Below are 56663 nucleotides of genomic sequence, written 5' to 3'. Positions count from 1 at the left end.
CGCTGGCATACCAACGGCAAACCCGCTTCGATCGAGAGCTTGGCAAACGGCACTTCCAGCGCGTCGCGCCCGAATTCGATCCGGTAACGCGCGCTGCCTTCGGCATCGTTCAACAGGCTGCTCAGACGCGGCAATTCGGCCAGCGGCAGCTCACCTTCGAGCACCCGCCGGGCCGACACCATGCGCCATGCATCGACAGCAGGGGACGAATCAGCGGACATAGCCGGAAAATGTTAAGGATTTGGCCGCTTCCTGTCAAACGACCACGCTAGCCTCATTCTTTGATCCGGATCGGCTGCTCGGACCAGTCCGCGACCACCCCATCCCGCCCGACCAGGCGCAGGCCCAGCCAATGCAGCCCGGGCGCCAGGCCGCTGGCATCGATATCGGCCTCGAATCCGACCTTGGTTTGCTGCGGATCATTACTGATCTTCCAGTAAGCCGCGACTTCCGGCTGGGCGATGCCATAGCGAGCCTGGGCAACGGGCTTGCCGTCGATCAGGATCTCCACCGATGCCAAACCTACGCCATCGCGGAAGGCCCACCCGCGCACGCTGAAGCGCTTGGGCAGGGTCTGCCCTACGACAGGGTGGTCGATGTAGGCCATGGAGGGCGTGCTGCACGCCTTGCCATTAGTTGGCTCGATCCCCTGCGGGAAACGGGCGACGACGAAGCGTTGCGCGCCATGATCCACATTGACGATGCGCGAAGGCTGGATAGGCCCGACCTTGTCGCAGAGCGCATGATAGTGAGCGAGGAGGTCGCGATATCGCACTTCATCGGTGCCGATTACCAGCAATGCCGGCTGACCGGACCTGGGCAATACCCCCTCGCCTTCCAGGCCCCACAGGCGCAACTGGGGTGCGCGACCATGCTTGTGGTTGAGCGGATGATCCAGCACGCGGATGTCAGGATCCTGCAGCTCGAATCCCAACTCGGCGCCCAGCTTGAAATTGTCTGCCAGCAGCACTGTGCCCTCGGGCATCGCGGCCAGTTCTTCGCGCACCGCATCCGCCACTTTGTCCCAACCGGCGAAATTGGCTGGGTACCACTTCTCGGCAGCCAACCGCTCACGCAAGGACGGAACCGAGACCATGGCATACCAGCCGACCACCGCGATCAAGCCCACCGCCAACATCGCCCACATCGCCTTGCGCCAACCCGCACCCCATTTGCCCAACACCACCGGCACCGCTGCCAACAGCGCGAGATAGCCTGGAATGGTCCAGTGGAAGCTGACCCTCTCGTTGTCGGCGAAGAAGCCCAACACGAAGAATCCGAGCGTCGACAGGCCGCCCAGCAAACCGAAGTAGCGCCACTGCGAAGCGCCTTCACTGCGATCGCGCGCGGACAAGATGAAGGTTTGCACCAAGGCGATGAACAGCAGCGGCGTGACCAACAAAGCCTGCACCAGCACGAACGAAATACCATCTGCATGGAACGCCCATGGGTGGCGATCAACCATCTGGAAGCGCAGGCCGGCATCGCCGTTGTCCAGATTCCAAGCCAAGAGTGGCAGCCAGGCCACCGCACCGATGGCGAGCGCGATCAGGACACGCGGATCCCGCAATACACGGCGGCCTTCCTTGATCAGCAGGAGCGCGATGAACCCGATGACAATCACGCCGATGAAGCGATAGTGGCTAAGCGCACCAATCGAAAGCCCGAGCGCGAGTTCCAGCGCGCGCCCCGCGTTGACCTTGTCCAGCAAACGTGCGCCGGCATCCAGGCACAGTGCGGTGGCAAGCGCCATCGGCACGTCCGGCAGTGCAAGCAGGCCCAAGGTGCCCGACAGGGGCATCAATACGGTGAGCAACCCTGCCTGCCAACCTGCCGCTTCACCAAACCACCGCGCCGATATTTTCGCGACCAGCCACGGCAACAAGGCGGCCATGGCGATGAACGGAAAACGCAGCGCAAGCACATGCGGACCACCGATTTCCACGCCCAGGCGCGTCAACCATGCGGTCAACCCCGGCAGATCCGAATAAGCCAGCGCCAGATGCTGCCCTTCCTGCCAGTAGAACGCCTCGTCGACGAACAAGGGTAAGCGCCATGCCACCAGCAGCTTGGCCAGCAGCAACCCACTCCAGGCGATCAGGAAGTAGCGGCGCCAGACGGACACGTGCTCATTGGGTAACGGTAGACTCATGACCATCAACAATCTTTTCAATGTGGAAGGTTACCCGAGTTGGACATGACAACCGATGACAGGCCGACTGAAAGGCTGAAAGATCATCTGCGCGCGGCACAGGCACAGGTCAATTCGCTCGTGCTCGGCAAGCAGCACGAAGTGCGCCTGGCCTTCGTGGCACTGCTCGCAGGTGGCCATGTTCTGATCGAAGACCTGCCGGGCCTGGGCAAGACCACGCTCGCGCATGCGCTCGCCGCGACCTTGGGGCTTGGCTTCCAGCGCGTGCAGTTCACCTCGGACCTGTTGCCGGCGGATGTCGTGGGTGTCTCGGTCTATGACGCGGGCAATCGCGGCTTCGAATTCCATCCCGGGCCGGTTTTCAGCAACATCTTGTTGGCTGACGAAATCAATCGTGCACCACCTCGCACCCAAAGCGCATTGCTTGAAGCGATGGCCGAGCACCAGGTCACAGTCGATGGCACGACGCGTGCGTTGCCTGCCCCGTTCTTTGTGATCGCCACGCAAAATCCGGTGGATCTCTCGGGTACATATCCGCTGCCGGATTCGCAACTGGATCGCTTCCTCCTGCGCTTATCGATGGGCTACCCCTCGGCCGAAGCCGAACGCATGCTGTTGGTCGGCGAAGATCGGCGGGCCCTGATCGCACAGGCAAGCCCGATGCTGACCGAAGCCGAAGTGCTGGCCTTGCAACAGTCGGTCGGCGCGGTTCATGTCAGCGAAGCACTCGTCGCTTACGTGCAAGCGCTGCTTGCGCGCAGCCGGCAACATCCCGGTGTGCGCACTGGCCTGTCGCCCCGCGCTGGCCTTGCGCTGTTGCGTGCAGCACGTGCGCATGCGCTATTGCTTGGGCGGAGCCATGTCTTGCCCGAGGACGTGCAAACCCTGTTCGTGCCGCTGGCAGCGCACCGCTTGGTGGGAGATGGCGATGCTGGCGATGGCTCGCAACTGGCCAAATCCGTATTGCTGGCGGTCCCGGTCGATTGAAAACCGTACGGCGCCTCAGCGATGCGTTGTCGCGCTGGACCCGCCCGCGCGCCACCGAAACGCTGCCTATCCACATCGACCGTCGTCGGGTGTACGTATTACCCACCCGTTTCGGCCTGTTCTATTTGTTGCTGGTCATGACGATGGGCGTGGGCGCGCTCAACTACAACAACAACCCGGCACTGCTGCTGTGCTTGTTGTTGGCCGGCGCGGGCCTGGCGAGTCTGGTCGCTGCGCATTTGCAGCTGTCCGGGCTACAGGCCGACACACTGGCCGCGGAAACCGTCTCCGCTGGCATGTCGATGCCGCTTCGGGTCGCCTTCAGCGCGGCAGACACGCGCCCACGCAGCGGAATTCGCGTACATGCGCATGAGGTGGAAGGCGGACTTGCATTGGACGCGCAGCAACGCGGCATCGCCGAACTCGAGATTCCCACCCACAAGCGCGGCTGGATGGAGCCGGGGCGGATTGAGATCGCCACCACTCGGCCACTGGGCCTCGCTCGCGCCTGGTCAATATTGCGCCCGGCCGATCCCTGGCTGGTGTATCCCGCGCTCGAGACCCAGGGCCCGGCCCTGCCCGATGTGCAACATGACGGCGACCAGCGGCGTCCTCACTTTGCTGGCGACGACCTGCACCTATTACGGAATTACCAGCCGGGCGATCCGATCCGCAGCATCGCCTGGAAAGCCAGCGCGCGTCGCGACCAGCTGATGGCGCGGACTTGGGAGCAGCCGCATGGTGACGATGTCGCACTGGATTGGTTCAGTGTCGACCTGCCACACGAAGATCGCATCCGCCGCCTTGCACACTGGGTGGACCTGGCCGAACGCGAGGGCCGACGCTGGCAGCTGCGGCTTCCGCTACAACCGCCAATAGGCCCGGCCAGTGGCACGGCGCATCGGCACGAATGTTTGCGCGCGCTGGCCCTGATGCCTGAAGCACACGGATTCTGAGCATGGAATTCGACCTCGCCACCCGTCGCGCGCTATTGCTCACTCTCGCCATCGCGCTCGCGCCGCTGCTACTGCAACTGCCCGGCCAACTGGCGCTGGCCATCGCCGCCACGGCTGCACTGATGTCGTTTGCCAGCTGGCGCCGCAGGCTGCCAGGCTGGCTGAAACTGCTCATCGCCATCACCACGGTGTTTGCGGTACTCGCCGCCTTTGACTTCCAACTGGGGCGAGACACGGGCTGCGCCTTGCTGGCGGCGATGTTGGCAATCAAACCCTCAGAGACCCGTAGCCTTCGCGATGCACGCAGCCTGGTCGGGTTCGCGCTGTTCGCGCCCTTCGCCACTTTCCTCCTCGACCAAGGGCCGTTGTCGTTGGTGCTTGGCCTGATCGCCCTGGTCGTCGGCCTACTGACTTTGCAAAGGTTGGCCGATGTCGAATCCCAGATCCAGCCGGTGCCCGCCTCCAGCAGCCTGCGCAGCATCGGCGCCTTGATCGGCTTGGGACTGCCTCTGACGCTGGCAGCCTTCTGGCTGTTCCCACGTATCCCAAGCCCTCTGTGGGGCGTACCCGATCGCGCAAACGCCAAGGTTGGACTGTCCGATTCGATGTCGCCGGGCGACTGGCTTGACCTGATGAACGATGACAGCCCGGCCTTGCGCGTACGCTTCGAAGGTCCAGCGCCCGCGCCATCACAGATGTATTGGCGCGGCCCGGTCTTGTGGGATTTCGATGGTCGCGAATGGTCCTCGCCTGGCGCGCCAGCCCTGGTGAACCGGCCTGCCATCACAGCCGGCAACGCACGCTGGAATTACCAGCTGGAAATCGAACCCAGCGAACGTCGCTACATCACCGCACTCGACCTGCCCATGGCTGCACCTGCGGGAAGTGTGCTGACCCGCGATGGCCATGTTTTGTCGATGCAACGATTACAGGCGGTCAGTCGCTGGCAGATCGTTTCCGCACCGCCTCGGCAGTTCGATGCCGTGCTCGATGAGCACACACGTCGTCGTGCACTGGCCTTTCCTCGCAGCGTCAACCCGCGTGCTCAGCACCTGGCGCAGCGCTGGCGCACGGAAACCGGCGGCGATACGACCACTATCGTGCAACGCGCGATGCAGATGGTAAATGCCGACCTCGCCTACTCACTCGCTGCACCTGCGTTGGGCCGCGACACCGTCGATGAATTCCTGTTCGAAACCAAGACCGGCTATTGCGAACATTTCAGTTCCGCCTTCGTGTTTCTGATGCGCGCCGCGGGCGTACCTGCCCGTGTAGTCACGGGTTACGCGGGCGGCTATCGCAACCCCGTCGGCGATTACTGGATCGTTCGCAACTCCGATGCGCACGCATGGGCCGAGGTATGGCTGGCTGGCCGCGGCTGGGTGCGCGTCGACCCGACCGCAGCTGTCGCACCCGAACGCATCTACGACACTATCGCGGATCGCATGCCGGGACGGATCGGCAGCTTCGATGGGCTGTCAAACTTGTGGAACACCGCCGACTGGTTGCGCCGCGGCTGGAACGATTTCGTACTCGGCTTCAATGCCGACCGGCAGTCACGGATGTTGCAATGGATGGGCGTGAAACGAATCGAGGCGACCACGTTGGCACTCATTTTCGCGGTGGTTTCGCTCGTCGCACTCGGCTGGATGCTGTGGTGGTTGCGTCGTGGCGAACGCGAACGCGACCCACTGTTGCGTGCGTGGCATCGCCTCTCGCAGCGTTATCGTCGCTTCGATCTGACACGCGAGCCCAGTGAGGCTTCATCGGACTGGGTCGCGCGTGTGGCGCAGGCGCGCCCACAGGATGCCGAAGGTTTGCGCGGCATCGGCCAGCGCTTCAGCGACCATCGCTACGCTGATGCCGAAGCAACATCCACCCTCATCCGCGACATCAATCGATTCCGCCCCCGACGCTGACCAAAGCACGAAGACTCAGGCGGGCGTACCAAACCGACCGAGCGGCGCACCGGCCAGCAAATGCAGGTGGATCTGGAATACGGTCTGCCCGCCATCGCCATTGCAGTTCATGACGATGCGATAGCCATCGTTGTCGAAACCTTGGGCTTTCGCGTACTTCGCTGCAGCCAGCGCGAGACGTCCAATGATCTCCGGCTGGTCTTGCGGCACATCGTTCAAGGTCGCGAAGTCCTGCTTGGGCACGAACAAGACATGTACCGGCGCTTGTGGCGCAATGTCCCTGAAACCGAAGAGGTGATCGTCCTCATAGACGATCTCTGCCGGGATTTCTCGATCACGAATCTTGTGGAAAATGGTGCTCATTGGCGGCTCCTGCATCACGATGGGAAGGATGTCTTGGATGTTACCGCCGGCTCAAGCCATCTCGCTGCGGCTGCCAAATGCGTGCGACAAGGTGCCGCGATCCACGTACTCCAACTCGCCGCCCAGCGGAACGCCATGCGCGAGGCGGCTCGGTCGTACATTCGCCTGGCGGGCGAGCTGTGCAAGGTAATGCGCAGTCGCTTCACCCTCGACCGTGGGATTGGTCGCGATGATCAATTCACGTACTTCGCCTTCACCCAGGCGCGTGACCAGTTGGTCGAGCCCCAACTCTGCAGGACCGATGCCATCGAGCGGACTCAAACGTCCTTGCAGCACGAAATACAGGCCTCGATAACCAGTCGCTTGTTCGATGGCGAGGCGATCAGCCGGGTTTTCCACCACACAAAGCTCGGCGTGATCGCGTGACGAATTGGCGCAGGTGGGGCAAACATCTGTTTCACTGAAGTCGCGACAACGTGCGCAATGGCCAATCATTGCCATCGCCTCCTTCATGATTTCAGCGAGCCTTTCACCGCCACCACGCTCACGCTCCAAGAGGTGGTACGCCATGCGCTGCGCGGACTTCTGCCCGACCCCGGGCAACACGCGCAGCGCTTCGATCAATTGTTCCAGCAGCGAGCTCACGGACGATGCCTACTCAGAAAATCCCCGGCAGTTTCATCCCCGGCGGCATCGGCATGCCAGCGGTCGCGGCCCCCATCTTTTCCTGGGTGGCGGCATTCGCCTTGTTCACGGCATCGTTGAACGCGGCGGCGATCAGGTCTTCGGCCATTTCAGCGTCTTCGAAAACGCTGGGGTCGATACGCACCTTGCGGCATTCCATCTTGCCGCTGAGCGTCACCGTCACCATCCCGCCACCGGCGTTGCCGATGACTTCCAGGTTGGCCAATTCTTCCTGCGCGCGCTGCATGTTTTCCTGCATTTTCTGCGCTTGCTGCATGAGCTGGGCGATGTTGCCTCGCATGGGGTAACTCCTATGTCGTGTGGGTCAGTCGTCCAGCGGACGGATGGAATCAGGCACCAATTTGGCACCCTGCTGCATCAATCGCTGCACGTCGGGATCATTCAGGAAGGCGTCTTCGGCTGCGCCGTGGCGGGCGTCGCGTTCACGCTCGTTGCGCTGACGCAGGGTATCGCCCACGTTCGCCTTGGTGGTCTCGAAGCGAATTTGCGGCGCGGCACCGAAGGCCGCCGTCAGCGACTCCGACAATTGCTTGACCGCCATCGGCGTCTTGAGGAAGTCATCGTCCGCCGAGAGCGAGAGACTGAGCACGCCGTTGTCGTAAGCGACGAAGCCAACATGCGAGGCCAACTCCTTGGTCGGGCCTTTCAACGGCGTGCCGGCGATGAGGTCCAGCCAGCCATCGGCGTCCAGCGACATCACCTTGGCGACCGGTGCCGCAGGCGGCTCTTCGCGCATCGCAGGCTCAGGCTTGGTGATGCGTTCGCGCTGCGGTACCGGCGCAGGCTCGGGTTTCGCCACGGCTTCAGCAATCGCGGCCTGTGCGGCAGCGCGTCCATCGACCTGCGGTTTGGCGGCACGCGGCATTGGCGTGGCATTCGATGTCACTTGCCCGGCACCCGCGCCCTCGCCCATCGGACGGAACGCCAGCATCCGCAGCAAACTCATCTCGAAACCCACGCGCGGCGATGGCGCAATTGACAGGTCACGCCCGCCATTCACCGCCATCTGGTACCAGAGCTGCACGACTTCGGGGCGCACGCGTTCGGCGAGCGATCCAACATCGATACCGCCATCATCGTCTTGCAACTGCATCGCCGGCACCAGTTGGCGCAGTTGGACGCGGTGCAGCGCATCGGCGATGGCCTCGAGTACATGGCCCCAGTCGGGCGACAATTCGGCGAGCGAAGCAACCTCGCCCATCAACTTGTCGCCATTGGCCTCGGCCAAGGCGGCCAGCAACGCGGCTACGCGTGCGCGATCGACGGTGCCGAGCATGGCGGCGACCGCGGCATCGCCCAACCCACCTCCGCCATAAGCGATGGCTTGATCCAAGAGGGAAAGCCCATCGCGCAGGCTGCCATCGGCGGCGCGAGTGAGCTGGCGAATCGCGCCGTCTTCAAACGGTATGCCTTCGGCACCCAGGATCTTGCGCATCTGTCCGTCGATCTGCGCAATATCCAATCGCTTGAGATTGAACTGCAGGCAGCGCGAAAGTACCGTCACGGGCAATTTTTGCGGATCGGTCGTCGCCAGCAGAAACTTCACGTGTCCCGGCGGCTCTTCCAGCGTCTTCAAAAGCGCGTTGAACGCGTTCTTGGACAGCATGTGGACTTCGTCGATCAGGTAAACCTTAACCCGGCCGCGGCTGGGCATGTACTGCGCGTTGTCGATGACTTCGCGCACATCGTCCACGCCGGTGTTGGAGGCGGCGTCGATTTCGAGCAGGTCGATGAAACGCCCCGCATCAATATCCAGGCATGTGCGGCATTCGCCGCAGGGCTCGGCCGATGTGCCCTGCTCGCAATTGAGCGATTTGGCGAAGATGCGTGCGATGGTGGTCTTGCCGACGCCGCGGGTGCCGGTAAACAGGAAGGCATGGTGGACGCGGCCGGTATCCAACGCATTGGTCAGCGCCCGGACCACGTGCTCCTGGCCCACCAGTTCGGCGAATTTCTTGGGGCGCCACTTGCGGGCAAGAACGAGGTAGCTCATGCCGTCATTCTGCCATGCCCGGCCACCCGCCCCGGGCCCGGGAACGGACCTTTTGCCTTGTGGCCTGCGCCGCCTTAGAATGCTCGGCTCGCGTCGTGCCGGAAACGGCCGCCGTGACACGGAGAGGTGTCCGAGTGGTTGAAGGAGCACGCCTGGAAAGTGTGTAAGCGTCTAAACCGCGCTTCGGGGGTTCGAATCCCCCTCTCTCCGCCAGTTTTCTGCATCATGCGCCGCGTGGTGCACGTCTATGGTGGCCCTGTCGGCCCCCCGCGACGCTAGCGCGAAAACTCCGCCAGGGCCGGAAGGCAGCAACGGTATTGTGCGATGCGGGTGCCGGGGATCGTTGGCAGGGCCGCCACCTTTTCGGGCCTGCGGGTTTGCTGTGCGCAGCTCAGGCCGGCTTGAACACTTCAGGCAAAGGCGCCACCAAATCGATCACCTCGCCCGGCATCAGCACCTGCATCCCACGTGCGCGCAGGGCCTCGATTTCATGCTCCGAGCCATAGTGGTAGAGGTGGCAGCGCGCCAACAGGTCAGCCGGATATTCACGCTCCAGGTCCTCGATACCGCTGTGCGAGGGGTTACCTACCAGCGCACAATCGTGAGCGATGAGTTCATTTGCATCGGCGAATTTGGCCAGCATCTCGGGGATTGGGCGTGTATCGCCGGTCCACACCATGCTGCCACGCAGGCGCAGGCCATGCGCCGTGTCCGGCCAGTGATGACGCACCGGGAAGGCCTCTATGCGCACATCGTCATGCCAGAAGTGATCGCCGACGATGATCAGCTGGAACGCATCCCAGAAATTGGTGCCGCCCTCAGCCAGGGCATTGGGATACTCGGCAACGCGCTGTTGCACCCAAGGCAGGACGCCGGTCGGACAGTAGATGCGCACCTTGCCGCGTCGCGCCGGGTCAAAGATGGTGTCAACGAATAATCGCTCGAACCCGCTGACGTGATCCAGATGCGCATGGGTGATGTACACGGCCCACGGATATTCGCCGTAGTACTCGACGTAGCGCGTCAGCCCTTCCGAGCCACAATCAATCGCCAGCCACGGCTTGCCATCGCGCTCTATACAGGCCATGGCGCTGCCGAATTCGGCGACGGCCATCGCCCCGCCCGTGCCCAGGAGCCGCAGCGCCCAACTCATCGTTCCATGTCCTCGGTCATGCCTTCATCATAAGCAGTGCGTACTTGAGCAAACCCTGACTCGATGGCCGAGGCCAAAGCAGGCCCGCCCAATTTGTGCAGGGAGCGATGCAGCCGTGCCAAGTTGGCGCGTCGCCACCCTCTCTCCGACGGATCGCGCAGGCGCGCCTTGTCGAAGTCGATCATCCAGCCATTCGCGGCATCATCAAACAACAGGTTATGGGCGTTGAGATCGGGATGGTCCAGCCCCGCGCGATGGAACCGGGCAACCAACGCTCCACTCGCCTGCCAAGGTGCGGATGTTGCATCGGCCAAAACGCGATGACCGAAGGAGTGTACGTTGGTGATGCGCGTCAGCAGGATCGCGGCGCGGTAACGTCGACCATCACGCCAATACGCTGCGGCCAATGGCCTTGGAACCGGCAAACCGTCCGCATGCAAAGCCTGTAGCAGGCGGAATTCCGCGAAGCTGCGCACGCTGTTTTCGCCGCGCCAGACATAACGATCACGGCTAAGCTTGGCGATCAGTCCGCCGCGCAAATAACGGCGCAACACCATGCCGATGTCCGGCGCATTGATGAACCACGCCCCACCTCGGCCACCACTGCCTACAAGCTCTGCAGCATCGCCCCAATGCGCGGCCTCGAACCATTCGGACGTCGGCGTTTGCCGCCGCGTGGTCGGGTCGAACACAATGGCCCCTTCGCTCCGCGCATCGCGGAACGGCACGACCTTTTCATTGGGTGTGCGCATCGACATGACCCGAGTCTAACAATCCACGTGAATACGAGCCCTGCCCCCCCGCAATCGGTCTGCCTGCTGCGCCTGTCAGCGCTTGGTGATGTGACCCATGTGCTACCGCTGATCCGCAGCTTGCGCGCGGCCTGGCCCGAGGTGGAGATCACTTGGGTGATCGGCAAGGGCGAGCATCGCCTGCTGGATGGCCTGCCCGGCGTGCATTTCGTCGAATACGACAAGAAAAGCGGCCTTGGAGGCATGTGGGCGCTGCGCAAGGCACTCAAAGCACGACTGGGCAAGCGCAAGCGTTTCGACGTCTTGTTGCAGATGCAGGTCGCGGCGCGCGCAAATCTACTGTCAGCCTTCATCCCAGCCAAATTGCGCGTGGGCTACGACAAATCGCGCAGCAAGGACTTGCACGGTCTCTTCATCAACACGCGCATTCCGGATCAGCCTGGCATCCATGTGTTGGATGCCATCGGCAGCTTCTGCGAGCCACTCGGGCTCAGGCAGGCGGAAGTCGTGTGGGACATGCCTGTGCCTGCCGAGGCCTTCGACTGGGCTCGCGCGCAATGGCCGGACGATGGTCGGCCGGTGCTGATGATTTCACCGGCCTCCAGCCACGTGCGCCGCAACTGGCGGCCCGAGCGCTATGCGGAGCTCGCCAACCACGCCGCCGCGGAAGGCTGGCGGGTGGTGCTGTGCGGCGGCCGCAGCGATCTGGAGCGTGAGCTGGGCGATGCGATCATGGCGAAGATGGAGCTGGCGCCGCAAGACCTCATCGGCAAGGACACGCTCAAGCAACTGCCCGCGCTGCTGTCACGTGCTGACCTGCTGGTGACTCCGGACTCCGGCCCCATGCATATCGCCAATGCAATGGGTACCAAGGTGTTGGGCCTGCACGCCGCCAGCAATCCGCTGCGCAGCGGACCGTATTCGGATGTGCGCTATTGCGTGGACCGTTATGACGATGCGGCGCGCAAATTCCTCGGCAAGCCGGCCGGCGAGCTCAAGTGGGGCACGAAGATCGAGTTCGACGACGTCATGGACCTGGTGACGGTCGATGACGCCATTGCGGCCTTCGAGCGCTATCGGGCCGATCAGACCTTGGGTGCGCGGTAATCCTCGTACGATTTTTCCTCGACGTAGGATGAGCCCAGCGCCAGGTTGATGTCCTTTTTGATCCGCGCGCGCTCGTCATTCTCGAAGTAGACGCTGCGGGCAAGCTTGATGAACTCTTCATCGAAGGCCTGTGCCTTTTCCTTGATGCGGATGTCGTCTTCAATCACCCACAGGCGCTCGTTAACGGCCTTGAGCGCAGCGCGCAGTTCGGCGATGTTGTGGCCGGCGGCCGGATGCGCCATCCAGGTGCGCTCCAGCGCGGACAGCTCGTTGCGAACGTTGGCAAGCTTGGCTTCATCGCTCATGCGCTCGGACTTGATCTGCAGGATGGCGATCTTGTCCAGCAGCTCGCCGAAGGACACCGGCACCAGAATCTCGGACATCGACAGGCTCCACGGGAAAACGCCAGTTTAGCGGCTCTTGTGGCGCCCGCGACCGCCCCGTATCATGTGCGGCTCGCTGCACGCCGGAGAGGTGGCAGAGTGGTTGAATGTACCTGACTCGAAATCAGGCATACGTTAATAGCGTATCGGGGGTTCGAATCCCCCCCTCTCCGCCAGACAAGCAAAAAGGCACCCCTCGCGGGTGCCTTTTTGTTTATTCGGTGATGGGATGGATGAGAACAACCGACAGGGGTTCGGCAAATTCGTCTGAACGAATTAAGACGGCCCTAGGCCGCCTTCGCGCAGCGAAGGTGCGGCACATGGATGCGCCCCCCCCTTCTCCCCAATTGCGGTTGCGCTGCCAGCTCTATCCGGCCGACGTGCTCGCGCATGCTTTCTCATCATCCGAACCAACATCCCAACCCCCAACTTGCCGAATCTCAACGTCACCCCGATGATGCGTGGACCCTCCCACACAACATCCGCATGATCGAATTCGGCCACATCACCCATCCCGGACTGCGCAGGCAGCTCAATGAGGACACCTACCACGGCGATGGCGGGCTTGGCCTCTGGCTGGTCGCCGACGGTATGGGCGGGCATGAATATGGCGAGGTGGCGAGTGCGATCGCCCGTGAGTCCGTGGTGCGCGAAGTCCGCGACGGCACCCCGCTGACCCAGGCCATCCGCATCGCCGGCGAGGACATCCTGCGCAGCCCACGTGGCCGCCGCGACGCCCTGCCGATGGGCACGACGATGGTTGCCGCGCGCGTGCAAGGCCCGCGTTTCGAAGTAGCTTGGGTCGGCGATAGTCGCGCCTATCTCTGGCACGCCGGGCGCTTGGTGCAGCTCTCGCACGATCACAGCTATGTGCAAGAGCTGATCGCGCAAGGCACGCTGGGGGTGGAGGAAGCGCGCAAGCACCCGCAACGCAAAGTGGTGACGCAGGCGCTCGGGGTGACCGATCCCGCGCATATGGATATCGAGCAGCTGACCGGCGCATTTACCTCGGGCATGCAGCTTTTGTTGTGCAGTGATGGCCTGACCGAGGAAGTGGACGATGCGGCCATCGCTGAGATCCTCGCCCGCCCTGGCCTCACCGCGCAGGAGAGCGCGGACACACTGGTCGCCGCCGCGCTCGACAACGGCGGCAGCGACAACATCACGGTATTGGTACTGCGCTGCCACTAAGGCAGCAACCATTCGTCAGCTTGCCAGCACCCGCCACAGCACGGGTTTGTCGTCCAGCTTCTTGCCGATCGCATCCAGCCGCGCCTCATGCGCGGTGCGCTCGTCACCGCTGACTATCACGCGCGGCCGTGGGCCCGACGCCGCGACTTGCGCAGCCAATGCTTCTGCCGCGGCATCGGCTTGGTTGGCGTCGGCTTCCGCAGTCAGCGCGTCGAAACCGATCTCGCTCTGGCCGCTGGTCATCGCCAGGTAAACATCGGCGAGCAGCTGCGCATCGAGTAGCGCGCCGTGGAGTTGTCGATGTGCGTTATCCACGCCCAATCGCCTGCACAACGCATCCAGCGAATTGCGCTGACCAGGATAACGATGTCGCGCCATCTCCAAGGTATCGGTGACCGTGGCGCGATCGCTGATGCGCCCACGTGATGCCCCAACCAGCGACAGCTCATTGTCTAGGAACCCGATATCGAAGCTGGCGTTATGAATGATTAATTCGGCGCCATCGATATAGTCGAGAAACTCATCGACCACGTTTTCGAAACGCGGCTTGTCGGCAAGAAACTCGGTAGTGAGCCCAGTCACTTCCTGCGCGCCCTGCTCGAACTCGCGATCCGGGTTGAGGTAGTGATGGAAGTGATTTCCAGTCGGCCTTCGCTCGATCAACTCCACGCAGCCGATTTCCACCACGCGATTGCCTTTGCGCCATTCAAGACCCGTGGTTTCGGTATCCAGCACGATTTGTCGCATCAAACTTTCCCTTGTTCCTTGATCGCGATGGCAGCGTCGCGCGCCAAGCCATCGACTCGCTCATTGTCCGGATCGCCCGCATGGCCCTTCACCCAGCGCCAATCAATGTGATGTCGCTTCGCCGCGGCGTTGAGGCGCTCCCACAGGTCCTGGTTTTTCACCGGCGCGCCGCCCGCAGTCTTCCAGCCGCGCCGGATCCAGTTCGGCAGCCACTGAGATATACCCTGCTGCACGTATTTCGAATCGGTATAGAGGGTGACGTCGCAGGCTTCGGTCAACGTTTCCAGCGCCTGGATCGCCGCCATCAACTCCATCCGGTTGTTGGTGGTGTCAGGCTCGCCGCCGGAGAGCTCGCGCTCGCGCGCGCCGTAGCGCAGCAACACGCCCCAGCCACCAGGACCGGGATTGCCCAGACACGCGCCATCGGTATGCGCCTCGACGGCCTTCTTCGCCGCCGTCATAGAGCGTCGCCCACCGCCGGGCCCAGCGCGGGCACACGCTTCATCGTCATCGGCATACGGCGCTTTTCCGCGGCCAACAGATAGACCGCGCGCGCACCAGCCCCCAACTGCAACTCGCTATCGATGCGGTTTCGCCAACGCGGACCCAGGCCCTGCGCGACCGGCTCAGGTGCCAGCCCTGCGCGTTTGAGGCGACGACGCCAGGTGACCGGCTCACGCCCGGACACCCCTTCGCCTTGCCAATGCCCACGGTACGGCGATAGTGGGTTCAATTCGAACACCGACAGCCGCCCGCCCGGCACCAGCACCCGCACACATTCTTCAAGCCAAGGTTCGATCTCATCACTTTCCACATGTTGGACGATGATGCCGCCGATCGATTCACTCGCCAGCGGCAGAGCCTCGCCACAGGCCACATCCCCTATCCAGCCACGCCCACCAGCACGCAGCCACAGCCCGTGCGGCTGATCGATGGCACTGGGACGCGACAACGCGCTGAAAGCCAGCCACGGCAAGCCAGGACGGGCCGAAATAGCCGCGTGCAGGCTGGGCAACTCGCTCATGGCCAGAGCCAGGCCGTGTTCGCTGGCGAACCAGTCCGGCGGCGCATCAGGTTGACGGGCGGTGACTAGGGCAGGCATCGTCGCCCATTCTACGTGCCGGACCCGTATCGTCAGCCCTTGATATCGCCGCCTCCGCCCCTGCCCGCTTTCGCTGACAACTACCTCTGGTGGCTGCCGGGCACGCATGGGCCGCTATTGGTCGATCCGGGCGATGCAACGCCCATCCTTGAACGCTTTGGCAATGCGGCCTCGCTCACCGCGATCCTGCTCACCCACCATCACGACGACCACATCGGCGGCGTGGCGGCGCTCCTGGAGCGCTGGCCCAACACGCCGGTCATCGCGCCACATGAGCCGCGCATTCCCTTCGCCACCCAGCGCGTGTCAGCCGGAGATGTGGTCGATGTCGATGCGTACCGTTTCAATGTCATCGAAGTGCACGGTCACACCCGAAGCCACATCGCCTATCACGGTCATGGCCTGCTGTTCTGCGGCGATGCACTCTTCAGCCTGGGCTGCGGGCGCATGTTCGAAGGTGATGCGGCAACAATGCGCGCCTCCCTGGACCGCCTCGCTGCCTTATCCGATGACACACAGGTCTGCTGCGCGCACGAATACACGCTATCCAATGCGGCCTTCGCTCAACACCTGATGCCACGCAACACAGCTCTGGCAGCGCGCATCCGCGAGGCGCGTGCGCAGCGTGAAGCTGGTAAGCCCACGCTCCCTTCCCGTTTATCGGATGAACGCGCATGCAACCCTTTTCTGCGTCTGGACGATGGCGAATTACTGGCAACGCTCAGCTCGCATCTGGGCCATGCCCTGACCGACCGCGATGCGACATTCGCCGCGCTACGTGGCTGGAAGGACGGATTTCGCGAATGAGGCTGTCCTCCACCATCGCTGCGCTGGGTCTTGCGATGGCCTGCGCATCGTTGCCCGCTTTTGCCGCCGATGCCGGCAAATCCACAATGGCCGGACACAACCCGAGCATCGTCACCCGCAGCGGCCTGGACATCCACAAACGCTTCCGCGCGAACCTGGCCGAGCCCGAATGCAGCAATGCCAGCGCACGCTGGCGCGCGCATTACGCCGCCATGCCCAAGCGCATGACCAAAGACGATGACGAACTGCTCGCTTTGTTTGGTTACGTAGTCGATGAATTCATCAAGGCCGGCTTGCCGACCGAATACGCGTTGGTACCGGTGATCGAAAGTCGTTACAACCCGTCTGCACGCAGCAGCGCCGGACCCGCAGGCATGTGGCAGTTCATCGGCCTCACCGCGCGCAACCAAGGCATCACCATGCGCTCGGGCTACGACGGCCGCTATTCGGTGGTCGAATCCACCCGAGCGGCGGTACGTTACTTCAAAATCCTGCACAGCATGTTTGGCGGCAATTGGCGCGTGGCGATCATGGGCTACAACGCGGGCGAATATCGCGTCATCGGCGCGATCAAACGCAGCGGCATGTCGCAGCGCAAGGCGGATGCAGACAAGATCCAGGGCGTGCCTGCACTCACCCGCGCTTATGTCGAAAAGCTGCACGCGATCTCCTGCCTCATCGAGCAAGCCGATGACCGCAAGCAGTGGATGGAATCACTGGACAGGCCCGTACCGATCCTGACCGCTGAGGTCGTCGAAGAAGGCGCAGGCAGCCTAGATGACTGGGCCCGCGCTCGCCAACTGGACCCAGCTTTACTCAAGCGTTTGAACCCCGCCCTCGCACGCGGGCCGATCAAGAACGGCAAGCAGGCACCGAAGCTGCTCGCCCCGATGCGCGGCGCGGCCGGCACCAGCGCAGTCACCTCCGCCCCGAGCGAGCCGCTCTCTTCGCCTCAAACGCAGGCCAGCGCACCTGACACCCCCACAACCAACGGCAGCTACATCGTTGCCAAGGGCGATTCCTGGTGGGCCATCGCCAAGCGGCACGGCCTTAGCGTGAACGAATTACTGCGTCGAAATAGCCTCGACAAGGCCAGCGCACTACGCCCCGGTATGGTGCTGAAGCTCGACGCGCCTGCCCACTGACGGGCAAACTGTACGCCTCATCCCCAGATAGAACGGAACACAGCATGGGTTTCCTGCAAGGCAAGCGCGCTCTCATCACCGGCATCGCCAGCGAACGTTCGATCGCCAGCGGCATCGCCGAAGCGATGCATCGCGAAGGCGCCGAACTCGCCTTCACCTACCTGAACGAAAAGCTGAAGTCCCGCGTGGAAGCCGCGGCGGCGGAGTTCGGCAGCGACATCGTCCTCCCGCTGGATGTGACCTCAGACGCGCAGATCATGGAGTGCTTCGAAGCCCTCAGCGGCCCCTGGGGTGACGGCTTCGACATCCTGGTTCACGCGATCGCCTATGCGCCGCGTGAAGCAATTGCCGGCCAGTTCCTCGACGGCCTGACCCGCGAGAACTTCGCCATCGCGCACGACATCTCGGCCTATTCGCTGGCCGCGCTCTCCGCCGCCGCCCGCCCGATGATGGCCGGCCGCAACGGTGCCATCCTCACCCTGTCCTACCTCGGCGCGGAACGCGCGCTGCAGGGCTACAACGTGATGGGCGTGGCCAAGGCGAGCCTGGAGGCGACCGTGCGCTACCTCGCCTACAACCTGGGCCCGGAAGGCATCCGCGTGAACGCGGTCTCGGCCGGCCCGATCAAGACGCTGGCCGCGGCCGGCATCGGCGGCTTCCGCAAGATCCTCGGCCATGTCGAGGAGAACGCCCCGATGCGCCGCACGGTGACCATCGAGGAAGTCGGCAACGTCGCCGCATTCCTGTGCTCGGATCTCGCCAGCGCCGTTACCGGCGAAGTGACTTATGTCGATTCGGGCTACAACATCCTTGGTATGACCGGCTTGAACGACTAAGTACGCATCCTCGCTGCGAATGAAAAAGCCCGGCATGTGCCGGGCTTTTTGTTGTGCGATGTCGCTGCGCTGCAGTTTAAAGCTGGGTCTCGACGACGCGGATCTTGCGCGATTTGCGCAGCTCGGCGATGTAGGACTTCGCCGTCTGCTCGGCAGCTGCCGAAGACAGCTGCTGGCGCATCCCGGCCAGCTGGGCTGCGGGCACCTCGGCCGGATTGGCAGGGGTCGCTGCATCGATGCGGAACACCATCCAGCTGCCATCCGGCAACACCACGGAGCCGGCAGACACCTTGCCTTGCTGTGGACGCGGGACGGCGAAGATCGCCTTGGTGGCTTCCGGTGTCGGTGCGGGCACGTTGCGGGTCACCCCCTTGAAGGGCTCGACCGCCAGGCTGCGCGCTGCGGCCAATGCAGCCAGATCTTCGCCCTTGCCGGTCGCCGCCACCATCGTTTTGGCAGCGGAGGACGCTGCCTTGCTGGCACGATCGGCGCGGATGTCGGCGATCACACGCTCGCGCACTTCGGCAAGCGGAATCGGGCGTTCAGGGGTATGCGCCACGACGCGCAGCAAGACGCTGTGATCGGTGCCGACGTCAATCGGGTCGCTGGCCGTGCCGTCTTGGATGCGCGCCTCGGAGAACGCCTCGCGCTGCACTTCCGGCGATGCCGCGATACCTTCGCCACCACCCTTCGGTACCGGTCCAACCTTCTGCACGGTCAAGCCATGCTTGGCCGCCGCTTCCGCGAAGCCAGAAGGATTCTTCATCAAATCATCGACCAAGGCCGAAAGCATGTCGTTGTAGGCGCGCTCGCCTGCGCCGGCGATGGCTTCGGCTTCGATTTGATCGCGGACTTCTTCGAAAGACTTTCGCGTGCCAGCCTTGACCTCACCCAGCTTGATCACGTGCCAGCCAAAATCGGTCTTTACCGGTGCGCTCACCTGATTCGCCTGCAAGGCGAAGACAGCATCTTCGAACGGCTTGGGCATGCCGCTGCCGCGCGTGATCCAGCCCAGGTCACCGCCCTGCGCCTTCGAGCCAGGGTCACCCGAGTTGGTGCGTGCGAGGGCCGCGAAATCGGCACCGCCATTGGCTTGCTGGGCCAGCGCCGCTGCCTTGTCCTGCGCGGCTTTTTGCGAAGCAGCATCCGCTGATGCATCAACCGGGATCAGGATGTGTGCGACCTTGCGCTGCTCGGCCTCGCCATATTTTTCCTGCTCGGCGGCATAGCGCGCGCGCAGGTCTGCTTCATTGACGGGAGCCGGCGGCAATTTGGCCGCTTCGACATCGATGTATTCCAGTGTCACCGTCTCCGGCGCGAGGTATTCGCTGGCATGCGATTTGTGCCATGCGGCGATATCGGCATCGGATACCGGCGCGGAGTCAGGCGCCATCGGAATGCGTACCACGCTGACATCACGCTGCTCAAACCACAGCGCCAACATCCGATCACCTTCGGATTTGGAGGTGAACGCCGACAAAGCAGCGCGACCGACCAGTGCATTGCGCTGCAAATCGTTGCGCAGGTCTTGTTCGAACTGCACGGGCGTACGCGGGGGGCTCAGGCTGGAAAGCACGGAGACGTACTTCTGCTGGTTGAAGCGGCCATCGACTTGAAATTCCGGGATCTTCTCGATCTCACGACGCACGCTGGCATCCGCGACTTGGATGTTGGCATCGACCGCGGCCAGACGCATCAAACGCTCGTCGATCATCGACTCAAGAATCTTGCGCTTGTTGTCGACCGATTCGAACGCCTTGTTGTCGAAGGCGTCGCCCTGCTCCGCGCGTTGTTGCTGACGCACCAGCTCAACGCGCTGGCGATATTCCTGCACGCTGATTTCTTCATCGTCCCAGAACACCGATACCGGCCAGAACGACGGTGCGGACTTCCACCAGGACGGCGGCGACTGGATGCGCGCAGCAAAATTCTCCGAGCTGCCGGTCATGTAGTCACTGACGCCGAACAAGGCGAACGGCACGATCAACAGGCCAAGGATGACAGTGGCCACCCAGCCACTGGATTTGTCGCGTAGTGCTTGCAGCATTTCTGTCGGCTCCGGCCGCGTGCATGTTCAGCCACGCAGTTTAGCGCGCATCCAGCGGATACGGCTGTTTGCGTGTGGATGAGTACAAAAAAACCCTGCTCGAGAGCAGGGTTTTGATGATTCAATGGCGGAGCGGACGGGACTCGAACCCGCGACCTCCGGCGTGACAGGCCAGCATTCTAACCAACTGAACTACCGCTCCGCGAAGCAGGAAAGTCTAATGACCTTCCCGGCACTTTGCAACACCGGAGACACGAAATATTCGCATCATCCGTCCCTCGCAAGAAAATGGTGGGCGCTGAGGGGATCGAACCCCCGACCCGCTCCGTGTAAAGGAGCCGCTCTACCGCTGAGCTAAGCGCCCACGAGGGACGCGCATGATAACGCAGCCGCACATCACGCGGGCAAAGAAAAACCCGGCGCATGGCCGGGTTTCTCATATCGCTTGGGCGATGCTTAGTTCACCGCATCCTTGAGCGCCTTGCCAGCCTTGAAGCCCGGAGCCTTCGAAGCAGCGATCTGCAGCGCTTCGCCCGTCTTCGGGTTGCGGCCGGTGCGGGCCGCACGCGAACGCACTTCGAAGGTGCCGAAGCCGGTCAGCGCGACCGAGTCGCCCGACTTGAGGGCACCAGTGACGCCACCCAGCACGGCATCGACGGCGCGACCAGCATCAGCCTTGGTGAGGCCGGCGGCCTGGGCAACATGATCAATCAATTCGGTCTTGTTCATTCGTGACTCCTAGTGTCGAGCGGCGACATGCCGCCGGGATTTACAAAATCGCGACTGCCGATGCGGTCGCATGTGATCGCTTGCGGTGAAGCGCAACCTTGCCGTTATACCAGTGGCCACACGGCTCGGGCAATAAAAACCCCGTTAAAACATGGCTTTTTTGATGTTGCAACGTGTCATCTAGTGCTTGACTTCACCCTTGCGTTTGCGCTTGTCATCCGCAGACTTGGGTGGAATCACCGCCTCTGCTGCGGTTTCAGGCACCTCAACATTCGCAGGTGTCAGCGGGCGTTCCAGTGCCAGATCCAGCACTTCATCGATCCATTTCACCGGCACGATCTTCATGTGCTGGGTCACGGTCGCGGGAATATCCGCCAGATCTTTCTTGTTCTCATCGGGAATGATGACGGTCTTGATACCACCTCGCAGCGCCGCCAATAGCTTCTCCTTCAAGCCGCCGATCGCCGACACGCGTCCACGCAGAGTGATCTCACCGGTCATTGCCACATCCGCGCGCACGGGGATCTTGGTCAACATCGACACCAAGGCCGTCGTCATCGCGATGCCTGCACTCGGGCCGTCCTTCGGCGTCGCGCCATCGGGCACGTGCACGTGTACGTCGAACTTCGACAGGAAATCGAGGTCGATGCCGAAGCGCTCGGTGCGCGAACGCACGACCGACAACGCCGCCGATGCGGATTCTTTCATCACATCGCCCAGCTGACCGGTGAGGATCAGCGCGCCCTTGCCCGGCACCAGCGTCGATTCGATCTGCAGCAGATCGCCGCCGACTTCCGTCCACGCGAGACCCGTGACCAGACCGATTTCGTTGTCGGCTTCGGCGCGACCGAAATCGAAACGCTGCACACCAAGATACTTCTCAAGGTTCTTGTCGCTGACCTTGATCGTCTTCGTCGACTTCTTTTTCTGCGGGCCGGCCAACGCGATTTCCTTCACCACCTTGCGCGCAACCTTGGCGACTTCACGCTCCAGGTTGCGCACGCCGGATTCGCGCGTGTAGTAACGCACGATGTCGCGGATCGCGCTTTCCTGGATCTCCAGCTCACCGTCGCGCAGACCGTTCGCCTTGATCTGCTTCGGCACGAGATAGCGCATCGCGATGTTGACCTTTTCTTCCTCGGTGTAGCCGGGGATGCGGATCACTTCCATGCGGTCCAGCAACGGGCCCGGGATGTTCATCGAGTTGGACGTCGCGATGAACATCACCTCGGACAAATCCAGATCCACTTCCAGATAATGGTCGTTGAAGCTGTGGTTCTGCTCAGGATCGAGCACTTCGAGCAATGCCGATGACGGATCGCCGCGGAAATCCATCGCCATCTTGTCGATTTCATCCAGCACGAACAGCGGGTTCTTGGTGCCGACCTTGTTGAGGTTCTGCACGATGCGGCCCGGCATCGAGCCGACATAGGTGCGGCGATGGCCACGAATCTCGGCCTCGTCACGCACGCCGCCGAGCGCCATGCGCACGAACTTGCGATTGGTCGCCTTGGCGATGGATTGACCCAAGGACGTCTTGCCGACGCCCGGCGGGCCGACCAGGCACAGGATCGGGCCCTTCATCTTCGACACACGCGACTGCACCGCGAGGTATTCAAGGATGCGGTCCTTCACCTTCTCCAGGCCAAAATGGTCGGCGTCCAGCACGTCCTGCGCGGCCTTGAGGTCCTTGCGCACCTTGCTGCGCTTCTTCCACGGCACGCCCAGCAGCCAGTCAAGGTAGTTGCGAACGACGCCCGCTTCAGCCGACATCGGTGACATCTGCTTGAGCTTGTTGTATTCGGCCTTGGCCTTGGCCTCGACCGCCTTGGGCATGCCCGCGTCGGCGATCTTGCGCGCGATGTCATCGAGTTCGTTGCTGCCGTCCTCGCCCTCGCCCAGCTCCTTCTGGATCGCCTTCATCTGCTCATTGAGGTAGTACTCGCGCTGGCTCTTCTCCATCTGCGACTTCACCCGGCCGCGGATCTTTTTCTCCAGCTGCTGCACGTCGAGCTCGCCATCGACAAAGCCGACCAGCATCTCCAGACGCTCGCCGGTATCTAAGGTCTCCAGCAACTTCTGTTTGTCGGCCAGACGCACGCCGAGGTGCGCGGCGACAGTGTCGGCGAAACGCTCGGGTTCCTCGATGCCGGACAATGTCTGGATGAGCTCCGGCGGCAGCTTGCGATTGGACTTGACGTATTCCTCGAACAGGCCAAGCAAGGAACGCGCAATCGCATCCAGCTCGCGACCATCGCGGATGGTGGTCTCGCGCAGCTCGTCCACTTCGGCCAAGAGCGCACCTTCGCGTTCCTCAACATTCGATACGCGTGCACGGCCCACGCCTTCGACCAGCACCTTGATGGTGCCGTCAGGCAGCTTCAGCAATTGCAGCACGTTGGCGAGCGCGCCAACTTCGTAGATATCGTCCGCGCCCGGGTCATCAGTCTCCGCCGATTTCTGCGCGACCAGCACGATGCGCTTGTCGCCTTCCATCGCCATCTCCAGCGCCTTGATCGACTTGTCGCGGCCGACGAACAGCGGGATCACCATGTGCGGGAACACCACCACGTCGCGCAGCGGCAGCACCGGCAGTAAGGCGCGTGGGATGAGGGTGTCCTGTTGGGTCATGTTTCACTCCAGTTGGCGGCAGTTCCGCCCTGCATCTCTTTATGGGGGCCGCGCTGCCCAGAGGCAAGCGCGAAAACAAAAACCCCGGCAGCGCCGGGGTCGATGTTCAGCTCACTCACCGGATGCCTTGGGCATCGCGGGCTCAGCCGGCGGATTTTCGTAGATGACGAAGGGTTCGGTCTTGTGCTCGATGACGGATTCGTCCACCACGACCTTGCTCACGTTCTCGAGCGATGGCAGGTCGTACATGGTGTCGAGGAGGACCGATTCGACGATCGTGCGCAGGCCGCGCGCGCCAGTCTTGCGCTTGAGCGCCTTCTTGGCAATCGCCGACAGTGCATCGGGACGGAATTCGAGCTCCACGCCCTCCATCTCGAACAACTTCTTGAACTGCTTGGTGATGGCGTTCTTGGGCTCGGTCAGGATTGAGATCAATGCCGCCTCGTCCAGCTCCTCGAGCGTGGCGACGACCGGCAGGCGACCCACGAATTCGGGAATGAGACCGAACTTGATCAGGTCTTCCGGCTCCACATCCGCCAGCACCTTGCCGATCTCCACCTTGCGCTCTGATGACTTCACCTTGGCGCCAAAGCCAATCCCGCCGGCCTCGGTGCTGCGCTGCTGAATGATCTTGTCCAGGCCCGCGAACGCGCCGCCGACGATGAAGAGGATGTTGCGCGTATCGACCTGCAGGAACTCCTGCTGCGGATGTTTGCGCCCGCCTTGCGGCGGCACGCTGGCAACGGTGCCTTCGATCAGTTTCAACAGCGCCTGCTGCACGCCCTCGCCTGACACGTCGCGGGTGATCGACGGGTTCTCGGACTTGCGGCTGATCTTGTCGATCTCGTCGATGTAGACGATGCCCTGCTGCGCCTTGTCGACGTCGTAGTCGCACTTCTGCAGCAGCTTCTGGATGATGTTTTCCACGTCCTCGCCGACGTAACCCGCTTCGGTCAACGTGGTCGCATCGGCCATGGTGAACGGCACGTTGAGCATGCGCGCCAGCGTTTCGGCCAGCAGCGTCTTGCCCGAGCCGGTCGGCCCGACCAGAAGGATGTTGGACTTGGCCAACTCCACCTCGTCCGACTTCTGCCGGCTCTCGATGCGCTTGTAGTGGTTGTACACGGCGACGGCGAGCGTCTTCTTGGCGCGCGCCTGACCGATCACGTATTGGTCCAAGACCTCAAGGATCTCCTTCGGCTTGGGCAGCGCGCTACGTGCAGTCTGAGACTTCTCCGTGAGCTCTTCACGGATGATGTCGTTGCACAGGTCCACACACTCATCGCAAATGAACACGCTGGGACCCGCGATCAATTTCCGGACCTCGTGCTGGCTCTTCCCGCAGAACGAGCAGTAGAGGATCTTGGTGCTGTCGCCGGAATGGCCCTTGCGGTCTTCGGTCATGCGTCGTACCTAAATTTAAGCGTGTTTAGTGCTGCGTGAAGCCTTTGTTAAACGGCTTGCAGCCCGAGAATAGCACAGGCCCGGCGATGTGCCGGGCCTGCTGTTTTGACGCCGATTTGGCCGATTAGTTCGGCTGGATCGAGTCTTCCGGACGGCGTTCCAGTACCCGGTCAACGAGGCCGTAGTCACGCGCGGCTTCGGCGGACTTGAAGTTGTCGCGCTCGGTGTCGTGGGCGATGGTCTCGAACGACTGGCCGGTGTGCTTGGCCAGGATTTCGTTCAGGCGCTGCTTCATCCCCAAAATCTCGCGGGCATGGATATCGATGTCGGTCGCCTGGCCTTGGAATCCACCCAGCGGCTGATGGATCATCACCCGCGAATTCGGCAGGGCGTAACGCTTGCCCGGCGCACCGGCGGCAAGCAGCAGCGCGCCCATCGAGGCGGCCTGACCGATGCAGGTGGTGGACACGTCCGGCTTGATGAACTGCATGGTGTCGTAGATCGCCATGCCAGCGGTGACGATGCCGCCCGGCGAGTTGATGTAGATGCTGATTTCCTTTTCGGGATTTTCAGCTTCCAGGAACAGCAGCTGGGCGACGATCACGTTGGCCATGTGATCGTCGATCGGGCCGACCATGAAGATCAGCCGCTCTTTGAGCAGGCGCGAATAGATGTCGTAAGCGCGCTCGCCGCGGCTGGTCTGTTCGACCACCATCGGCACCAGGTTCAGGGCTTTGGTTTCAAGGCTGCTCATGCGGGCTCCGGATTGTGGACACCATCACTCGGGGCGGATGGCGTCCTGGAAGGGTAAGGGCTGCTCGGTGTGCTGGGCTTGCTCGGCAACCCAATCGGTCACCTGCTCTTCCATCACGCGATTCTGCAGTCCAGCCAAGAGTTGGGGATCATTTCGGTAAAGTTCAATGACCTGGTCGGGCTCTTCGTAGGTCGAAGCGATCAGGCGCATCGTCTCCATCAGGCGACCGCGATCCAGCTGCAGCTTGTTGCGACGGGCCACTTCGCCCGTGAACAGGGCGATCAGCACGCGCTTGCCTGCGGCGTCCATGAAGTTGGCAGGATCCGCCTGTATGGCTTGGCCTTGCTCACGGGCTTGCTGAACGGCGTTCTCGGCCATGGCCTTGGCCTCCAGCTCAACCAGTTTCGGCGGCATGGTGACGTGGTTGTAGCTGCTGATGATTTCTTCACCCACTGCACGGCGCAGGCGGTACATCAACGCCCCCTTGAGCTCACGCTCCAGGTTGCTGCGGATTTCCTTGCGGAAGTCTTCCAGCTCACCGCTCTTCACGCCAAAGCTGCGGATGAAGGCATGGTTGGCTTCCGGCAGCTGCGGCTCGGCGACTTGCAACGCCTTCAGACTGACGTTGGCAGTCTTGCCGGCCAGCGGAGCGACAGGCCACTCTGCTGGAAAAGCGACTTCCGCGGTCTTCTCGTCACCGGCCTTGAGGCCGACAAGCTCGGCTTCGATGGTCGGGAACAGCATGCCGCTACCAATCACGGTGGAGCCACGCTCGCTGCCTTCGGTCGGCAGACGCACGCCATCGGCCTCGGTCCACATCTCGACATCAACCAGATCACCGTCTTTGGCTTCGCGGGTGACCGGCGACCAGCTGCGACGCTGCTCGCGCAGGTTCTCGATCATGCGGTCGATGTCCGCATCTTCCACCGCCGAGGTATGACGGGTGATGTTGAGCTTGCCAAGGTCGATGTCGCCAAATTCCGGCACCACTTCGAAATCGGCCACGTAGGCCAGCTCGCCTTCGCCGGCGGCTTCGTCGGACGGCTCGATACGCGGGCTGCCGGCAATCTGGAAGGTCTCTTCGCGCAACGCGTCGCCAAAGCCTTCGCGCAGCAGGTTGTCAAGGATCTCGGCGCGCACCTGCGGGCCGTAGCGCTTCTCAATCACGCTGGTCGGCACCTTGCCCGGACGGAAGCCCTTGATGCGGGCGTCGCGCGCGATCTCGCGCAGGCGGCTGCCCACGCGACCTTCGAGGTCGGCGGTCGGAACGCGGAACACCACGCGGCGGCCAAGATCACCGGTGGATTCGATCGAAACCTGCATAAGAACTCCTGCCACCTGCTCGCCGGTGGTCTTTATCCGTGGTTGCATTGGGGCGATCGCGTGAACGATGCGCCGAACGCATTAGTTTGGCGGATTTCAGCCTGACGCGCCAGCCGCGAAGGGATATTTGCACCTCGCCCACGCGACATCCCCACCGGCTTCAATACCGAAAGGGGCCTGATTGATCCTGGGATGGTGCGAAAGGGGGGACTCGAACCCCCACGCCTTGCGGCACTAGAACCTAAATCTAGGGCGTCTACCAATTCCGCCACTTTCGCGATGTCATTACCATTCTGCCAAAAGAAAGCCCGGCGCGAGGCCGGGCTTCTCGGGTTTGGTGGGCCGTCAAGGATTCGAACCTTGGACCTATTGATTAAGAGTCAACTGCTCTACCAACTGAGCTAACGGCCCGAGCTGAAAATTGTAGCGGAGCGCGATGCCCTGCTGCAATCCCGTCGCAAAAATGGGGTGGATGATGGGATTTGAACCCACGACCCCCGGAATCACAATCCGGTGCTCTAACCAACTGAGCTACACCCACCATTGAAGCGTTTTCGTGTTGCCGGAAGCTGGCGCGCCCGGCAGGAATCGAACCTGCAACCACCGGCTTAGAAGGCCGGTGCTCTATCCGATTGAGCTACGGGCGCCCGTTTCGGATTGTCGCATCGTCGACGGCACCAGTGGTGGTCGGGGTAGAGGGATTCGAACCCCCGACATCCTGCTCCCAAAGCAGGCGCGCTACCAGACTGCGCTATACCCCGCCGGAGTACCGGTCCCGCCGCCGCATCGAACCGATGCCACGAGGCCGTGCATTGTCGGGCCACGGCATAGTGCTGTCAAACACTGAATGCACTCTGTGTATGCTTTGCCCTGCACGGCCACCTCCTGATCGCACAAGGACACGACATGATTCGCAGTGGAAACCCCGCCCTGAAGGAATCCACCTTCCTCGACTCCGCCACCGGCGTTGTGGTCACGCGCGATGGTGGCGCAATGACACTCAATGGCACGGTCAACAAAACCGGCTTGCTGTTGTTACTGGCCGTCATCACGGCGGCTTATGCCTGGTCGCAGACCCTGGATGCCAGCGGCAACCTCAGCGCCACCGCTCCGTATTACCTGTGGGGCGGCGTGATCGGCGGGCTAGTGCTCGCGCTCGTCACCGTGTTCAAAAAAGAATGGGCGCCGGTCACTGCGCCGCTTTACGCGCTGGTCGAAGGCCTGTTCCTCGGCAGTATTTCGGCCATCTACAACGCGCGCTTCGAAGGCATCGTGTTCCAGGCGGTCATGCTGACTTTCGCAATCATGTTTGCGTTGCTCATGGCCTATCGCTCAGGGCTGATAAAGGCAACCGAAAACTTCAAACTGGGGGTGGTTGCCGCGACCGGCGGCATCTTCCTCGTCTACCTCGCCACATTCGTGTTGGGCTTCTTCGGCATCAAGATTCCGATGATCCACGACTCCGGCCTGATCGGCATCGGCTTCAGCCTGTTCGTCGTCGTGATCGCCGCGCTCAATCTGGTGCTGGATTTCGACTTCATCGAGACCGGCGTCGAGAAAGGCGCGCCAAAATACATGGAGTGGTACGGCGCGTTCGGCTTGATGGTGACACTGGTCTGGCTTTACCTGGAAATCCTGCGCCTGTTGTCGAAATTGCAATCGCGCAATTGAGTGTTCGCGTCATCGTCAAAGAATCAGGCCGCCCTTGGGCGGCCTGTTTTGTTTGGGATGTTGTGTCGTTGCGGCGACATGGCGAAAGCTTGCTACAGCTAGTGACCTTATCTACTTCGCGCGTCTCGACGCGCTGATTTCCATCGTTGCTGAAGGTTTCTGGAGGCGAGGCATCGCGATGAACACGATCGCGACGGCACCGAGTGCCCAGCAGTAGTACACCTGCCCTGCAATCTCCAGCGGCGAGAGTTTCGCCAATGACGCCGCGAGCAATATCTGCGCGCCCCACGGGATCAACCCTTGGGCCACGCAGCTGAAGATGTCCAGCACGCTGGCAGCGCGCCTGGGCGTGACGCCATGACGCTCGGCGATGTCGCGGGCCAGACTGCCGCTGATGAGAATCGCCACCGTGTTGTTGGCGGTGAACACATCGGTCACCGTGGACAGCGCCGCGATGCTGGCCTCGCCGCTGCGCGGGCCCGCATGCCCACGCGCGAAGCGTGCCACTTGCGCGGAGACCCACGCCAACCCGCCACTCGCCCGCGTGAGCTCGGCCAATCCGCCGATCAGGATGGATAGCAGGGTGATCTCCACCATGTTCTCGAAACCGCTGTAGATGTCGCTGGCCCAACGCACTGCGTCGTAACTTTCGGCACCGAAGCAGTAGCCGAACGTAGCAGCCAGCACGATTCCGCATCCCAATACCACCAGCACGTTGACGCCGGCGATCGCAAGGCCCAGCACAACGAGGTACGGCAACACCAGCCAAGGCGATGCGGATGGTGGCAAGGCGACCTCGGACTGCCCGCGCCCCAACACGGCCAGCAGTACCAGCACCAGCAGCGCAGCCGGCAATGCGATCTTCACGTTCTCGCGGAATTTGTCGCGCATTTGCGCACCCTGCGTGCGGGTGGCAGCGATGGTGGTGTCCGACACCACCGACAAGTTATCGCCAAACATTGCGCCGCCCACGATGCTGGCCACGACCAATCCGACCGGCAGGCCCGTCGCATCCGCGACGCCGAGCGCAATCGGCACCACCGCGGCCAGCGTGCCCATCGAGCTGCCGATGGCCAGCGACACGAAGCCGGCAATCAGAAACAGCCCGGGCAACACCCAACCCGCCGGCAAATGCCCCAGCGCCAGACCCACTACCGCATCCACCGCACCCACTGCCTGCGTCACAGCCGCGAACGCGCCCGCCAGCAGGAAAATAAGGCACATCAGCATCACATTGCTGTCGCCCATGCCGGCCAATAGGCGCTCGGTCGCATCCACCTTGCGGCGATGCGCGATCCACGCCGCCAGCACCAGCGCCGGCAAGATGGCCACGGGGGCGCGCAAGGTGTAGAAGCCCATTGCCTCGCCGTGCGCGGTGAAATAGACGCCTGCGCCGAAGAACAGGCCCAAAAACACCAATAGCGGCCACAGGGCCCAGCCATTCGGCTTGTCAGTCAATCGGGGCTCCATCGCTTCATCATGATTAAAAGATGAAATATTGTGCGATGCGACAAGCCCGATGTCCAGCCCGTCAACGACAACGGGACGCCGAAGCGCCCCGTTGCTGGTGTACGACGATGAGGAAGCCTTTACAGGCGCGAAGCAATCGCCTCGGCAAAGCTCATCGTGTTGCCGGTGCCGCCCAGGTCTGGCGTGAGATTGTCGCGGGCTTCGAGCGTGGCGACGATCGCCTTGCGCAGGCGCTCCGCCTCTTGCGGCATGCCCAGGTGATCCAGCATCTGGCCCGCGCCCAGCAGCAAGGCGCACGGGTTGGCGATGCCCTTGCCCGCGATGTCCGGCGCCGAGCCGTGCACGGCTTCGAAGATGGCTGCATCGGTGCCGATGTTCGCGCCCGGGGCCAGGCCCAGGCCACCGACGAGGCCCGCGCACAGGTCGGAAATGATGTCGCCGAAGAGGTTGGTCGTCACGATGATGTCGAACTGCTCGGGCTTCATCACCAACTGCATGCAGGTGTTGTCGACGATCATCTCGTTGCATTCGATGTCCGGATACTGCGCGGCGACTTCGCGCGCGGTCTTGAGGAACAGGCCGCTGGTCGACTTAAGGATATTGGCCTTGTGCACCACGGTGACCTTCTTGCGGCCGGTCTTGCGCGCCAGGTCAAAGGCGTAACGCACGATGCGCTCGGAGCCCTTGTGGGTGATCTTCTGGATCAGGGTCGCAGTCTCGCCGTCTTCGCTCACCTGCTGGCCTTCACCCGTGTACGCGCCTTCGGTGTTCTCGCGCACGGTGATGAGATCCACGCCCGAGGGGAAGCGCGACTTGGTGTTGGGGAAGCTCTTCGCCGGACGGACGTTGGCGTACAGGTCGAAGTGGCGGCGCAGTTGCACGTTGATCGAGGAGAAGCCCTCACCCACCGGCGTCGTCAGCGGCGACTTCAGCGCGATCTTGTTCTTGCTGATGGAGTCGAGCGTCGCCTTCGGCAACAGCTCGCCATGCTTTTCCAGCGCCACCAGGCCCGCGTCGGCTTCCTCGTACTGCAGGCCGAGGTTCATTTTGTCGAGGACGTGCAACGTGGCGGCCATGATTTCCGGGCCGATGCCGTCGCCGCGGATCACGGTGATGGTGTGGGTCATGTGGGGATTCCTGCGTTTGGCCGGCAAAACACCGGCGTGGAGGTCGATATCAGCCCACTATTATGCCGCGTATGGTCACGCCCGGCATTGACCAATGGTCGAAGCCGAGCCCGGCGTGTCCGGCTGGGCCGGGTGATGCCAGCGACTCAGCCGTGATCGTGGGCGCTGGGCGATGCGGCATCCCCTGCCTCCAGCCGATCGAGGAAATCGACCGCGCGGCGCAAGTGCGGGATGACGATGCTGCCGCCAACGACAAGGCCAATCGAGAACGCTTCGAACATCTCGTCGCGGTTGACGCCCGCCTCGCGGCACTGGGCGACGTGATAGCTGATGCAGTCGTCGCAGCGCAGCACCATCGAGGCAACCAGGCCGCACAGCTCCTTGGTCTTCACGTCCAGCGCGCCTGCCTGATAGGTCTGCGTATCCAGCGCGAAGAAGCGGCGCACGACCTGGTTGGGTTCGGCCAGGATGCGTTCGTTCATGCGCTGGCGGAATTCGGTGAACGCCTTGACGCGGTCGGCTTCGGTCTCGGCGTTGCTCATTCGCCGGCTCCGGCCAGCAGCGGCTCGAATTTGCCTTCGCGATGCATCGCTATCATGTCGTCGTAGCCGCCGACATGCACATCGCCGACGAAGATCTGCGGCACGCTGGTGCGCTTGGCCTTCGCGATCATCTTGTCGCGCTGGACCGGGTCCAGGTCGATGCGCACCTCCTTCCACTCAAGGCCTTTGCTCTTGAGGAAGTTCTTAGCGGCAACGCAGTACGGGCAAACCAGGGTGCTGTAGATGGTGATTTCAGGCTGGGCCATCGAAGGCTCCGAAACGAGGACAGACGCCCACGATAAGCAGCGCACGATTAACCTGCAATTCACGCCATGACGCCGATGCACGGGCATGCTGTCAGGATGCCTCGAACTCCCGCACCGCTTCGCCCTGCCCTGCTCGCCATCGCCTGTGTTGTTGGCTTGGCTGGCCTGACCTCGCCATCATTGGCGCAGGAAGGCCGCCTGCCGGACATGGGCTCATCGGCCGGCCGAGTGTTGAGCCCCGTCGAACAGCAAGGCTATGGCGCGATGATGCTGTCCCAGCTGCGCCATTACGGTTACACGCTGGAAGACCCACTCATCGCGCAGTGGCTGCAAGGGATGGGGCAGCGCTTGGGCGCGGCGAGCGACCGCCCGGAGCAGCCCTTCACCTTCTTCATGATGCGCGACCGCCAGATCAATGCCTTCGCCACCTTGGGCGGCTACGTCGGCATGAACGCGGGCCTGGTGCTGGCGGCAGAAAGCGAGGATGAGGTCGCTGGCGTGTTGGGCCACGAAATCGCGCATGTGACGCAAACCCATGTGCTGCGTGCGGTCGAGCGCGCGCAACGCGACAGCATCCCCATCCTCCTTGGCATGCTGGGTGCGATTTTGGTCGCTCAGAAAGCGGGCGGCGGCGGCAATTCCAGCGGCAACGCCACGATGGCCGCGGTCATGGGCGCGCAAGGCCTGATGGTTCAGCGCCAGATCGACTACACCCGCAGCAACGAATCGGAAGCCGATCGCCTGGGTATCCGCACACTGGCGCGCAGCGGCTATGACCCGAAAGCGATGGCGGTGATGTTCGAACGGATGCAGGCGGCGACGCGAGTGAACCGCGGCAGCGAGGAAAACCGCGCGCCGGATTACCTACTTACCCACCCTGTCACCACCGTACGTATTGCCGAAGCCAAAGAGCGCGCGTCGCGTGTTGAAGTGACGCCATTTAGCAAGGGCGCCTTCGCGCGCAGTGACAATCCGCTGCTGCCCGGCAACCTGCAGGTGGAAATCGCTCGTACCGGCGGCGGCACCGGCGAATTTGACTGGGCACGCGAACGTCTGCGCGCGCTATCGGCCAACACACCGAAAGCCGCCATCGCCGAATACGAGCAATTCGGTCGGCACGGCAAGCTGACCGATGCCCAGCGTTACGGCCTGGCCGTGGCGCAATTGCAGGATGGTCAGGGCGCAGCGGCTCAAATGACGCTGGCACCACTCTTGCCAGCGCATTCGGGTGATCGCTGGATCCAGTTGGCGATGGCCGAAGCCCACGCGCGTGCAGGTGATCGCGCCGGCGCCGATGAGCGCTTTGCCCAGTTACACGCACGTCTGCCGAATGACCGCGCGGTCGCCATCACTTGGGCGAAGTTGCTGTCGGAGCGCAACAACGCCGAAGCCGGCCGCAAAGCGCTGGATATCTTGCGCCCACTCTTGGGCAGCGCGGGCACAGACCCCAGCTTCCAGCAGGTCTTCGCCCGCGCCAACGAGATCGCAGGCGATCCAGTCCGTGCAGGCGAGGCTTATGCCGAAGCTGAATATCTGAATGGCAATCCCGAGCGTGCGTTGCTCCAGCTCAACACCCTGCGCAAGCGCCCGGACCTGGACTACTACGCCCGTGCCCGCATCGATGCGCGCATCGCCGCCATCACCCCGACCGTGGAAGAACTGCGCCGACAGGGCATTCGTGACATGGACGAGGAACGCCAAGCCCGCGGAAATTAAGCATTTTCTGGCCAGCCCTTGCGCTTGTCATGAAACCGTCACCAAACTGTCGTTTACTGCCACGCACCCCATAGGGACCGCGCCGCCGTGCAGAAACGCATCCTCATCGTCGACGACGAACCCGCCATTCGCGACATGGTCGCCTTCGCCCTGCGCAAGGGGGAATACGAACCCATTCACGCCGGCGACGCCCGCGAGGCGCAGACCGCCATTGCCGACCACGTCCCTGACCTCATCCTGCTCGACTGGATGCTGCCGGGCACCAGCGGCCTGGACCTCGCCCGCCGCTGGCGCAAGGACGGCATGACCCGCGACATCCCGATCATCATGCTCACCGCGCGCGGCGAGGAGAATGATCGCGTCAGCGGCCTGGAAGCCGGCGTCGATGACTACGTGGTCAAGCCGTTCTCCGCGCGCGAGCTCCTCGCCCGCATCCGCGCGGTCATGCGCCGCTCACGCGAGGATGACGAGGAAGGCAACGTCGCCGTCGGCGGCCTGCGCATCGATGGCGCAGCACATCGCGTCTTCGCGCAAAATGGCGATAGCCAATCGCCTGTGTCCATCGGTCCCACCGAATATCGTCTGCTGCATTTCTTCATGACCCATCCCGAACGCGTCTACACCCGCTCGCAACTGCTGGACCACGTCTGGGGCGGCAACGTCTATGTCGAGGAGCGCACTGTCGATGTGCACATTCGTCGCCTGCGCAAGACCTTGGAACCATTTGGGCTGGAGCACATGGTGCAGACGGTGCGTGGCGCGGGCTATCGCTTTTCCGCAGCGATCTGATCCCTGATGCCGACGCCGACCCATCAGGCTTGGCGAAGCACGCTCGGGGCATTCGCCGCGATCCTGCTGGCGGCAGCACTGGCTGGCTTTGCGACCGGCTATTTCTGGATGTTCGTCGCGCTCGCCGCGCTCGGTATTCTCATCTGGCACTACTGGCGCCTGCATCGCATCCTCGATCGGCTGAAACAACGCCGCCATTTCCGCACGCCCGATGCAAGCGGTATCTGGAACGAACTCGACCGCCTGCTGTCGCGCTCACACAACGAATCCCTCGCCCGCAAGAAGCGCTTGGTGGCGATGTTGCGTGCGTATCGCGCTGCCGCCGCCGCCCTGCCCGATGCAATCGTCGTGGTAGAGCGCAACAGCCAGCGCATCGTCTGGTTCAACCACGCATCGCAGCGATTGCTGGAGCTCAACTATCCCCGCGATAGTGGCGCGCCCATCGGCCCGCGCCTCGCCGGATTGTCGATGCCAAACTGGCTGGCCAGCGGCCGTCATGCAGAGGTATTGATGGATGAAGCATCACCGGCTGACCCGTCCATCCGCTTGTCGCTGCGCCTGATTCCTTACTCGGAAGAGCTGTGGCTGTTGGTGGCGCGCGACGTGACCAAGTTGATGCGACTGGAACACATGCGGCGCGACTTCGTCGCCAACGTTTCGCATGAATTGCGCACACCGCTCACCGTTTTGCACGGTTATCTGGACATGCTGGATCCGGAAGACAATCCCGAATGGACGCCGATTCTAGAAGAAATGCGTCGCCAGTCCGGGCGCATGAACCAATTGGTCGAAGACTTGTTGACCTTGTCACGCCTGGATGCGGACGAGCGCTCGGACGATGAGCTGGTGTCGATGCGCTCGATGCTGGCCACTTTGCACCGCGAAGCCGAAGCGCTCAGCCAAGGGCGACAGACTATCGCCGTGGAGGATGATGCAGGCATGGACTTGTGGGGCTCGACCAAGGAGCTACATAGCGCCTTCTCGAATCTGGTCAGCAACGCCGTGCGCTATACGCCGGCCGGTGGCTGCATCAACATCCGTTTCGAGCGTTTGGACGATGCAGGCGCAGCACTGCGCGTCACCGACAGCGGTTATGGCATTCCCGCGCATCATCTACCGCGTATCACCGAACGCTTCTATCGCGTGTCCAACAGCCGGTCACGCGAAACCGGCGGCACGGGGCTTGGCCTTGCCATCGCCAAACACGTACTCAGCTTGCATGGTGCGCGCCTGACTATCGACAGCGAAGTCGGCATCGGCAGCACTTTCTCCTGTGTGTTTCCGCGCGATCGTTGCCGCCAACGCCCCAGCGCTTTACCTTCGACTTGACGCATGATCACCAAGAAAAAAATCCCGCTGAACGATTCCTCGCTTTATTTCAACCGCGAGTTGTCGCAGCTCGATTTCAATTTCCGCGTGCTCGCGCAGGCGCAGAACCCTGAAGTCCCGTTGATGGAGCGGCTGCGCTTCCTTTGCATCTCCTGCACCAATCTGGACGAGTTCTTCGAGATCCGTGCCGCCACGGTTCGCCATGCACATGACCTGGGCCTGGCCCGTGGCGCCGATGGCCTGTCGCACGAAAACATCCTGACCCGCATCCACGACCGCGCAGCAGAGCTGGTCAAGGCGCAATACGCCTGCTTTTACGATGAATTACGCCCTGCATTGGAACACGAAGGCATCCGCCTTTTGGATCGCCCGGAATGGACGCCAGAGCAAACCGCGTGGCTGCGGGATTATTTTCGCCGCGAGATCATGCCGGTGCTCTCACCCTTGGGCCTTGATCCCGCGCATCCGTTCCCGAAAATCCTCAACAAGACACTGAACATCGTGGTGCGATTGCAGGGGCGCGATGCGTTCGGTCGCGAGGCGCATCTGGCCATCGTTCGCGCTCCGCGTTCGCTACCGCGCATCATCCGCCTGCCCGATGCAGATGGTGACGGCGACAACTACCACGACTTCGTTTTCCTTTCATCGCTCTTGTCAGCGTTCATCGACGAGCTATTCCCCGGCATCAGCGTGTTGGGTGCGTACCAGTTCCGCGTGACCCGCAACTCGGAATTGCTGGTCGATGAAGAAGATGTCGACAATCTCGCGCTCGCCTTGCGTGACGAACTGATCGGCCGCGGTTACTTGCGCGCGATGCGACTGGAGATCGCCGAGCAATGCCCGCCCGACATCGTGCGCATGCTGCTGGACAACTTCGAGCTGACCGAGAATGCGGTCTATCGCATCAACGGGCCCGTCAATCTCAACCGCGTGATCCAGGTGTATGACGAAGTGCGTCGGCCTGAGCTGAAGTTCCCGCCGATGATCCCGCGCCAACTGGATGAAGTGGAGACGATCTTCACCCGCGTCTCGCGTGGCGACGTGCTGATGCACCATCCCTTTGACAGCTTCAACCCGGTGCTCGAGTTGATTCGTCAGGCGTCCGAAGATTCCAGCGTACTGGCGATCAAGCAGACGCTTTATCGCGCAGGCAAGGATTCGCAGATAGTCGATCACCTCGTGCAGGCCGCGCGCAACGGCAAGGACGTGACGGTCGTCGTGGAGCTGCGCGCGCGCTTCGACGAAGAAGCCAACCTGGGCCTGGCGGACCGACTGCAAGAAGCTGGCGTCCAGGTCGTCTACGGCGTCGTCGGTTTCAAGACGCACGCGAAGATGCTTTTAATCGTTCGCCGTGAAGGTGATGCCCTGCGCCGCTACGTGCATTTGGGCACCGGCAACTATCACAGTGGCACCGCGCGAGCCTACACCGACATCGGCCTGATCACCGCCAACCCGGAGATCGGCGAGGACGTGCACCAGATCTTCCAGCAACTATCCGGGCTTGCCTCGGAAGCGAAGCTAAAACGCCTGCTGCAGTCGCCTTTCACCTTGATGAGCGGGATGCTAGAACGCATCGAGCGCGAAGCCGAGCATGCGCGTGCAGGAAGGCCGGCCCGCATCATCGCCAAGATGAACGCCTTGAACGAACCCACCGTCGTGCGTGCCCTGTATGCCGCATCACAAGCGGGGGTCGAGATCGACTTGATCGTGCGCGGCGCTTGCACACTGCGCCCTGGCTTGCTCGGCGTGTCGGAGAACATCCGCGTGCGTTCGATCGTCGGCCGCTTCCTTGAACATCATCGCGTGTACTGGTTTGCCAACGATGGCGCGCCGGAATTGTTCTGCTCTAGCGCCGACTGGCTGGAGCGCAACCTGTTGCGACGGGTGGAGACCTGCTTCCCGATCCTCGACCCAGGCTTGGCTTCCCGTGTGAAGTCGGAAACGCTCGACAACTACCTGGCCGACAATCAGGACGCATGGGACCTGCAGCCGGACGGGAGCTATGTACTGGCCCATCCTGCCCCGGGCGAGGCACCTCAGTCCGCGCAAGACGCGTTACTTGCGAAAATCTGCGAATGAGTCCTCTCCGCCGCAATAGTCTTAGTGCCCCCTTGCCGCTCGCCGATGGCGATCTGATGGCGGCCATCGATCTTGGCTCCAACAGCTACCACATGGTGGTGGCACGCTATTCGCAAGGCCAATTCCGCGTGGTCGACCGCCTGCGCGAAATGGTGCGGATGGCGGATGGCCTGGATAACCGTGGTGGTTTGTCGTCTGCTGCGCGTGACCGCGCTTTAGACTGCCTGTCGCGTTTCGGAGAACGCATTCGCGATATCCCGCCACAGCGTGTGCGTGCCATCGCCACCAACACCGTCCGCTCGCTACGCGAGCCGCAGGCTTTCCTGATGTTGGCCGAAAGCGCGTTGGGCCATGCGATCGAGATTGTTTCGGGCCGCGAGGAGGCTCGCTTGGTTTATCTAGGCGTCGCTCATGCACAGCCCTCCGCGCCCGGCGAGCTTCGCCTGGTGATGGATGTCGGCGGCGGCTCGACGGAATGCATCATCGGCAGCGGGCTTGAAGCCATCGAGCGCGAGAGCTTGCAGATGGGTTGCGTCGCCACGACACGACGCTTTTTCGACAACGGAAAACTATCGCGCAAGAAATGGAAGCAGGCCCACGATGAGATCGGCGCCGAATTTCAACAGTTCGCTCATCGTTATCGCGAGCTGGGCTGGCAGGACGTGCTCGGCTCATCCGGCACCATCAAGGCGATCGGCAACATCTGCAGCGAAATGAAACTGACTAAAGGCGCGATCACTGCCGACGTATTGCCGCACTTGCGTGATCGTTTGCTGGAAGCGGGCCATATCGACAAGATCGACCTGCCTGGCCTGTCCAATGACCGCAAACCGGTGATCGCAGGTGGCCTGTTGGTGGTCGAGGCCGCATTCAAGGCCTTGGGGATTGAGCGGATGATGGTCAGTCGCGCCGCGATGCGCGAAGGCATCCTGTGTGACATGCTGGGTCTGGGCGGTGACGAGGATCCACGCGACGCCGCCATCGATCTGTTGATGACGCGTTACGACGTGGACGAGGCCCAGGCCACCCGCGTCGAAGCAACAGCGATGCATCTGTTCGACCAAGTCGCTGATACGTGGGGCCTGGATACCGAGGACCGCGTCAAACTGGGCTGGGCGGCTTGGCTGCACGAGATCGGCCTCGCCATCGCGCATAGCCAGCATCATGTGCATGGTGCGTATTTGTTGGAAAATTCGGACATCTCCGGCTTCACTCGCCAGCAGCAGCAAGTCCTGTCGGTCTTGGTGCGCTGCCAACGACGCAGCATCCCCAAGCACGCGTTCGATGCCATTCCAGACCGTTTGTTATTGCGCACACGCCGCATCACCGCGTTGCTGCGCTTGGCCGTATTGCTCAACCGCTCGCACGGCCGCATCGATTTGCCCAAGCTGAAGCTCATCGCCCATGGCACGGAGCTCGCGCTGGCGCTGCCGAAGCGCTGGTTGGACGAACGGCCATTGTTGCGCTCGGACCTTTCCGGCGAGCCTGAAGACATGCAGGCGTTGGGCATCAACCTGCACATCACCGGCTAACGCGTCATCCGCCTGTCATCAGGCAGAAACCTGGCTGCAACGCCGTCACTCCACGCTGGGCCTGCCCATCCAGCAGGAGCCCACGATGCGATATTGCATCGTCAGCGAGACCTACCCACCCGAGATCAACGGCGTTGCATTGACCGTGCAGAATCTTGAGCAAGGGCTACGATCAAGAGGGCACGAAGTCGATGTCATTCGCCCGCGACAGTCGCCGGCCGATCTTTCACTGCCGCATGAAACACTGATCACCAGCGCACAGATACCGCGCTATCCCGGCATGCGTTTCGGCTTGCCCGCAGGACGTTTGCTGCGAAAGAAATGGGCCTCACATCGCCCGGACGCGATCTACGTCGCCACCGAAGGCCCATTGGGTTGGTCGGCGATGCGTGCGGCGGCTGATCTGGGCATCCCGTCAGCCTCCGGTTTCCACACTCGTTTCGACGAGTACATGCGCGATTATGGTGTCGGCTTCCTGCAACCCATGGCCGTGCGCTGGATGCGTCGCTTCCACAACACATCGTCCGCGACCATCGTGCCGACCTGCGAATTGATGGAATTTCTGCTCGGCATAGGTTTCGAGCAAGTCACCCACATGCCGCGTGCGGTAGACACCGCCCTCTTCCACCCGGGAAAGCGCGATGACGCTTTGCGCGCAGAGTGGGGCCTTGGCCCAAACGACCTGGCCGTGATCAATGTCGGTCGTATCGCCGCGGAGAAAAATCTCTCCTTGGCCATTCGCGCCTTTCGCCAGCTGCAAAAAATACGTCCACAAACAAAGTTCATCTGGGTAGGCGATGGTCCAGAGCGGGCAGCCATCGCGCGAGACAACCCGGATTTCATCTTTTGCGGGATCCAGCGTGGCGAGGATTGCGCGCGTCATTTCGCCAGTGCCGACTTGTTCCCGTTCTCCAGCCATTCCGAGACGTTCGGCAATGTCACCATCGAAGCGATGGCCAGCGGCATCGCCACCGTGGCCTTTCGCTACGGCGCGGCACGCGAGCACTTGAAAGACGGCATCCACGGCACATCCATCGAGGGGCGCGACGATGAGGCGTTCGTGCGCGCGGTGTGTCGGATCGGTGCCGATGACGAGATGCGTCGCCAAATGGGCCATAACGCCCGCGAAGCGATCGCCCGCCTCACACCGGCGCAAGTCGCCGCCGACTTCGACGACATCCTGCAACGCATCGCCCGGAGTACTCGCCATGGCCACGCACGCGCTGCCTGAAACCGCACAACGTCGCACAACGCCCGCATCGCCGCGCAGCCGAGGTCGCCTAGTGCGGCGCGAAGGTCGCTGGTGCCGGCACGCCAATGCACTCGGCAGATTGAGTGGATGCCGCGCCTACTTCGCCACTATCAGCCGCCTGGGCGATGGCATGTTCTGGTACGGCTTGATGGGCGCGATGGTGCTGTTGGATGGCATGCAGGGTTTGCGTGCATCCGCCCATCTGGCCACTGTGGGCGCGGCCTCGCTCTTGCTCTACAAAGGCCTGAAACGCTGGACACGACGCCCGCGCCCGTTCGCTGCGGATCGCCACATACGCGCTTGGGTGGCACCGCTCGACGAGTTCAGCTTTCCCTCGGGCCACACGCTGCACGCGGTGGCGTTCACCATCGTGGCACTCGCGTATTACCCCATGCTGGCGTGGCTGTTGATCCCGTTCACGGCCAGCGTGGCGCTGTCACGCGTGGTGCTGGGCCTGCACTATCCCAGCGACGTGCTGGCCGCTACCGGGATCGGCAGCGTGCTGGCCATCGGATCGATGTGGCTGTTCCCGATGGCCAGCGTGCTGGGTTGAGCAGACTGCTCTGAATCAGTCCTCGACGAAGTGCTTGCGCGGAAAGCGCGACTTCATCATCGCTGCGTTATACGCGAACGACGCGACGATCGCCGAGGCCTGCTTCAGATCATCTTCGGAGGCGTGATCCTGCACATCCAAATGCGTGTGGTGCACGTTACTGAAGTAATCAAGGCGATCCTGCACGAATTGGAAGCCTGGCAAACCCACCGCATCGAAGGCGATGTGATCGGTGCTGCCGGTATTGCGTTGAGTCACCGACACCGCGCCCAGATCGTTGAAGGGCTTGAGCCATGCTTCGAAGATCGGTGCCGCCGCAAGATTTTCCTGACCGTACACGCCACGGATCTTGCCGCTGCCGTTGTCCATATTGAAGTAGACGGAGAAGCGGTCATAACCCGGCAGCTTCTGCAGCGAACCCTTCTGGCTGCGCATCGACACCGGCAGGGCTTTTTCCGCCGGGTCAGACGGCTCCGGATAGCGCGCGTAGTGCTTCTCGACGTGCGAGCGCGAACCCAGCAGCCCCTGCTCTTCACCCGTCCACAGGCCAATGCGAATGGTGCGGTTGGGGCGTGCGCCGACCGCTTTCAGGATGCGCATCGCCTCCATCATCACAGCCACGCCCGCGCCGTTGTCGTTCGCACCCGAGCCGGTGTGCCAGCTGTCCAGATGCGCGCCGATCATCACGATCTCGTTCTTGTTCGGACCACTGCCCGGGATCTCCGCAATCACGTTGTAACCCGGGCCACTGCTTGAGGTGGTGAACCGCGCATCACTGTTCAGGCGTAGCCGCACCGGCGCCTTGCGGTCCAGCGCACGCATCACCGTGTTGTAGTGCTCGGCGATCATCACGAAGGCCGGCGCGCCATCGGCCTCCGTGCCCTTGCGCGAGCCGCCGCCCATCACGCGGACGATACCGTTGTCCCAGCTGCTGATGCCCACCGTCGCCAGCACGCCTTCATCCACCAGAAACTGGTTGATCAGCGGCGCAAAGGCCATGCGCTCCTTGAAGCGCTTCGCATCTTCCGCGCGCTCGGATGCCGTACGTTGGCGCGGCACCGGGAAGGCGATCAAGTCTTCCAGTGACTTGTCATCATGTCGATGGAAGTCGGCTTGCTCACCCGGTTTGTAGGGGCGCAACTCGTCGGTGAAGACCACCTTGCCACGCAATTTTCCCTTCCACTTTTCCAGATCAGCCTTGGATTCGAGTTTGGCGTAAATTGCATCGCCTTCGACCTGACCATTCGTTCCCGGCGTCCATGCCTTGGGCAGCGCATGCAAGGGCATCGGGCGCGGCCCCATCATCAGCACCGAAGCGTTGTTGAACTCCCAACCGCGGCCCAGGTCATCGACCATTTCTTCATGCACATTGGTCAGCCCCCATGACGAGAGCTGGCTGCGTGTCCACTCGCTGGCCTTCAGCATCGAGGGCGAATTGGTCAGGCGCGGACCAATGTGGTCGGTCATGTGGTCGAGCGTGGCCATGACTTGCGAGCGCTGCAATGCTTCCGCGCGAATGCGGCCGGTCATGTCCAGGTTCACGTCCTGCGCCTGCACCAGGCCACTCACGGCGGTACCCACCGCGGCCGCCAACATCCATCCCCATCGCTTCATGCTTCAGACCCCCGAAAAGTTCATCCCGGAGTCTAGCGGTGCCCGGGGCCGCTGCCCCTAGGCCATCAGTCATGTCATCCGTGACTCAAGCCGCGCGTTGGCCAGCACCCACACCCGTCTCCAAGCGTGCCCGCTGGATAGTCGGGAAGTATTGCGATGCCCAATCACGGTCGTTCGCCACCTGCGCGTGGCTGCGACTGGCCTCCAAAGCCTCGAAGTCCAAATCAGCGATAGCCCAATGCTTGTCTCCGCGCGTCTCGACGATCATCCCGTCCTCCGGCAGGCCTACATCCATCGGCGCGATCAAGGCGGCCTCACCTGTATTGACGTCCAACGCAGGCGACCACGACGCCTCGCCGGTTGTCACCGCCTGCACCACGAAGCAACGATTCTCCAGCGCCCTTGCGAGACAGCCCACACGCACGCGTGTCGCACCTGCCTGTGTGTCGGTGCAGCTGGGCACCAGCAGCAGCCGCGCGCCGGCTTCGCATTGTGCACGTACCGGCAACGGAAATTCACTGTCGTAGCAGACTGCAATCCCGGCACGCACGCCGCCCACATCGAACACCTTGAGCGCATCACCGGATTCGATCACATCGGTCTTTTTCTCGAAGCCGGTCAAGCGCAACTTGTCCTGCCACAGGTGACGGCCATCGGGTGCGAATAGATAACTTCGATTGCGATAACGCCCGCCACCCACATCCAGCAAAAAGCTGCCTGCATTGATGTGCAATCCAAGTGTCCGCGCCAGGTTGGCGTAAAGCGTCATCCAGTCGCCATGTATGGGCTGCAAGGCAGCAAGCGAGGCATGCAGATCGACGCGGGTGGCCGCATCAAACATCGCACCCAACTCAAGTGCAAGGTATTCGGGCAACACTGCCAATTCGGCCCCAGCCGACTTGGCCTCGGCGAGAAAATTGGCCTGTTTTTCGGCGAATTGTCCGAAATCACGTGGGGCATTGATTGGGTATTTTGCAGCAGCAACTCTCATGCGATGTTCTCCACTGGCCGTAGCCAGAAGTTCAACCTGTGCTCGATCTCGCCACGACCGCTTTCATTCCAGGATAATTTCATGTGGATGTCGCTTCGGCGATAGCCGCGTTTGTGCCAGAACGTCTCGTTGTCCCGATGCCCGATTGGAAGCCGCGCGTCATCGACATCTCGAGCCACCGCCGCGAACGCATACCAATCAAAGCCACCCAACGCCTGCGCGTGGGCCTCGCGCGCATCGAAGAACGCATGGCCAATGCCGCGCCCGCGATATTCGGGCAATAGCACTGACTCCCCACAATAAAACACGCGGGCCGGATCAATCCCGGCTCCGATGAGTGGCGTACGAAACGCCTCGGCCTCGTCCTCCATCGGCAAGGCGGTGGAGGCGCCGATCACCTTGCCGCCGTCGAGCGCGAGCACTGCAATGCTGCGAGGAGACTGCGTGTACGTGCGCAGATAAGCGGCCTCGTAAGCGACATCGCCCTCATACAGATATGGCCACTCGCGGAATACCTGTATACGCAGATATGCGATGTCATCCAGATGGTCGGCGATGCCCTGGCCATGCAGGGCTTTCAAGCGGACAGGACTCGAATCATTCATGGGCTGATTCTAGTGATCGATATGGGGAATACGGCGCCCCGATACATCCGCGGCGCCGCAAAGGCACGACTTACTCGCCAGCCTTGGTAAAAGGCAACGAGATCTTGCCGCCACCCAAGGCATACCAATCCACCTTGCGCGTTGCGATCATGATCGCCGCCAGGATAGCGAACAGCAGCCCCGCACCTACCACTAAGGCGTTGTCTTCCAGCACCAGCAATCCGTACAGGGCGGCATACAGCATCGCCAGCATCACGGAAAAACCAAGGCCACGCGCACGACTGCGCAAGACGGCGCTGAGATAAAAGCCGATCAATCCGATGCAGGCCAGCGCCGCGGCGATGTAGGCCCAGCCAAACGATATGTGCTCCGACAAACTGACCAAAAGAAGGAAGAAAATCGAGATCGCCAGCCCTACCAACGCGTACTGGATCGGATGTACGGGCACTTGCTTGATCAACTCGAACATGAAGAAGCCGACAAAGGTCAGCACCACAAACAGCACGCCGTACTTGGTCGCACGATCAGCCTGGACATAGGGATTTACCGGATCCATCAACGACACGCGCGCAACATCGCTTTCATCCAGTTGCCAAACGCCATCCAGCCAGCGCTGCTGTGCGTTGGTGGCAAGCGAATCTATCTGCCAACTCGCGTTGAATCCATTGGGGCGAATGTCGTGCTTGGGCAACAAACCACTGAAGCTGGGATGCGGCCAGACCGACTTCAACTTCAGGTCATTACGTGCACCGATTGGCAGCACGCCAAAACGTTCGGAGCCTGCCAAAGTTAGTGCCAGACGCGTGTCAAAACGCAAGTCTTCACCTGCTTGCATAGGTTGAAGCCGGACATGCAAACCTGAACCTGACGAGGCGGTCGCCGCGGCAACCGCCTTCGCCACCGCACGCTCGGCTTGCTCCTCCGGAATATTGGAGGATGCAGCTTCGCTGAACACACCGCTACCCTGTTCCGCTCGGATCGGCTTGCCTGCCACTTCGATCAACGGCGTGCCACGCAGGCCACGCACGTCTGAAATGCCCCAAGACAGGAACGGCTGACCGATGGTGCGCTCACTTCCGGCGGGAACATCCTCCGGAAGGCGTGCATCAAATTTCGCGCGCATGTCGCCTTTCCATTCGTAGATCCGCACCGCGTGCAGGCCGCGTTTGCGCACATCGGGGGACAGCTCACCCGTTACCTGCAATTGTTCCGGGAAGAAGGTCCACTGCCGCTCGCGACGTTCGCTCACCTGACTCGTACCACCATCGGCATCGTTGACTTGGCGCACCGTTGTTTCGGTATAAGGCACGATCAGCACAGGGCCGGCCAATACCTGCGCGCGTCCGATATCCGATGCGATGCTGGCCACCGCCTCGTCTCGATAGCGTTGCCGCTCGTTGATCACGTCACGCACCATCGCCAACGGAATCAGTATGGCCAATGTCATCACTGCCACCATCGTGATCTTGATCCATAACCGCATGTCGCACCCCTGTCCCTGATTAAGTCAGGGCCAGCGTGGAGGTTGAAGATGGCGGGAGGATGCGGCTGCGGTGAAGTCGCGGTGAAGCGTGCGGTCAAAGCACAGGCAAGGACAACGATGCCTGCGCACCACCGTCGATGTTCTCCAACGTGGCACTGCCGCCGTGCAGCCCAGCGACCTCGGCTACGAAGGGCAGGCCCAGCCCGCTGCTGCGGCTACTGCCATCAGGGCGCGCCAATGAATAAAATCGTTCGAATACCCGTGCCTTCGCGTACTCGGGCACTCCGGGGCCGGCGTCACGCACACGGATCAGCGCATGCACTCCATCACTGACGGCATCGATGGATACCCGTCCATTATCCGGCGAAAAATCAATCGCATTGTCGATGAAGTTGCCGATCGCCTGGCGTAACAGGAAGGCATCTCCTTCGACCCTGAGCGCCGAATCAATCGATGCCACATCCAGCACCACATTCGCAGAGCGTGCGCGCGGCGACAGATCGCTCACAGCCTCATCCACCAAATCCGCTACCGATAGCGCCTTGGGGGATTCGATGCTTTGACGATGCTCGACCGATGCCAGCGCCAGCAGCTTATCCACCATCTGCGCCAAGCGGTCGCCTTGTTCGCCGATGATGCCGATGAAGCGGGCGCGTTCCGCGGGCGTCATCCTTTCCACATCGTCATCCAACAGTTCGGCGCTACCACGGATCGCGGCCAACGGACTCTTCAATTCATGCGTCAACGCATGCACATAGGCTTCGACGTACTGCTTGCCCTCAAGCTTTTCGCGCATCGTGGCCAACGCTTGCCCCAACACACCAAACTCACCATGTGCTTCCGGCACGTCGGCGCGCTCGCCGCGTGTCACCGCATCGGCGTAGCGGCGCAAGCGCCCCAACTGGGTGGAAATCCACCACGCCACTGCGATCCCCACCGCCAAGGCAGCGATCAGCAGCCCGATGCCTGCATCGCGCACTTTTTGTTGACTGCGCTGAATAAAGGGCGCCACCGTGCGATTGGGCTTGGCCACGGTCAACACACCGACGATCTTGCCTTGGTCGAAGATCGGCGCGGCGACGTGCATCACCGTGTTTTCAGTATCGCCGGGCGTTTCCGGGCTGGAGCGCGCGCCATATTCGCCAGCCAAGGTGCGCGCTACATCATTCCATTTTGAATTATCGCGGCCGACATCGCGCCCTTCACTGTCATAAATGACGATGCCACGCGCATCGGTGATGCTGATGCGATACGACGTGCGCAGTTTGTCAAAGCCGTAGATATCCGCGCCTACATCGCGCTGTTGCGTCGCGGCCACGGCTGCAGCAAATCGGCCATCGGCCAAATGCCCCGATTTCATGTCATCCGAGGCTAGTTCGGCCAGCAGGTTGGCTGTGTCGATGAGCGTGTCTTCCATCGCCTGGCGCACACCGGGCTTGATTTGCTGCACGAACACCTGCGCAAGCAACACGCCCGTCAATGCGACGATGGCGAAGTAACCAAGCAATACGCGCAGGCCAACCCTCATGCCGTGCCTACATCTACCGAATAGCCCAAGCCGCGATGGGTATGGATCGGGTCGGCCGCACCATCGACCTCACGCAATTTCGCTCGCACGGTCTTGACGTGCGTGTCCACCGTGCGGTCACCGCTATCGAGTGCATCACCCCACACACGATCCATCAGTTGCGCGCGCGTCAGCACTGCGCCGGGCCGCACGAGCAACGTGGCCAACAATCCGTATTCGTAGCGGGTGAGGTCCAGCACGCGCTCATCGAAACGAATGCGATGCCCGGCTTCATCAATGCCAAATCGCCCATGCACCCGCCAGCCACCTTCATTTACCGGCGTCGCCCGACGCAATCGCGCACGCACCCGCGCCACCAGCTCACGGGGCGAGAACGGCTTGGGCACGTAATCATCGCCGCCCAATTCCAGGCCCAGCACACGATCCACCTCGCCATCGCGCGCCGTCAGGAAGATCACCGGCACTGCGCTTTCCGCGCGCAACGCACGGCAGACGTCAAAGCCATTGGCATCGGGCAGACCGACATCCAGAATGACCAGGTCAATGCCACCCTGGCGCAGGCGCGGCAGCACCTCGCCACCCAGCAAGACATGCTCGGCCTGCCAACCTTCCGCACGCAGTGCGTAGAGCACGGTCTGGGCGATGGCGCTTTCGTCTTCGGCAATCAAAATCGTCGGCATGACCGCATCCTAACCGCGCGCGGCAAATGATTTGTGTGGTCGATGCGAAGTCGGTGACAGAATGTGCCGATGAACTATCGTCACGGATTCCATGCCGGCAACCACGCCGACGTCCTCAAGCACGTCGCATTGCTCGCCCTATGCGAGGCACTGACCACCAAACCCGCCCCGCTCTTTGCGCTGGACACCCATGCTGGGCGCGGCCTGTATGCGCTGGACGGCGAGCAGGCACAGCGTACCCATGAGGCCGATGGCGGCGTGGGCCGACTCGCGCGCGGGCTGGATCCGGCCATTGATGTGTATCTGGACGCCATCGCCGCCTGCCGTGCCGCGCATGGCGACACTGCCTACCCTGGCTCACCTTGGTTGCTCGCGCACGCGCTGCGGGAGGAAGACCGCATCGCCGTCTGCGAGCTCAATCCTGAGGAAGCGGAAGCACTCAAGCAAAATTTCGCCCGCGATCGACGCGTCATCGCGCACGCCCGCGATGGCTACGCGGCGATGAAGGCACTGCTGCCGCCCAAGGATGGCGCGACTCGGCTCAACCGTGGCCTCGTCCTCATCGACCCGCCCTATGAAGCGCAATTGGCCGAGTTCGACGCCGTGCTGCATGCGTTGAACGATGCCGCAACGCGCTGGCCGCAAGGTGTATACGCGCTTTGGTATCCGATCAAGCAGGCACGAACACTGGCGCGCTTCTATCGCCGGGCCACTTCGGTACCCGCCAAGTCCGCGCTGCGCATCGAGCTGCAAGTGCGTCCCGACGACTCCCCGCTGCGCATGAACGGCAGCGGCCTGGTGATCTGGAACGCGCCATGGCAGTTCGATAAGGCATTGGCGCCCACGCTGAAGTCGCTGGCACGTACCTTGGGCGAAGAGGGCCAAGGCGAAGCCCGCATCGACTGGCTGCGCGCACCGGCCTGAGCCCCTCGCGACGACATCACCCACACACCCGCGTGTGTCAGAATCCGGCGCTTACGCCAGCACTCGACCAAACCCATGCCTTCCAGTTTCTTTGCCCTGTTCGACGACATCGCCACCCTGCTCGACGACGTGTCGGTGATGACCAAGGTCGCCACCAAGAAGACCGCCGGCGTGCTGGGCGACGATTTGGCACTCAACGCGCAGCAGGTATCCGGCGTGAAGGCCGACCGCGAACTGCCGGTGGTGTGGGCCGTCGCCAAGGGATCGATGGTCAACAAGGCCATCTTGGTGCCGGCAGCGCTGGCCATCGCCGCGCTGGAGCGGTGGCTGCACGCTCAAGGCATCAACATCCCGCTGATCACGCCGTTGTTGATGATCGGCGGCGCCTTCCTCTGTTACGAGGGGGTGGAAAAGCTAGCGCACAAATTCCTGCACAAACCCGAGGAGACCGAAGCGCACCACGCGGAGTTGGTCGATGCGGTCAATGACGACGCGACCGACATGGTCGCGTTCGAGAAGGACAAGATCAAAGGCGCGATCCGTACCGATTTCATCCTGTCCGCCGAGATCATCGTCATCACCCTGGGCACCGTCGCTACCGCACCCTTTGGCAAGCAGGTCGCGGTGTTGATCGCCATCGCCGCGATCATGACCGTGGGCGTTTATGGTCTGGTCGGCGGCATCGTGAAGCTGGATGACCTGGGCCTGCGCCTGACCCGCGAAGGGGCGGGATCGGCCAGCCGCGCCATCGGTCGCGGCATCTTGTGGTTTGCGCCCAAGTTCATGAAGTTCCTGTCCTGGGCGGGCACCGCGGCCATGTTCCTTGTCGGCGGCGGCATTCTGGTTCACGGCATCCCCGCCCTGCATCACTGGGTCGAGGAAATCGGTCATTTCCCGCCCGGCTGGCTGTGGACGAACCTAGCCAATGCCGCCGTGGGCGTGATCGCCGGCGCGATCATCCTGGCCGTGGTGAAGGGCATCGGTCGCTTGCGCCGCAAGCCCGCCGTCGCGCACTGAGGCACCCACCCCGCCGGCTCAGTCGGCCAGCTCTCGCTGGGTCTTTTTCGGCAATTTCGCGCGGATCAGCTCATAAATGGTGCGAATGGCGGCGCGCTGCTCGGCTTCTGGCATCGCCTTGCCGTTTTCCAGCAACACCCACTTGGCCCGTGCCAGATAAGGCGCCGGGATGATGCTTGGGCGGTCCGTGATCGCCAAAAAGTCCTCATCAGGCACCTTGAAACAAGGCCCGGTGCGCTGATCCTCGGGCAGCACACAAAACATCTTGCCCGCCACCGACCAGACCACGTCGCAGCCCCATTTGAGATCCTCTTCCACGCCGGGCCAGCCTGAAACCAGCTTTCGCACCTTCACCACATTCATGTGCCACCTCCCGTTCACAATTTTCGTGGCAGGATAAAAGGATGGCTGCCCGCAATCGACTACCACCTTGGCACGAGTCCATCCGCCTGCCCAATGGCCGCGACGTGCTCATCCGCCCCATCCGCCCTGAAGATGCCGGCCCGCTCAAGGCCTCGTTCGCCTTGCTAGAACCCGATGAAATCCGCAACCGCTTCCTGCACTCGGTGCAGGAATTGTCGGATGACGACGTCCAACGTCTCACCCACCCCGATCCACGCACCGAGTTTGCGCTGGTCGTGGCGGAGCCCTACCCGGCCGGTGAAGCCCTGGTTGGCGCGGTGGGCCGCGTCTTCCTGCTGCCCGGCACGCGCGACGCCGAGTTCTCCATCTTGGTCAGCAAGTACATCCGCGCGATGGGCCTTGGCCGTCATCTCATCCTGCGTTTGGTGCGCTGGGCACGCGGGCAGAAGGTCGAGCGCCTGTATGGCGACGTCTTCGACCAGAACACGCCGATGCTGACCCTGTGCGAATCCTTGGGCTTCACTCGGCAGCAAGATCACGACACCCCCGGTCTGTTCCGGATCATGTTGGACTTGCGCGAGCAACACCCCGACGACGACACCGAAGACACCCCTGCCTAAGCGCGTCCGTGGCGTTAAAATGGGCGGCTGATGTCGCCCATCCCTGATTTCACTCCCTTCCTGCCTCGCTCGGGCCATGCCCGTGCATGGTGGCGCTCGCCCGGCACGCGCTCGGGACTTGCGTGGGCAGTGGCGCAGGCAGCACGCGCACACGATGCGCCCATCCTGCTTGTCGCCGCGGATAATCAGCAAGCCCATCAACTCGAATCCGACCTGCGTACCTTGCTGGGTGCGGACACCGACCTGCCGCTGCTGCCGTTCCCGGACTGGGAAACCCTGCCCTACGACAGCTTCAGCCCGCATCCGGACATCGTGTCGCAGCGACTGGCGACCTTGCACTCGTTGCCCTCGCACAAACGCGGCATCGTCATCGTGCCGGTGCAAACGCTGCTGCAACGTCTTGCACCGGTCACGCATGTCGTGGGTGGCAGCTTCGATTACCGCGTCGGCCATCGCCTGGATTTCGATGCCGAGAAGCGTCGGCTTGAATCCGCCGGCTATCGCCACGTCCCCCAAGTCCTCGATCCCGGCGATTTCACCGTGCGTGGCGGCTTGCTGGATGTCTATCCGATGGGCATCGATACGCCCTATCGCATCGAATTGTTCGATGATGAAATCGATTCGATCCGCGCGTTCGACCCGGAAACCCAACGCTCGGCTGACAAGGTCGATGCCGTGCAACTGCTGCCCGGCCGCGAAGTACCGATGGACGAGGCTGCGCGGGAACGTGCGATGGACGCCCTGCGCGATGACTTCGGCATCGACACGCGCAAATCGGTGCTTTATCAGGATTTGAAGAACGGGCTCGCACCCGCCGGCATCGAAGCCTGGCTGCCCCTCTTCTTCGCCCCGAATCGCGATGGCGAACGCACATCCACCTTGTTCGACTACTTACCAGAGGGCACGCTGCCTTTGCTGGGTGAAGGCGTGAACGAAGCCGCCGACAAGTTCTGGCTACAAACCGGCGAGCGCTACGAACAACGTCGCCACGATGCGGAGCGCCCATTGCTGCCGCCCGAAGCCCTGTACCTGACGCCCGTCTCCTTGCGAGAACGTTTGAACGATGGCCAGCGCATCGAGGTCTGCGGCAGTGGCCATCCACGCTTCAACGATGCGCTGCTTCTGGGCGTGCAGCCCGTACCCAATCTGCCGCTCAGCGAACATCACATCGAGGCTGGTTCTGCGCTCAAGGCTTTCCTCCGGAGTTTCTCCGGGCAGGTGGTCATCGCCGCCGAATCACCCGGTCGGCGCGAAGCCTTGCTGGAAGTGTTGGCTGCTGCCGAACTAAAGCCTGATGTAGTCGGATCGCTGGATGCAGCGAACGACGCGGCCTTCACCATCACCGTTGCCCCCCTCGACGATGGCTTCGCCACCGAGGTGCCGGCGCGTGCCATCCTCACCGAACGCCAACTGTTCCCCGAGCGCGCCGCGCAACCGCGCCGACGCAAGCGTGCTGGTCGCGAACCCGAAGCGATCATCCGCGACCTGGGCGAGCTCTCCGAAGGCGCCCCGATCGTTCACGAAGATCACGGCGTCGGTCGTTACCGCGGCCTGATCGTGCTCGAAGCCGGTGGCGAACGCGGCGAATACCTTGACATCGAATACGCCAAAGGCGACCGACTCTACGTGCCGGTCGCGCAGCTGCACTTGGTCTCGCGCTACTCCGGTGCATCGCCCGAGACCGCACCCTTGCATTCGCTCGGCGGCGAGCAATGGACCAAGGCAAAGAAGAAAGCCGCAGAAAAGGTGCGCGATGTCGCAGCCGAACTGCTGGAAATCCAGGCCAAGCGCCGCGCCCGTTCCGGCATCGCACTCGACATTGATCGTGCGATGTACGAACCCTTCGCCGCCAGCTTCCCGTTCGAAGAAACGCCGGACCAGCATGCGGCCATCGAAGCCGTGATCCGCGACCTGTCTTCATCGCAACCGATGGACCGCGTGGTGTGCGGCGATGTCGGCTTCGGCAAGACCGAAGTTGCCGTGCGCGCCGCGTTCGTCACCGCAACGGCTGGCAAGCAAGTCGCCGTACTGGTGCCCACCACGCTACTGGCCGAACAGCATTACCGAACCCTTCGAGACCGCTTCGCTGATTGGCCACTCAAGGTAGAAGTGCTCTCACGCTTCAAATCCAAAAAGGACACCCAGGCCGCGCTCGAGAAAGTCGAGCGGGGTGAGATCGATGTCATCGTCGGCACGCACAAACTTCTGCAACCCGACGTGCGTTTCAAGGATCTTGGCCTCGTCATCGTCGACGAAGAACAGCGATTTGGTGTCCGCCACAAGGAAGCGTTGAAGGCCTTGCGCGCCAACGTGCACTTGCTGACTTTGACGGCAACACCGATTCCCCGCACGCTCAATATGGCGATGGCCGGATTGCGCGATCTGTCCATCATCGCCACGCCGCCGGCGAATCGTCTCGCCGTCCAGACCTTCGTGACGCCATGGGACGCGGCCTTGATGCGCGAAGCCTTCCAGCGCGAACTATCGCGCGGTGGCCAGCTGTACTTCCTGCACAACGATTTGGAAAGCATCGGCAGGATGAAACGCGAGTTGGAAGAGATGGTCCCCGAAGCCCGCATCGGCATCGCCCACGGCCAGATGCCTGAGCGTGAACTCGAACAAGTAATGCTCGACTTCCATCGCCAACGCTACAACGTGCTGCTTGCCTCGACGATCATCGAATCCGGCATCGACATCCCCAACGCCAACACCATCATCATCAACCGTGCCGACAAGTTCGGCTTGGCGCAATTGCACCAGCTGCGTGGCCGCGTCGGGCGATCGCATCACCGCGCCTACGCCTACCTCGTCATCCCTGATCGACGCTCGATCACCGAAGATGCGAGGAAGCGATTGGATGCCATCAGCTCGATGGACGAACTCGGCGCCGGCTTTACCCTCGCCACCCACGACCTGGAAATTCGTGGCGCGGGCGAGCTGCTGGGCGAGGAGCAAAGCGGCCAAATGACCGAGGTCGGCTTCAGCCTGTATACCGAACTCTTGGAACGCGCAGTGCAATCCATCAAACAAGGCAAGTTGCCAGATGTCGATGCGACGGAACACCGCGGCGCAGATGTCGAGCTGCACGTGCCATCACTTATTCCCGATGACTATCTGCCAGATGTCCACACGCGCCTGACACTGTATAAGCGCATCAGCTCCGCCAAGGACTCCGAGACCCTGCGCGAATTGCAGGTCGAAATGATCGACCGATTCGGCTTGCTACCCGATGCCACAAAAAATCTCTTCGCCATCGCCGAGCTCAAACTCGAAGCGACTGCATTGGGCATTCGCAAGATCGAGCTCGGCGACAACGGTGGCCGCGTCCAATTCGAAAAGCAGCCCAACGTCGATCCGATGTCGGTCATCCGTCTCATCCAGGGGCAACCTCGTCACTACAAAATGGATGGCCCCGACAAACTTCGCATCACCGAGCTCGACCTGCCTGATGCCGATGCACGGCTGATGACGGCACGTGGCTTGCTCGCACTGATGCGCGCAAAGTAACTCGACATCTACGTCAAAACGCCCGATCAAGCGGGCTAAGGATGCCGCCAGCACCGCGGCCCAACACGTGGGTGTAGATTTGGGTGGTCGACAGATCCTTATGACCCAAGAGCTCCTGCACTGTGCGGATATCATGCCCCGCTTCAAGCAGATGCGTTGCAAAGGAATGGCGCAAGGTGTGGCAGGTCGCAGGCTTGAGTATTCCCGCCTTCGCTCGAGCATTCTTGACAGCACGTTGCAATATGGCCTCATCCACATGATGCCGTCGCACCATTCCGCTTTTTGGGTCCCGCGACGGCTTTGCGGCAGGGAAGACGTACTGCCACCCTAATTCGAGTTCGGCGTTGAGATACTTTCGCGCCAATGCCGCAGGCAACCACACTCGCCCCAGCCCACGCGCCACATCATGCGCATGTAACAGACGCGCCCGCTCTATTGCGTGATGAAGCGGCTCCTTAAGCTTTTGCGGCAGTGGGACACGCCTATCCTTCGCACCTTTGCCATCTCGCACCACGATCTCATTGCGATCAAAATCCACGTCCTTGATGCGCAGCCGAACACACTCCATCAGGCGCATACCGGTACCGTAGAGCAGCGCCGCCATCAGCCACGGCTGGCCATCCAGCATCCCCAACAACCGGCGAATCTCATCTGCCGACATCACCACCGGAATTCGACGCGAGCGCTTCGCGCGCACCATTTTGTCCATCCATGGCACGTCAACATTCAAGATATCCCGATACAGGAACAGTAATGCTGCCAAGGCCTGGTTTTGGGTCGATGCCGATACCTGACCATTCGAAGCCAGATTGGTCAAAAAAGCTTCGACATCCCTACCTTCCAAGTGACGAGGATGCTTGCGATGATTGGCTGCAATAAAGCGCCTCACCCACCCAAGATAAGCTTGCTCCGTTCGCTTGCTATAGTTCAGCCGCCTTAACCTTCTGCGTATAAGCTCGAACAGTTCCGGCTGGAACTCGGCAGCCTGCCGCATCATCTGCCCATGCGTGTTCATTCTTGATGGAATGAGCTCACCGGTCAACAGATTGCGATCGCTGTGCTCCGACTTCGCAGACTCTGCCTTAAGCTCAACGCTCCGGGGAGGCTTTCTCCCGTAACGCTCGCGCTCGTCTTCAACCCGTCGCCCCAGCCACCCTAGGCCCCTCCAAAAAAGCTGTATTACATCCCTGTCCCGAGCCCCTAATTCCATTACACCCACTCCTAGATGCATAACGTTTAGGATGCCGCTGGTGCAATTCCCATAGCTGTAGGGATAAGCTTGATTTTGGGTAGGATTAGCATTCAATGTAGTTCAAAGCTCCGGACAGTCGCTGTGCTATCCGGCCCGTTTGAAATTGATTAGGCGTTAGGCACACCAGGAGAATTGCAAGGATGCTCAAAAAGATCGTTTGGTTCGTCGGAATCTTCTTTACTGTGATCGCAGCAACAGCCGTTCTGCTCACATTCCTTGAGCCCGGAAATACGAACTCAGGTGAGCTTGGCTACCGGGTCGGAAAGCTGATCCTTCCCATCTTGTTGGTGACCACAGCGATCTTTTTCGGTGCCAAGCGCATGGGCTGGATACTCAAAGCACGAACATGAGTTATGCCCTATCCGTCTGCTCTATATCTTTCGTGGCTGGGTGCCTAACAACTCGTTCAAGCCGAACCTGCTTCGCGGCCCGGCTTATGCGGTAACGTGTACCACATCGCCGTGCCGCTACACAGGTCGGCTTAACTCAGGCGTTAGGCCGCTGGTCCGAGAATTTCCCACGTCAAGGAGATCGTGTATGAAAGTTCAAGCCACCGTCGCAATCATT

The 56663-nt window shown here is 62.1% G+C and carries 51 protein-coding genes, 9 tRNA genes and 1 other RNA gene (1 of these 61 running past the window's edge); 24 read left to right on the top strand and 37 right to left on the bottom strand.

The window, feature by feature from the left end:
• A protein-coding gene (locus BW989_RS08640; protein WP_076587389.1) for a YceD family protein crosses the window boundary here: on the bottom strand, nt 1-221 show its 5' end (the start). Its footprint begins 295 nt before the window's first position; the window shows 221 of its 516 coding nt (coding positions 1-221); it begins with the start codon at nt 219-221; the stop codon falls past the left edge of the window.
• 53 nt (nt 222-274) lie between these two features.
• Entirely contained in the window at nt 275-2125 is a 1851-nt protein-coding gene (locus tag BW989_RS08635; protein ID WP_242651403.1) for an ArnT family glycosyltransferase, read from the bottom strand.
• 72 nt (nt 2126-2197) lie between these two features.
• Here BW989_RS08635 and BW989_RS08630 point away from each other — a divergent pair, with 72 nt between their 5' ends.
• The 3 genes from BW989_RS08630 to BW989_RS08620 are packed head-to-tail and all read left to right on the top strand — an operon-like array spanning nt 2198 to nt 6014.
• Nucleotides 2198-3139, top strand: coding sequence for an AAA family ATPase (locus BW989_RS08630; protein ID WP_076587388.1), 942 nt, complete (start codon nt 2198-2200; stop codon nt 3137-3139).
• Entirely contained in the window at nt 3136-4095 is a 960-nt protein-coding gene (locus tag BW989_RS08625; protein ID WP_076587386.1) for a DUF58 domain-containing protein, read from the top strand. The genes BW989_RS08630 and BW989_RS08625 overlap by 4 nt, the downstream gene beginning before the upstream one ends.
• Before the next feature lie 2 nt (nt 4096-4097).
• Entirely contained in the window at nt 4098-6014 is a 1917-nt protein-coding gene (locus BW989_RS08620; RefSeq protein WP_076587384.1) for a transglutaminase TgpA family protein, read from the top strand.
• A gap of 15 nt (nt 6015-6029) precedes the next feature.
• Here the strand turns inward: BW989_RS08620 and BW989_RS08615 are convergent, their stop codons facing one another.
• Genes BW989_RS08615 through dnaX form a run of 4 tightly spaced genes read right to left on the bottom strand, consistent with a single transcriptional unit; the run spans nt 6030 to nt 9075 of the window.
• The gene (locus BW989_RS08615; protein WP_076587383.1) at nt 6030-6377 is read right to left on the bottom strand and encodes a histidine triad nucleotide-binding protein; all 348 of its coding nucleotides are present in this window, start codon (nt 6375-6377) and stop codon (nt 6030-6032) included.
• Nucleotides 6378-6428: 51 nt separating this feature from the next.
• Nucleotides 6429-7022, bottom strand: coding sequence for a recombination mediator RecR (gene recR / locus BW989_RS08610; protein ID WP_076587381.1), 594 nt, complete (start codon nt 7020-7022; stop codon nt 6429-6431).
• Nucleotides 7023-7035: 13 nt separating this feature from the next.
• Nucleotides 7036-7362, bottom strand: coding sequence for a YbaB/EbfC family nucleoid-associated protein (locus tag BW989_RS08605; RefSeq protein ID WP_076587379.1), 327 nt, complete (start codon nt 7360-7362; stop codon nt 7036-7038).
• A gap of 24 nt (nt 7363-7386) precedes the next feature.
• Entirely contained in the window at nt 7387-9075 is a 1689-nt protein-coding gene (gene dnaX / locus BW989_RS08600) for a DNA polymerase III subunit gamma/tau (protein ID WP_076587378.1), read from the bottom strand.
• Between the two features lie 120 nt (nt 9076-9195).
• Between dnaX and BW989_RS08595 the strand changes: the two genes are divergently transcribed.
• Together BW989_RS08595 and ffs are read left to right on the top strand one after the other, a co-directional pair.
• Nucleotides 9196-9288 (top strand) — tRNA-Ser (locus tag BW989_RS08595).
• A 43-nt stretch (nt 9289-9331) separates the two neighbouring features.
• An RNA gene (gene ffs, locus BW989_RS08590) (signal recognition particle sRNA small type) lies at nt 9332-9428 on the top strand.
• A 38-nt stretch (nt 9429-9466) separates the two neighbouring features.
• On the opposite strand, the gene BW989_RS08585 is transcribed toward ffs, so the two are convergent.
• Together BW989_RS08585 and BW989_RS08580 are read right to left on the bottom strand one after the other, a co-directional pair.
• A complete protein-coding gene (locus BW989_RS08585) occupies nt 9467-10228 on the bottom strand; it encodes an MBL fold metallo-hydrolase (RefSeq protein ID WP_076587376.1) in 762 nt (253 codons plus the stop codon).
• Complete coding sequence (locus BW989_RS08580; RefSeq protein ID WP_076587374.1) at nt 10225-10986, bottom strand: 3-deoxy-D-manno-octulosonic acid kinase; 762 nt, start codon at nt 10984-10986, stop codon at nt 10225-10227. The genes BW989_RS08585 and BW989_RS08580 overlap by 4 nt, the downstream gene beginning before the upstream one ends.
• Before the next feature lie 21 nt (nt 10987-11007).
• On the opposite strand from BW989_RS08580, the gene BW989_RS08575 reads away from it, so the two are divergent.
• Nucleotides 11008-12087: a glycosyltransferase family 9 protein gene (locus tag BW989_RS08575; RefSeq protein WP_076587372.1), complete on the top strand. Its 1080-nt coding sequence runs from the start codon at nt 11008-11010 to the stop codon at nt 12085-12087.
• Here BW989_RS08575 and BW989_RS08570 read toward each other — a convergent pair.
• On the bottom strand, nt 12066-12470 hold the full coding sequence (locus BW989_RS08570) for a DUF6165 family protein (RefSeq protein ID WP_076587370.1): 405 nt from the start codon (nt 12468-12470) through the stop codon (nt 12066-12068). The two genes, BW989_RS08575 and BW989_RS08570, sit on opposite strands and share 22 nt — an antisense overlap.
• A gap of 85 nt (nt 12471-12555) precedes the next feature.
• Here BW989_RS08570 and BW989_RS08565 point away from each other — a divergent pair.
• Both BW989_RS08565 and BW989_RS08560 read left to right on the top strand, forming a co-directional pair.
• Nucleotides 12556-12646: transfer RNA gene (locus tag BW989_RS08565), tRNA-Ser, on the top strand.
• Nucleotides 12647-12956: 310 nt separating this feature from the next.
• The gene (locus tag BW989_RS08560; RefSeq protein ID WP_076587368.1) at nt 12957-13661 is read left to right on the top strand and encodes a PP2C family protein-serine/threonine phosphatase; all 705 of its coding nucleotides are present in this window, start codon (nt 12957-12959) and stop codon (nt 13659-13661) included.
• A 15-nt stretch (nt 13662-13676) separates the two neighbouring features.
• Here BW989_RS08560 and dnaQ read toward each other — a convergent pair whose 3' ends face one another.
• From dnaQ to BW989_RS08545, 3 genes are read right to left on the bottom strand one after another with little or no spacing between them, the layout of a single operon-like run.
• Nucleotides 13677-14408 (bottom strand): DNA polymerase III subunit epsilon, encoded by a 732-nt coding sequence (gene dnaQ / locus BW989_RS08555; RefSeq protein WP_076587366.1) that lies wholly within the window; start codon nt 14406-14408, stop codon nt 13677-13679.
• On the bottom strand, nt 14408-14869 hold the full coding sequence (gene rnhA / locus BW989_RS08550) for a ribonuclease HI (protein ID WP_076587364.1): 462 nt from the start codon (nt 14867-14869) through the stop codon (nt 14408-14410). Before rnhA ends, dnaQ begins: the two co-directional genes overlap by 1 nt.
• Nucleotides 14866-15510, bottom strand: a complete 645-nt coding sequence (locus BW989_RS08545; protein ID WP_076587362.1) for a class I SAM-dependent methyltransferase — start codon at nt 15508-15510, stop codon at nt 14866-14868. The genes rnhA and BW989_RS08545 overlap by 4 nt, the downstream gene beginning before the upstream one ends.
• 42 nt (nt 15511-15552) lie before the next feature.
• Here BW989_RS08545 and gloB point away from each other — a divergent pair, with 42 nt between their 5' ends.
• From gloB to BW989_RS08530, 3 genes are read left to right on the top strand one after another with little or no spacing between them, the layout of a single operon-like run.
• Nucleotides 15553-16317, top strand: coding sequence for a hydroxyacylglutathione hydrolase (gene gloB, locus BW989_RS08540; protein WP_207551641.1), 765 nt, complete (start codon nt 15553-15555; stop codon nt 16315-16317).
• Nucleotides 16314-17462, top strand: a complete 1149-nt coding sequence (locus tag BW989_RS08535; protein WP_076587360.1) for a lytic transglycosylase domain-containing protein — start codon at nt 16314-16316, stop codon at nt 17460-17462. Before gloB ends, BW989_RS08535 begins: the two co-directional genes overlap by 4 nt.
• 44 nt (nt 17463-17506) lie before the next feature.
• Nucleotides 17507-18298: an enoyl-ACP reductase FabI gene (locus tag BW989_RS08530; RefSeq protein ID WP_076587359.1), complete on the top strand. Its 792-nt coding sequence runs from the start codon at nt 17507-17509 to the stop codon at nt 18296-18298.
• A 76-nt stretch (nt 18299-18374) separates the two neighbouring features.
• Here the strand turns inward: BW989_RS08530 and BW989_RS08525 are convergent, their stop codons facing one another.
• The 13 genes from BW989_RS08525 to BW989_RS08465 form a co-directional block, all read right to left on the bottom strand.
• Nucleotides 18375-20345: a SurA N-terminal domain-containing protein gene (locus BW989_RS08525; RefSeq protein WP_076587357.1), complete on the bottom strand. Its 1971-nt coding sequence runs from the start codon at nt 20343-20345 to the stop codon at nt 18375-18377.
• 125 nt (nt 20346-20470) lie between these two features.
• Nucleotides 20471-20547, bottom strand: a tRNA-Asp gene (locus BW989_RS08520).
• An 87-nt stretch (nt 20548-20634) separates the two neighbouring features.
• Nucleotides 20635-20709: transfer RNA gene (locus BW989_RS08515), tRNA-Val, on the bottom strand.
• A gap of 92 nt (nt 20710-20801) precedes the next feature.
• Nucleotides 20802-21074, bottom strand: coding sequence for an HU family DNA-binding protein (locus BW989_RS08510; RefSeq protein WP_076587355.1), 273 nt, complete (start codon nt 21072-21074; stop codon nt 20802-20804).
• Nucleotides 21075-21254: 180 nt separating this feature from the next.
• Nucleotides 21255-23705, bottom strand: coding sequence for an endopeptidase La (gene lon / locus BW989_RS08505; RefSeq protein WP_076587353.1), 2451 nt, complete (start codon nt 23703-23705; stop codon nt 21255-21257).
• Nucleotides 23706-23816: 111 nt separating this feature from the next.
• Nucleotides 23817-25109: an ATP-dependent Clp protease ATP-binding subunit ClpX gene (gene clpX / locus BW989_RS08500; RefSeq protein ID WP_076587351.1), complete on the bottom strand. Its 1293-nt coding sequence runs from the start codon at nt 25107-25109 to the stop codon at nt 23817-23819.
• A 124-nt stretch (nt 25110-25233) separates the two neighbouring features.
• A complete protein-coding gene (clpP, locus tag BW989_RS08495; RefSeq protein WP_076587349.1) occupies nt 25234-25863 on the bottom strand; it encodes an ATP-dependent Clp endopeptidase proteolytic subunit ClpP in 630 nt (209 codons plus the stop codon).
• 24 nt (nt 25864-25887) lie between these two features.
• Nucleotides 25888-27186, bottom strand: a complete 1299-nt coding sequence (gene tig / locus BW989_RS08490) for a trigger factor (protein ID WP_076587347.1) — start codon at nt 27184-27186, stop codon at nt 25888-25890.
• Nucleotides 27187-27379: 193 nt separating this feature from the next.
• Nucleotides 27380-27464, bottom strand: a tRNA-Leu gene (locus BW989_RS08485).
• 57 nt (nt 27465-27521) lie between these two features.
• Nucleotides 27522-27597, bottom strand: a tRNA-Lys gene (locus BW989_RS08480).
• Between the two features lie 53 nt (nt 27598-27650).
• Nucleotides 27651-27727, bottom strand: a tRNA-His gene (locus BW989_RS08475).
• 29 nt (nt 27728-27756) lie between these two features.
• A tRNA-Arg gene (locus tag BW989_RS08470) sits at nt 27757-27833 on the bottom strand.
• Nucleotides 27834-27870: 37 nt separating this feature from the next.
• Nucleotides 27871-27947: transfer RNA gene (locus BW989_RS08465), tRNA-Pro, on the bottom strand.
• Nucleotides 27948-28095: 148 nt separating this feature from the next.
• Here BW989_RS08465 and BW989_RS08460 point away from each other — a divergent pair.
• Nucleotides 28096-28857, top strand: a complete 762-nt coding sequence (locus BW989_RS08460) for a Bax inhibitor-1/YccA family protein (protein WP_076587916.1) — start codon at nt 28096-28098, stop codon at nt 28855-28857.
• A gap of 111 nt (nt 28858-28968) precedes the next feature.
• Here the strand turns inward: BW989_RS08460 and BW989_RS08455 are convergent, their stop codons facing one another.
• The 4 genes from BW989_RS08455 to grxC form a co-directional block, all read right to left on the bottom strand.
• Nucleotides 28969-30315 (bottom strand): Na+/H+ antiporter NhaC family protein, encoded by a 1347-nt coding sequence (locus BW989_RS08455; RefSeq protein ID WP_129582876.1) that lies wholly within the window; start codon nt 30313-30315, stop codon nt 28969-28971.
• Between the two features lie 131 nt (nt 30316-30446).
• Complete coding sequence (locus tag BW989_RS08450) at nt 30447-31454, bottom strand: isocitrate dehydrogenase (RefSeq protein ID WP_076587343.1); 1008 nt, start codon at nt 31452-31454, stop codon at nt 30447-30449.
• A 146-nt stretch (nt 31455-31600) separates the two neighbouring features.
• Entirely contained in the window at nt 31601-31996 is a 396-nt protein-coding gene (locus tag BW989_RS08445; protein ID WP_076587341.1) for a carboxymuconolactone decarboxylase family protein, read from the bottom strand.
• The gene (gene grxC, locus BW989_RS08440; RefSeq protein ID WP_076587339.1) at nt 31993-32262 is read right to left on the bottom strand and encodes a glutaredoxin 3; all 270 of its coding nucleotides are present in this window, start codon (nt 32260-32262) and stop codon (nt 31993-31995) included. The genes BW989_RS08445 and grxC overlap by 4 nt, the downstream gene beginning before the upstream one ends.
• 96 nt (nt 32263-32358) lie before the next feature.
• Here grxC and BW989_RS08435 point away from each other — a divergent pair, with 96 nt between their 5' ends.
• The 7 genes from BW989_RS08435 (at nt 32359) to BW989_RS08405 (ending at nt 41512) form a co-directional block, all read left to right on the top strand.
• Nucleotides 32359-33978 (top strand): M48 family metalloprotease, encoded by a 1620-nt coding sequence (locus tag BW989_RS08435; RefSeq protein WP_076587338.1) that lies wholly within the window; start codon nt 32359-32361, stop codon nt 33976-33978.
• 87 nt (nt 33979-34065) lie between these two features.
• Nucleotides 34066-34767, top strand: coding sequence for a phosphate regulon transcriptional regulator PhoB (gene phoB, locus BW989_RS08430; RefSeq protein WP_076587336.1), 702 nt, complete (start codon nt 34066-34068; stop codon nt 34765-34767).
• Nucleotides 34768-34773: 6 nt separating this feature from the next.
• The gene (gene phoR, locus BW989_RS12430) at nt 34774-36096 is read left to right on the top strand and encodes a phosphate regulon sensor histidine kinase PhoR (RefSeq protein WP_076587334.1); all 1323 of its coding nucleotides are present in this window, start codon (nt 34774-34776) and stop codon (nt 36094-36096) included.
• 3 nt (nt 36097-36099) lie between these two features.
• A complete protein-coding gene (gene ppk1, locus BW989_RS12425; protein ID WP_076587332.1) occupies nt 36100-38175 on the top strand; it encodes a polyphosphate kinase 1 in 2076 nt (691 codons plus the stop codon).
• A complete protein-coding gene (gene ppx / locus BW989_RS08415; protein ID WP_076587330.1) occupies nt 38172-39707 on the top strand; it encodes an exopolyphosphatase in 1536 nt (511 codons plus the stop codon). Before ppk1 ends, ppx begins: the two co-directional genes overlap by 4 nt.
• A gap of 85 nt (nt 39708-39792) precedes the next feature.
• A complete protein-coding gene (locus BW989_RS08410) occupies nt 39793-40938 on the top strand; it encodes a glycosyltransferase family 4 protein (RefSeq protein WP_076587328.1) in 1146 nt (381 codons plus the stop codon).
• Nucleotides 40916-41512 (top strand): phosphatase PAP2 family protein, encoded by a 597-nt coding sequence (locus tag BW989_RS08405; protein WP_076587326.1) that lies wholly within the window; start codon nt 40916-40918, stop codon nt 41510-41512. Before BW989_RS08410 ends, BW989_RS08405 begins: the two co-directional genes overlap by 23 nt.
• 15 nt (nt 41513-41527) lie before the next feature.
• Here BW989_RS08405 and BW989_RS08400 read toward each other — a convergent pair whose 3' ends face one another.
• The 6 genes from BW989_RS08400 to creB all read right to left on the bottom strand — a co-directional run bounded on the left by BW989_RS08400 (nt 41528) and on the right by creB (nt 48413).
• Nucleotides 41528-43126, bottom strand: coding sequence for a M20/M25/M40 family metallo-hydrolase (locus BW989_RS08400; RefSeq protein ID WP_076587325.1), 1599 nt, complete (start codon nt 43124-43126; stop codon nt 41528-41530).
• Nucleotides 43127-43211: 85 nt separating this feature from the next.
• Nucleotides 43212-44117: a carbon-nitrogen hydrolase family protein gene (locus BW989_RS08395; protein WP_076587323.1), complete on the bottom strand. Its 906-nt coding sequence runs from the start codon at nt 44115-44117 to the stop codon at nt 43212-43214.
• The gene (locus BW989_RS08390; protein ID WP_076587322.1) at nt 44114-44722 is read right to left on the bottom strand and encodes a GNAT family N-acetyltransferase; all 609 of its coding nucleotides are present in this window, start codon (nt 44720-44722) and stop codon (nt 44114-44116) included. Before BW989_RS08390 ends, BW989_RS08395 begins: the two co-directional genes overlap by 4 nt.
• 70 nt (nt 44723-44792) lie before the next feature.
• Nucleotides 44793-46205 (bottom strand): cell envelope integrity protein CreD, encoded by a 1413-nt coding sequence (gene creD, locus BW989_RS08385; protein ID WP_076587320.1) that lies wholly within the window; start codon nt 46203-46205, stop codon nt 44793-44795.
• A gap of 94 nt (nt 46206-46299) precedes the next feature.
• On the bottom strand, nt 46300-47733 hold the full coding sequence (gene creC, locus BW989_RS08380) for a two-component system sensor histidine kinase CreC (protein ID WP_076587319.1): 1434 nt from the start codon (nt 47731-47733) through the stop codon (nt 46300-46302).
• Nucleotides 47730-48413 (bottom strand): two-component system response regulator CreB, encoded by a 684-nt coding sequence (gene creB / locus BW989_RS08375; protein ID WP_076587317.1) that lies wholly within the window; start codon nt 48411-48413, stop codon nt 47730-47732. Before creB ends, creC begins: the two co-directional genes overlap by 4 nt.
• A 69-nt stretch (nt 48414-48482) precedes the next feature.
• On the opposite strand from creB, the gene BW989_RS08370 reads away from it, so the two are divergent.
• Together BW989_RS08370 and BW989_RS08365 are read left to right on the top strand one after the other, a co-directional pair.
• Nucleotides 48483-49337 (top strand): 23S rRNA (adenine(2030)-N(6))-methyltransferase RlmJ, encoded by an 855-nt coding sequence (locus BW989_RS08370; RefSeq protein ID WP_076587316.1) that lies wholly within the window; start codon nt 48483-48485, stop codon nt 49335-49337.
• Nucleotides 49338-49412: 75 nt separating this feature from the next.
• Complete coding sequence (locus BW989_RS08365) at nt 49413-50354, top strand: DUF808 domain-containing protein (RefSeq protein WP_076587314.1); 942 nt, start codon at nt 49413-49415, stop codon at nt 50352-50354.
• An 18-nt stretch (nt 50355-50372) separates the two neighbouring features.
• Here the strand turns inward: BW989_RS08365 and BW989_RS08360 are convergent, their stop codons facing one another.
• Entirely contained in the window at nt 50373-50717 is a 345-nt protein-coding gene (locus BW989_RS08360) for an MmcQ/YjbR family DNA-binding protein (protein ID WP_076587313.1), read from the bottom strand.
• Between the two features lie 41 nt (nt 50718-50758).
• On the opposite strand from BW989_RS08360, the gene BW989_RS08355 reads away from it, so the two are divergent.
• Entirely contained in the window at nt 50759-51337 is a 579-nt protein-coding gene (locus tag BW989_RS08355; RefSeq protein ID WP_076587311.1) for a GNAT family N-acetyltransferase, read from the top strand.
• A 30-nt stretch (nt 51338-51367) separates the two neighbouring features.
• Nucleotides 51368-54844 (top strand): transcription-repair coupling factor, encoded by a 3477-nt coding sequence (gene mfd / locus BW989_RS08350; RefSeq protein WP_076587309.1) that lies wholly within the window; start codon nt 51368-51370, stop codon nt 54842-54844.
• 13 nt (nt 54845-54857) lie between these two features.
• Here mfd and BW989_RS08345 read toward each other — a convergent pair whose 3' ends face one another.
• Complete coding sequence (locus BW989_RS08345; RefSeq protein WP_076587914.1) at nt 54858-55838, bottom strand: integron integrase; 981 nt, start codon at nt 55836-55838, stop codon at nt 54858-54860.
• A 398-nt stretch (nt 55839-56236) separates the two neighbouring features.
• Here BW989_RS08345 and BW989_RS08340 point away from each other — a divergent pair, with 398 nt between their 5' ends.
• Nucleotides 56237-56446, top strand: coding sequence for a hypothetical protein (locus BW989_RS08340; protein WP_076587307.1), 210 nt, complete (start codon nt 56237-56239; stop codon nt 56444-56446).
• Nucleotides 56447-56663: the final 217 nt, after the last annotated feature.

This window comes from Solilutibacter tolerans (assembly GCF_900155935.1).
Taxonomy (GTDB): domain Bacteria; phylum Pseudomonadota; class Gammaproteobacteria; order Xanthomonadales; family Xanthomonadaceae; genus Solilutibacter; species Solilutibacter tolerans.
The sequence above is the reverse complement of the archived record's forward strand: the minus strand, read 5'-3'. Positions and strand labels throughout refer to the sequence as shown.

What these genes read in the sequence shown, in the direction of transcription:
- clpX (WP_076587351.1), bottom strand. Translation starts at nt 25,109, where the DNA reads ATGACCGAAGACCGCAAGGGCCATTCCGGCGACAGCACCAAGATCCTC.
- creB (WP_076587317.1), bottom strand. Translation starts at nt 48,413, where the DNA reads ATGCCGACGATTTTGATTGCCGAAGACGAAAGCGCCATCGCCCAGACC.
- BW989_RS08630 (WP_076587388.1), top strand. Translation starts at nt 2,198, where the DNA reads ATGACAACCGATGACAGGCCGACTGAAAGGCTGAAAGATCATCTGCGC.
- BW989_RS08450 (WP_076587343.1), bottom strand. Translation starts at nt 31,454, where the DNA reads ATGACCCACACCATCACCGTGATCCGCGGCGACGGCATCGGCCCGGAA.
- BW989_RS08360 (WP_076587313.1), bottom strand. Translation starts at nt 50,717, where the DNA reads ATGAATGTGGTGAAGGTGCGAAAGCTGGTTTCAGGCTGGCCCGGCGTG.
- BW989_RS08445 (WP_076587341.1), bottom strand. Translation starts at nt 31,996, where the DNA reads ATGAGCAACGCCGAGACCGAAGCCGACCGCGTCAAGGCGTTCACCGAA.
- BW989_RS08365 (WP_076587314.1), top strand. Translation starts at nt 49,413, where the DNA reads ATGCCTTCCAGTTTCTTTGCCCTGTTCGACGACATCGCCACCCTGCTC.
- creC (WP_076587319.1), bottom strand. Translation starts at nt 47,733, where the DNA reads ATGAGGGTTGGCCTGCGCGTATTGCTTGGTTACTTCGCCATCGTCGCA.
- BW989_RS08400 (WP_076587325.1), bottom strand. Translation starts at nt 43,126, where the DNA reads ATGAAGCGATGGGGATGGATGTTGGCGGCCGCGGTGGGTACCGCCGTG.
- creD (WP_076587320.1), bottom strand. Translation starts at nt 46,205, where the DNA reads ATGCGGTTATGGATCAAGATCACGATGGTGGCAGTGATGACATTGGCC.
- BW989_RS08370 (WP_076587316.1), top strand. Translation starts at nt 48,483, where the DNA reads ATGAACTATCGTCACGGATTCCATGCCGGCAACCACGCCGACGTCCTC.
- BW989_RS08345 (WP_076587914.1), bottom strand. Translation starts at nt 55,838, where the DNA reads ATGCGGCAGGCTGCCGAGTTCCAGCCGGAACTGTTCGAGCTTATACGC.
- BW989_RS08390 (WP_076587322.1), bottom strand. Translation starts at nt 44,722, where the DNA reads ATGAATGATTCGAGTCCTGTCCGCTTGAAAGCCCTGCATGGCCAGGGC.
- BW989_RS08340 (WP_076587307.1), top strand. Translation starts at nt 56,237, where the DNA reads ATGCTCAAAAAGATCGTTTGGTTCGTCGGAATCTTCTTTACTGTGATC.
- phoR (WP_076587334.1), top strand. Translation starts at nt 34,774, where the DNA reads ATGCCGACGCCGACCCATCAGGCTTGGCGAAGCACGCTCGGGGCATTC.
- grxC (WP_076587339.1), bottom strand. Translation starts at nt 32,262, where the DNA reads ATGGCCCAGCCTGAAATCACCATCTACAGCACCCTGGTTTGCCCGTAC.
- BW989_RS08605 (WP_076587379.1), bottom strand. Translation starts at nt 7,362, where the DNA reads ATGCGAGGCAACATCGCCCAGCTCATGCAGCAAGCGCAGAAAATGCAG.
- lon (WP_076587353.1), bottom strand. Translation starts at nt 23,705, where the DNA reads ATGACCCAACAGGACACCCTCATCCCACGCGCCTTACTGCCGGTGCTG.
- BW989_RS08355 (WP_076587311.1), top strand. Translation starts at nt 50,759, where the DNA reads ATGGCTGCCCGCAATCGACTACCACCTTGGCACGAGTCCATCCGCCTG.
- mfd (WP_076587309.1), top strand. Translation starts at nt 51,368, where the DNA reads ATGTCGCCCATCCCTGATTTCACTCCCTTCCTGCCTCGCTCGGGCCAT.
- BW989_RS08560 (WP_076587368.1), top strand. Translation starts at nt 12,957, where the DNA reads ATGATCGAATTCGGCCACATCACCCATCCCGGACTGCGCAGGCAGCTC.
- BW989_RS08530 (WP_076587359.1), top strand. Translation starts at nt 17,507, where the DNA reads ATGGGTTTCCTGCAAGGCAAGCGCGCTCTCATCACCGGCATCGCCAGC.
- BW989_RS08525 (WP_076587357.1), bottom strand. Translation starts at nt 20,345, where the DNA reads ATGCTGCAAGCACTACGCGACAAATCCAGTGGCTGGGTGGCCACTGTC.
- BW989_RS08615 (WP_076587383.1), bottom strand. Translation starts at nt 6,377, where the DNA reads ATGAGCACCATTTTCCACAAGATTCGTGATCGAGAAATCCCGGCAGAG.
- BW989_RS08510 (WP_076587355.1), bottom strand. Translation starts at nt 21,074, where the DNA reads ATGAACAAGACCGAATTGATTGATCATGTTGCCCAGGCCGCCGGCCTC.
- BW989_RS08580 (WP_076587374.1), bottom strand. Translation starts at nt 10,986, where the DNA reads ATGTCGATGCGCACACCCAATGAAAAGGTCGTGCCGTTCCGCGATGCG.
- clpP (WP_076587349.1), bottom strand. Translation starts at nt 25,863, where the DNA reads ATGAGCAGCCTTGAAACCAAAGCCCTGAACCTGGTGCCGATGGTGGTC.
- BW989_RS08395 (WP_076587323.1), bottom strand. Translation starts at nt 44,117, where the DNA reads ATGAGAGTTGCTGCTGCAAAATACCCAATCAATGCCCCACGTGATTTC.
- dnaX (WP_076587378.1), bottom strand. Translation starts at nt 9,075, where the DNA reads ATGAGCTACCTCGTTCTTGCCCGCAAGTGGCGCCCCAAGAAATTCGCC.
- BW989_RS08585 (WP_076587376.1), bottom strand. Translation starts at nt 10,228, where the DNA reads ATGAGTTGGGCGCTGCGGCTCCTGGGCACGGGCGGGGCGATGGCCGTC.
- BW989_RS08435 (WP_076587338.1), top strand. Translation starts at nt 32,359, where the DNA reads ATGCCTCGAACTCCCGCACCGCTTCGCCCTGCCCTGCTCGCCATCGCC.
- BW989_RS08410 (WP_076587328.1), top strand. Translation starts at nt 39,793, where the DNA reads ATGCGATATTGCATCGTCAGCGAGACCTACCCACCCGAGATCAACGGC.
- BW989_RS08405 (WP_076587326.1), top strand. Translation starts at nt 40,916, where the DNA reads ATGGCCACGCACGCGCTGCCTGAAACCGCACAACGTCGCACAACGCCC.
- BW989_RS08570 (WP_076587370.1), bottom strand. Translation starts at nt 12,470, where the DNA reads ATGTCCGAGATTCTGGTGCCGGTGTCCTTCGGCGAGCTGCTGGACAAG.
- BW989_RS08535 (WP_076587360.1), top strand. Translation starts at nt 16,314, where the DNA reads ATGAGGCTGTCCTCCACCATCGCTGCGCTGGGTCTTGCGATGGCCTGC.
- BW989_RS08545 (WP_076587362.1), bottom strand. Translation starts at nt 15,510, where the DNA reads ATGCCTGCCCTAGTCACCGCCCGTCAACCTGATGCGCCGCCGGACTGG.
- ppx (WP_076587330.1), top strand. Translation starts at nt 38,172, where the DNA reads ATGAGTCCTCTCCGCCGCAATAGTCTTAGTGCCCCCTTGCCGCTCGCC.
- tig (WP_076587347.1), bottom strand. Translation starts at nt 27,186, where the DNA reads ATGCAGGTTTCGATCGAATCCACCGGTGATCTTGGCCGCCGCGTGGTG.
- BW989_RS08620 (WP_076587384.1), top strand. Translation starts at nt 4,098, where the DNA reads ATGGAATTCGACCTCGCCACCCGTCGCGCGCTATTGCTCACTCTCGCC.
- rnhA (WP_076587364.1), bottom strand. Translation starts at nt 14,869, where the DNA reads ATGACGGCGGCGAAGAAGGCCGTCGAGGCGCATACCGATGGCGCGTGT.
- dnaQ (WP_076587366.1), bottom strand. Translation starts at nt 14,408, where the DNA reads ATGCGACAAATCGTGCTGGATACCGAAACCACGGGTCTTGAATGGCGC.
- ppk1 (WP_076587332.1), top strand. Translation starts at nt 36,100, where the DNA reads ATGATCACCAAGAAAAAAATCCCGCTGAACGATTCCTCGCTTTATTTC.